Annotated in this window: 38 protein-coding genes and 1 pseudogene (1 of these 39 cut by a window edge); 22 read left to right on the forward strand and 17 right to left on the reverse strand. The window is 63.6% G+C overall.

What is annotated here, in order from left to right; all coding sequences use genetic code 11:
* A protein-coding gene (locus ACIPUD_RS09575) for a flavin-containing monooxygenase (protein WP_446480457.1) crosses the window boundary here: on the forward strand, positions 1 to 281 show its end. The gene continues 1,222 nt to the left of window position 1, outside the view; 281 of the gene's 1,503 nt are visible here — the last part of the coding sequence; its start codon lies off the left edge, out of view; its stop codon occupies positions 279 to 281.
* 182 nt (positions 282 to 463) lie between these two features.
* On the opposite strand, the gene ACIPUD_RS09580 is transcribed toward ACIPUD_RS09575, so the two are convergent.
* Positions 464 to 1,393: a response regulator gene (locus tag ACIPUD_RS09580; RefSeq protein WP_007598081.1), complete on the reverse strand. Its 930-nt coding sequence runs from the start codon at positions 1,391 to 1,393 to the stop codon at positions 464 to 466.
* The gene (locus ACIPUD_RS09585) at positions 1,377 to 4,748 is read right to left on the reverse strand and encodes a hybrid sensor histidine kinase/response regulator (protein WP_446480473.1); all 3,372 of its coding nucleotides are present in this window, start codon (positions 4,746 to 4,748) and stop codon (positions 1,377 to 1,379) included. The genes ACIPUD_RS09580 and ACIPUD_RS09585 overlap by 17 nt, the downstream gene beginning before the upstream one ends.
* A 175-nt stretch (positions 4,749 to 4,923) precedes the next feature.
* On the opposite strand from ACIPUD_RS09585, the gene urtA reads away from it, so the two are divergent.
* The 9 genes from urtA (at position 4,924) to ACIPUD_RS09630 (ending at position 16,216) form a co-directional block, all read left to right on the forward strand.
* Positions 4,924 to 6,183, forward strand: a complete 1,260-nt coding sequence (urtA, locus tag ACIPUD_RS09590) for an urea ABC transporter substrate-binding protein (protein WP_018455941.1) — start codon at positions 4,924 to 4,926, stop codon at positions 6,181 to 6,183.
* 148 nt (positions 6,184 to 6,331) lie between these two features.
* Positions 6,332 to 7,258, forward strand: coding sequence for an urea ABC transporter permease subunit UrtB (gene urtB / locus ACIPUD_RS09595; protein ID WP_018455942.1), 927 nt, complete (start codon positions 6,332 to 6,334; stop codon positions 7,256 to 7,258).
* A 17-nt stretch (positions 7,259 to 7,275) separates the two neighbouring features.
* Positions 7,276 to 8,415: an urea ABC transporter permease subunit UrtC gene (urtC, locus tag ACIPUD_RS09600; RefSeq protein ID WP_018455943.1), complete on the forward strand. Its 1,140-nt coding sequence runs from the start codon at positions 7,276 to 7,278 to the stop codon at positions 8,413 to 8,415.
* 118 nt (positions 8,416 to 8,533) lie between these two features.
* Positions 8,534 to 9,289, forward strand: coding sequence for an urea ABC transporter ATP-binding protein UrtD (gene urtD, locus ACIPUD_RS09605; protein WP_018455944.1), 756 nt, complete (start codon positions 8,534 to 8,536; stop codon positions 9,287 to 9,289).
* 11 nt (positions 9,290 to 9,300) lie between these two features.
* Entirely contained in the window at positions 9,301 to 9,990 is a 690-nt protein-coding gene (gene urtE / locus ACIPUD_RS09610) for an urea ABC transporter ATP-binding subunit UrtE (RefSeq protein WP_018455945.1), read from the forward strand.
* Between the two features lie 27 nt (positions 9,991 to 10,017).
* Positions 10,018 to 11,247: a formamidase gene (gene fmdA / locus ACIPUD_RS09615; protein WP_007598072.1), complete on the forward strand. Its 1,230-nt coding sequence runs from the start codon at positions 10,018 to 10,020 to the stop codon at positions 11,245 to 11,247.
* A gap of 90 nt (positions 11,248 to 11,337) precedes the next feature.
* Positions 11,338 to 11,712 (forward strand): FmdB family zinc ribbon protein, encoded by a 375-nt coding sequence (locus tag ACIPUD_RS09620; protein WP_018455946.1) that lies wholly within the window; start codon positions 11,338 to 11,340, stop codon positions 11,710 to 11,712.
* A gap of 40 nt (positions 11,713 to 11,752) precedes the next feature.
* Positions 11,753 to 12,793, forward strand: coding sequence for an aliphatic amidase (locus ACIPUD_RS09625; RefSeq protein WP_018455947.1), 1,041 nt, complete (start codon positions 11,753 to 11,755; stop codon positions 12,791 to 12,793).
* 303 nt (positions 12,794 to 13,096) lie between these two features.
* Entirely contained in the window at positions 13,097 to 16,216 is a 3,120-nt protein-coding gene (locus ACIPUD_RS09630) for an autotransporter outer membrane beta-barrel domain-containing protein (RefSeq protein ID WP_247295926.1), read from the forward strand.
* 3 nt (positions 16,217 to 16,219) lie between these two features.
* On the opposite strand, the gene ACIPUD_RS09635 is transcribed toward ACIPUD_RS09630, so the two are convergent.
* The 5 genes from ACIPUD_RS09635 to ACIPUD_RS09655 all read right to left on the reverse strand — a co-directional run bounded on the left by ACIPUD_RS09635 (position 16,220) and on the right by ACIPUD_RS09655 (position 23,739).
* Complete coding sequence (locus ACIPUD_RS09635) at positions 16,220 to 17,050, reverse strand: MlaD family protein (RefSeq protein WP_085348667.1); 831 nt, start codon at positions 17,048 to 17,050, stop codon at positions 16,220 to 16,222.
* Between the two features lie 158 nt (positions 17,051 to 17,208).
* Positions 17,209 to 19,428, reverse strand: coding sequence for an acetate--CoA ligase family protein (locus ACIPUD_RS09640; RefSeq protein WP_446480458.1), 2,220 nt, complete (start codon positions 19,426 to 19,428; stop codon positions 17,209 to 17,211).
* A gap of 159 nt (positions 19,429 to 19,587) precedes the next feature.
* Positions 19,588 to 20,568: a glycosyltransferase family 2 protein gene (locus ACIPUD_RS09645; protein WP_247475084.1), complete on the reverse strand. Its 981-nt coding sequence runs from the start codon at positions 20,566 to 20,568 to the stop codon at positions 19,588 to 19,590.
* A gap of 151 nt (positions 20,569 to 20,719) precedes the next feature.
* On the reverse strand, positions 20,720 to 21,289 hold the full coding sequence (locus tag ACIPUD_RS09650) for a class GN sortase (RefSeq protein WP_085348665.1): 570 nt from the start codon (positions 21,287 to 21,289) through the stop codon (positions 20,720 to 20,722).
* 188 nt (positions 21,290 to 21,477) lie between these two features.
* On the reverse strand, positions 21,478 to 23,739 hold the full coding sequence (locus ACIPUD_RS09655) for a marine proteobacterial sortase target protein (protein WP_446480459.1): 2,262 nt from the start codon (positions 23,737 to 23,739) through the stop codon (positions 21,478 to 21,480).
* A 183-nt stretch (positions 23,740 to 23,922) separates the two neighbouring features.
* On the opposite strand from ACIPUD_RS09655, the gene ACIPUD_RS09660 reads away from it, so the two are divergent.
* Together ACIPUD_RS09660 and ACIPUD_RS09665 are read left to right on the forward strand one after the other, a co-directional pair.
* Positions 23,923 to 24,693, forward strand: a complete 771-nt coding sequence (locus ACIPUD_RS09660) for a helix-turn-helix transcriptional regulator (protein WP_007598058.1) — start codon at positions 23,923 to 23,925, stop codon at positions 24,691 to 24,693.
* 47 nt (positions 24,694 to 24,740) lie between these two features.
* The gene (locus ACIPUD_RS09665; RefSeq protein ID WP_446480460.1) at positions 24,741 to 26,252 is read left to right on the forward strand and encodes a glycosyltransferase family 2 protein; all 1,512 of its coding nucleotides are present in this window, start codon (positions 24,741 to 24,743) and stop codon (positions 26,250 to 26,252) included.
* A 50-nt stretch (positions 26,253 to 26,302) separates the two neighbouring features.
* Here the strand turns inward: ACIPUD_RS09665 and ACIPUD_RS09670 are convergent, their stop codons facing one another.
* Positions 26,303 to 27,523 (reverse strand): ABC transporter substrate-binding protein, encoded by a 1,221-nt coding sequence (locus ACIPUD_RS09670; protein WP_247475089.1) that lies wholly within the window; start codon positions 27,521 to 27,523, stop codon positions 26,303 to 26,305.
* 73 nt (positions 27,524 to 27,596) lie between these two features.
* The gene (locus ACIPUD_RS09675) at positions 27,597 to 29,147 is read right to left on the reverse strand and encodes an acyl-CoA synthetase (RefSeq protein WP_026233060.1); all 1,551 of its coding nucleotides are present in this window, start codon (positions 29,145 to 29,147) and stop codon (positions 27,597 to 27,599) included.
* A 262-nt stretch (positions 29,148 to 29,409) separates the two neighbouring features.
* Here ACIPUD_RS09675 and ACIPUD_RS09680 point away from each other — a divergent pair, with 262 nt between their 5' ends.
* From ACIPUD_RS09680 to ACIPUD_RS09710, 7 genes are all read left to right on the forward strand, one after another.
* On the forward strand, positions 29,410 to 30,546 hold the full coding sequence (locus ACIPUD_RS09680) for an acyl-CoA dehydrogenase family protein (RefSeq protein WP_018455957.1): 1,137 nt from the start codon (positions 29,410 to 29,412) through the stop codon (positions 30,544 to 30,546).
* 76 nt (positions 30,547 to 30,622) lie between these two features.
* A complete protein-coding gene (locus ACIPUD_RS09685) occupies positions 30,623 to 31,786 on the forward strand; it encodes an acyl-CoA dehydrogenase family protein (protein WP_247295935.1) in 1,164 nt (387 codons plus the stop codon).
* Positions 31,786 to 32,442 (forward strand): glutathione S-transferase family protein, encoded by a 657-nt coding sequence (locus ACIPUD_RS09690; protein ID WP_446480461.1) that lies wholly within the window; start codon positions 31,786 to 31,788, stop codon positions 32,440 to 32,442. Before ACIPUD_RS09685 ends, ACIPUD_RS09690 begins: the two co-directional genes overlap by 1 nt.
* Positions 32,443 to 32,613: 171 nt before the next feature.
* Positions 32,614 to 33,414, forward strand: a complete 801-nt coding sequence (locus ACIPUD_RS09695; protein WP_018455960.1) for a helix-turn-helix domain-containing protein — start codon at positions 32,614 to 32,616, stop codon at positions 33,412 to 33,414.
* A 199-nt stretch (positions 33,415 to 33,613) separates the two neighbouring features.
* Positions 33,614 to 34,480 (forward strand): 3-keto-5-aminohexanoate cleavage protein, encoded by an 867-nt coding sequence (locus ACIPUD_RS09700; RefSeq protein ID WP_446480462.1) that lies wholly within the window; start codon positions 33,614 to 33,616, stop codon positions 34,478 to 34,480.
* Between the two features lie 113 nt (positions 34,481 to 34,593).
* Positions 34,594 to 36,210: an acyl-CoA carboxylase subunit beta gene (locus ACIPUD_RS09705; protein ID WP_018455962.1), complete on the forward strand. Its 1,617-nt coding sequence runs from the start codon at positions 34,594 to 34,596 to the stop codon at positions 36,208 to 36,210.
* Entirely contained in the window at positions 36,207 to 38,180 is a 1,974-nt protein-coding gene (locus ACIPUD_RS09710; protein ID WP_204513123.1) for an acetyl-CoA carboxylase biotin carboxylase subunit, read from the forward strand. Before ACIPUD_RS09705 ends, ACIPUD_RS09710 begins: the two co-directional genes overlap by 4 nt.
* A 50-nt stretch (positions 38,181 to 38,230) precedes the next feature.
* Here the strand turns inward: ACIPUD_RS09710 and ACIPUD_RS09715 are convergent, their stop codons facing one another.
* The 7 genes from ACIPUD_RS09715 to ACIPUD_RS09745 form a co-directional block, all read right to left on the reverse strand.
* Positions 38,231 to 39,217: an ABC transporter ATP-binding protein gene (locus tag ACIPUD_RS09715; protein WP_446480463.1), complete on the reverse strand. Its 987-nt coding sequence runs from the start codon at positions 39,215 to 39,217 to the stop codon at positions 38,231 to 38,233.
* Entirely contained in the window at positions 39,214 to 40,221 is a 1,008-nt protein-coding gene (locus tag ACIPUD_RS09720; protein WP_018455965.1) for an ABC transporter ATP-binding protein, read from the reverse strand. The genes ACIPUD_RS09715 and ACIPUD_RS09720 overlap by 4 nt, the downstream gene beginning before the upstream one ends.
* Positions 40,221 to 41,114: an ABC transporter permease gene (locus ACIPUD_RS09725; RefSeq protein WP_018455966.1), complete on the reverse strand. Its 894-nt coding sequence runs from the start codon at positions 41,112 to 41,114 to the stop codon at positions 40,221 to 40,223. The genes ACIPUD_RS09720 and ACIPUD_RS09725 overlap by 1 nt, the downstream gene beginning before the upstream one ends.
* 9 nt (positions 41,115 to 41,123) lie before the next feature.
* Positions 41,124 to 42,071, reverse strand: coding sequence for an ABC transporter permease (locus ACIPUD_RS09730; RefSeq protein WP_446480464.1), 948 nt, complete (start codon positions 42,069 to 42,071; stop codon positions 41,124 to 41,126).
* 35 nt (positions 42,072 to 42,106) lie between these two features.
* Positions 42,107 to 43,705: an ABC transporter substrate-binding protein gene (locus tag ACIPUD_RS09735; protein ID WP_085361917.1), complete on the reverse strand. Its 1,599-nt coding sequence runs from the start codon at positions 43,703 to 43,705 to the stop codon at positions 42,107 to 42,109.
* A gap of 172 nt (positions 43,706 to 43,877) precedes the next feature.
* Complete coding sequence (locus ACIPUD_RS09740; RefSeq protein ID WP_446480465.1) at positions 43,878 to 45,428, reverse strand: AMP-binding protein; 1,551 nt, start codon at positions 45,426 to 45,428, stop codon at positions 43,878 to 43,880.
* An 18-nt stretch (positions 45,429 to 45,446) separates the two neighbouring features.
* Positions 45,447 to 46,601 (reverse strand): iron-containing alcohol dehydrogenase, encoded by a 1,155-nt coding sequence (locus ACIPUD_RS09745; protein ID WP_446480466.1) that lies wholly within the window; start codon positions 46,599 to 46,601, stop codon positions 45,447 to 45,449.
* A 279-nt stretch (positions 46,602 to 46,880) separates the two neighbouring features.
* Here ACIPUD_RS09745 and ACIPUD_RS09750 point away from each other — a divergent pair, with 279 nt between their 5' ends.
* From ACIPUD_RS09750 to ACIPUD_RS09760, 3 genes are all read left to right on the forward strand, one after another.
* Positions 46,881 to 48,086 carry an efflux RND transporter periplasmic adaptor subunit gene (locus tag ACIPUD_RS09750; protein WP_018455971.1) on the forward strand — a complete coding sequence of 402 codons (1,206 nt, stop codon included), beginning with the start codon at positions 46,881 to 46,883 and terminating at the stop codon, positions 48,084 to 48,086.
* The gene (locus tag ACIPUD_RS09755; protein WP_018455972.1) at positions 48,083 to 51,247 is read left to right on the forward strand and encodes an efflux RND transporter permease subunit; all 3,165 of its coding nucleotides are present in this window, start codon (positions 48,083 to 48,085) and stop codon (positions 51,245 to 51,247) included. The genes ACIPUD_RS09750 and ACIPUD_RS09755 overlap by 4 nt, the downstream gene beginning before the upstream one ends.
* Before the next feature lie 307 nt (positions 51,248 to 51,554).
* Positions 51,555 to 52,748 (forward strand): ABC transporter substrate-binding protein, encoded by a 1,194-nt coding sequence (locus tag ACIPUD_RS09760; RefSeq protein ID WP_446480467.1) that lies wholly within the window; start codon positions 51,555 to 51,557, stop codon positions 52,746 to 52,748.
* Positions 52,749 to 52,804: 56 nt separating this feature from the next.
* On the opposite strand, the pseudogene ACIPUD_RS09765 reads toward ACIPUD_RS09760, so the two are convergent.
* Positions 52,805 to 53,096 (reverse strand): annotated as a pseudogene (locus ACIPUD_RS09765) (IS30 family transposase); the annotation flags it as partial.

A 53,096-nucleotide genomic window follows, 5' to 3' on the forward strand; every position in this document is an offset into this window, starting at 1 on the left:
GCGTCGACCTCGTGGCCGACTTCGTCTGCCGCCTGCTCGGCCACATGAAGGCCAAAGGCAAGAAAAAGGTCGAGGTGAAGTTGCGGGCCGAAGACCACAACATGCCGATCCTGCCCTGGATCGATCCGGAAAACTTCAACCCCGGCTACATGATGCGCAACATGGACCTGCTGCCCAAGCGCGGCGACAAGCCGGAATGGCAGCACAGCCAGGATTACTGGACCGAAAAGGACGAGATCCCGAAGACGGATCTGGAAGGCGGGGAGTTTGTGTACGGGTGAGGAGAGGCAGGCGGCGCTACAAACTTCTCCGTCGTCCTGGCGTAAGCCAGGACCCATTACCCCATGGGGAAGTTGCGGCGCGAGCTTGTCATCAAGAGTCTTCGCCAAACCACCTGTGATAATGGGTCCTGGATCGGCGCTCCGCTTCGCTGCGCTTGTCCAGGACGACGGCGGTGGAGGCGTCAGGAATTCCTTCTGGTCGCATTCGTTGCAATCGCCGCAGCCGCAGTCCGGTTCTCGACCCCAAGCTTGGAGTAGATCTGCTCGAGATGCTTGTCGACCGTGCGCGGGCTCAAGCCCAAGATCTGCGCGATGTCGCGGTTGGTCTTGCCCTTGCTGAGCCAGGCCAGCACCTCGCCTTCGCGGGTGGTGAGGCCAAGCTCGCTGGTGAATTCGGGTGGCGGCGCGGTGCCGGACTCCCTAGAAAGCCGCAGCAGGAACTCGTTCGGAGCGGTCTCGCCCATGTAGTACAATCGGAGCTGAGGATTGTCGGGCAAGGAAGCCGCCTGCGACTTCGAGCTGCCCTTGCCCTTCGCCTGCTCCAGCCATTGCAGCAATGATACCGGCAGGACGAAATCGTCGTCGGCCTGCGCGCCGTGGTGGTCCGCCAGCAGCTTCTGCGCCTGCGGGGTCGCCCACAACAATTTGCCCTGGCGGTTGACCGCGAACAGGAATCGGCCGGAGACATCGAGCGCGGCGCGTGCGCTTTGCGTCAGCCGCGCATTGCCGAGATGAACGCGGATCCGCGCCAGCATCTCCTCGATCACGATCGGCTTGGTCACGTAGTCGACGCCGCCGGCCTCCAGCCCGCGCACGATGTGCTCGGTCTCGGCGAGCCCCGTCATGAATATCACCGGGACATTGGCAAGGCCCGCATCGCGCTTGAGGCGGCGGCAGGTCTCGAACCCGTCCATGCCCGGCATCACAGCGTCGAGCAGCACGATGTCAGGCGTGATCTGGTCGACGATACGCATCGCGGCCGCGCCATCGAGCGCCACCATCACCGTCATCCCGGCGCTGTCGAGCGCGTCGGTGAGCAGCCGCAGCGTCTCCGGGGAGTCGTCAACAACGAGCGCGACGTCGCGCTTTTTCGACTCAGTGCTCATACGCATGCAACGTCTTCAATGTGGCCATGTACTGGCCGAGATCGAAGCGGTCGATCAGCGACCGCATTTCCGCGACGAAGTCGGCATGTTCAGGGTGCTCACTGCCGATCTCGTCCAGCTTCAACTGGATAGCCTTGACGTAGCCGATCTGACCGAGCCCGATCAGAGCCTCGATGTGTCGTACAGGCGGCCGCGAGCCGCTCTCCGGCCGCCACAGCGGCACCGCGATCTCCTCCGAGCCGTATTGCCATTCGACCTTGAGAAGCTGGCGGATACTTTCCAAAAGCCTGGGAATATCGATCGGCTTCATCAGGTAGCCGTCGTGGAAAGGCTGTGCCAGCGGTGTGCCGTGCGCCTCGAGCGCGCTGGCAGACACCATCAGGATGCGCGCCTGATGGTGGCCGCTGGCGCGCAGCGTCTCCGCCACCGTCCAGCCGTCCATGCCAGGCATGGAGATATCGAGCAGGAACAGATCAGGCCGGCAGTGCTGGGCTAGCGCCAGGCAGCCAGGCCCGTCGGGCGCGCTGAGCAGGATGAAGCCGAGTGGGGTCAACACCTCGCGCAGGAGGTCGCGATGCACGGGATCGTCGTCGGTGATGAGGATGGTCTTGCGCGCGCCGTGATAGCCCGAGATCGGGGCCTCCACCGGCGCAATGCGCTGCGGATTGGTGACTGCGGATAGCAGCATCTTGACCTTGAACGTGCTGCCGCTGCCGACCGTGCTCAAGACCTTGATGTCGCCGCCCATGACGCCGGCGAGCAACCGGCTGATGGTGAGGCCCAGCCCCGTGCCGGTCTGCGGCTGCGAGACACCGAGCGCGCCACGTTCGAAAGGTGCGAAGATGCGTTCGAGATCGTCGCCCTGGATGCCGGGGCCGGTGTCGATCACCTCGAACTCCGCGACCGGGCTGCGATAGTGCACCACGAACTGCACACTGCCGACCTGGGTGAATTTGATCGCGTTGGACAGCAGATTGATCAGCACCTGGCGCAGCCGCTTCTCGTCGGCATAGACCACGACCGGCAAATGCGCCGGCCGCCTGAACACGAAGTCGATGCTCTTGGCCGCGGCCTGAAGGCGGAACATGCCGACGAGCTGGTCGAGGAATTCGGTCAGGCGCACCTCGTCGCGCGACAGGTACAGCCGCCCCGCCTCGATCTTGGAGATGTCCAGAATGCCGTCGATCAGGCCGGAGAGGTGATCGGCGCTGCGGCGGACGACGCGGACCTGGTCGCGCGGCTTGGTGTTGAGCGTGGTGTCCTGCTCCAGGAGTTGGGCATAGCCGCTGATCGCATTCAGCGGCGAGCGCAGCTCGTGGCTCAGGCCCACCACGTAGCGGCTCTTGGCGAGGTTGGCGGATTCTGCGATTTCCTTGGCGCGCTGGAGCTCGGCATCGGTGCGCTTGTGGGCGTCGATCTCCTGAATCAGCAGCGTGGTCTGGCGTCGGGTCTCGGCCTCGGCGGCCCGTCGGCTCTGCTGCGCCAGCACGAACAGCCAGGCCACGACGCCGATGATGATGCTGAGCGAGAAGAACACCTTCCAGAGCACGTTGGAGACGAGCATGTTCTCGCCGGGCACGCTGACCGAGGACTGGAGGTAGATCAGCCCCAGCACCAGCGCGACGAGGCCCGCGGAGACCACGAACACACCGATGTAGTGGCCAAACTGCGAATTGATTCGCTGATAGATGGCCTGCGGCAAGATCCTGGCGAGTGCGTCGGCGAACTGCACCTGCGCGCGCGCATGCGGTTTGCACAAATCGTGGCAGCGCGCATCGAGCGAGCAGCATAGCGAGCAGATCGGGCCGGCATAGGCAGGACAGGAGGTCATGTCCTCCGGCTCGAAATGGTGCTCGCAGATGCAGCACTGGATCGATTCGATGTTGGCCCAACTCCTCTTCGGCTTGCGCGCGATGTAATATTTTCCGTCGGTGAGCCAGGCGATGACGGGCGCGGTGACGAAGGCGACCGTCAGCGCGACGAAGGCCGCGAGCGCTTTCATGGTCGAGCCGAACAGGCCGTAGAATGCCGCGATCGAGACGATGGTCGCGATCGTCATCGCGCCGACGCCGACCGGGTTGATGTCGTAGAGATGGGCGCGCTTGAACTCCATCTGCGGCGGGCGCAGGCCGAGGGGCTTGTTGACCACGAGATCAGAGACCAGCGCACCGACCCAGGCGATCGCGACATTGGAGTAGAGCGCGAGCGTCTGCTCCAGCGCCTTGTAGACGCCGATCTCCATCAGCAGCAAGGCCACCATCACGTTGAACACCAGCCAGACGACCCGGCCCGGATGGCTATGAGTGAGACGCGAGAAGAAGTTCGACCAGGCGATCGAGCCTGCATAGGCGTTGGTGACGTTGATCTTGAGCTGCGACAGGATCACGAACGCGCCGGTGAGTGCCAGAGCCATGTCCGGCTGCGACAACACGTAGCGAAACGCCTCGAGATACATGTGCGCAGGCTCGGCCGCCAGCTCGCTGGAGAGGCCGTGGCTCAGCGCGAAGAAGGCGAGAAACGAGCCCAGCAGCAATTTCAGCGCGCCGAAGATGATCCAGCCGGGCCCCGCGATCAGCAGGGCGGCCCACCACGACGTTCGCGAGGTGCGGCGGTCGCGCGGCAGAAACCTGAGGAAGTCGACCTGCTCGCCGATCTGAGCCACCAGCGAAAACACCACGGAGGATGCTACGCCGAACAGCAGCAGATCGAAATGTCCGCTGGGGTCGCCGTGCTCGCCGGCGAATTTGCGCCACTCCGTGAACGAGTAAGGGTTGGCCCAGGCGATCGCCGCGAAGGGCAGGATGTGGAGGATGATCCAGATCGGCTGCGTCCAGAGCTGGAAGCGGCTGATCAGCGTGATGCCGTAGGTGACAAGCGGGATGATCGCGACCGCGCTGATGAGATAGCCGATCGGGCGCGGAATGCCGAAGCACATCTCGAGCGCCGTGGCCAGGATCACCGCTTCGATCGCGAAGAAGATGAAGGTGAAGGAGGCGTAGATCAGCGACGTGACGGTCGAGCCGATATAACCGAAGCCGGCGCCGCGGGTGAGCAGGTCAATGTCGATGCCGCATTTGGCGGCATAATAGGCAATCGGGACGCCGCAGCAGAAGATGATGATGGAGACGACGAGGATCGCGGCGGTGGCGTTGGTAACCCCATAATTCAGGGTGATGGTGCCGCCGATCGCCTCAAGCGCGAGAAAGGAGATGGCGCCCAGGGCAGTGTTGGCGACGCGGGCAGCGGACCACCGGCGCGCGCTCTTGGCGGTGAAGCGCAGCGCGTAGTCTTCCAGCGTCTGGTTGGCGACCCATTGGTTGTACTGGCGCCTGACGCGATCTATTCGCTGCCGCCCTGCCACTTCAGCCCCCACTCCTACTCCCGAACGCGCCGGACCCCCTCGCAAAATCCGTACCAAAAGCCTACGTCGTCATTTTGCGGTGCAGTATACGCGATCTTGCGTATGCTTGCAGTGCACAAATTCGAGCCATCCTCACGGCACCAATCGCGTGTCCTCGAACAACAGTGGGGTGCTCATGTCAGACGAAGCGAACAAGGGCCTGTTATCGCCGCTCCGGCGCAAATTATTGATGGGAATGGCGGCCGTGCCGGCCATCACCATGCTACCGCGAGCATCTTTTGCGCAGGCCCCAGCGACCTCGGCAGTCAACACCACGGGTCTCGCGGTCACCGACACCGAGGTGACGGTCGGCATCCTGCATTCGGCGACCGGCACCATGGCCATCTCCGAGACCGGCTCGATCGAAGCCGAAAAGCTTGCCATCGAGCAGATCAATGCCATGGGCGGCGTGCTCGGTCGCAAGATCAAGTTCATCCAGGAAGACGGCGCCAGCGACTGGCCGACCTTTGCCGAGAAGGCGAAGAAGCTGCTGGTCAACGACAAGGTCGCGGCGATCATGGGCTGCTGGACCTCGGCGTCCCGCAAGGCCGTGCTGCCCGTCATGGAGCAGTACAACGGCATGCTCTATTACCCGACCTTCTACGAAGGTCTCGAGCAGTCCAAGAACGTGATCTACACAGGTCAGGAAGCCACTCAGCAGATCCTCGCCGGCCTGAACTGGATCGCCAAGGAGAAGGGCGCCAAGTCGTTCTTCTTCATCGGCTCCGACTACATCTGGCCGCGCACCTCGAACAAGATTGCGCGCAAGCATGTCGAGAACGTGCTGAAGGGCAAGGTGGTCGGCGAAGAGTATTATCCGCTCGGCAATACGCAGTTCAATTCGGTCATCAACAAGATCAAGCTGACCAAGCCCGACGTGATCTTCACCGACGTCGTCGGCGGCTCGAACGTCGCGTTCTACAAGCAGCTCAAGGCGGCCGGCATCGACCTCTCCAAGCAGGCGCTGCTCACGATCTCGGTGACCGAAGACGAGATCGACGGCATTGGCGGCGAGAACATCGCGGGCGCCTATGCCTGCATGAAGTACTTCCAGTCGCTCGACAATCCGAACAACAAGACCTTCGTCCCGGCGTTCAAGAAGATGTGGGGCGAGAAGACCGTGATCGGAGACGTCACCCAGGCTGCCTATCTCGGCCCGTGGCTGTGGAAATTGACGGTGGAGAAGGCGGGCTCCTTCGACATCGACAAGATCGCGGCGGCGTCGCCGGGCATCGAGTTCAAGGGCGCTCCGGAAGGCTATGTGCGCATCCACGAAAATCATCACCTCTGGTCGAAGACCCGGGTGGGACGCGCCAAGCTCGATGGCCAGTTCGAACTGATCTACGAGACCGCCGATCTGGTCGAGCCGGATCCGTTCCCCAAGGGCTACCAGTAAGACGAGATCTATCAGTTAGTCACGGCGTTCGTCGCCGTTTCCCTCTCAGGCAAAACCTCTCCCTGGCGTGGACCGCAAATCCACGCCCAAGACCCCCGCGTCGCGAACCTGCTCGCGACGCGGGACCCTTTCCCGACGGAGGACATCGATGTTCGGCGACTACTCGCTTGGTGACCTTGGCTCCATCTTCGTCATGCAGGGCTTTGCAGGACTGATCCTGTTCTCCGTCTACGTCCTGATGGCGCTGGGTCTTGCGATCATCTTCGGCCAGATGGGCGTCATCAACATGGCCCATGGCGAGTTCATGATCCTTGGGGCCTACGTCACCTGGATGACCTCGAGCTTCTTCCAATCCTATTTGCCGAGCCTGTTCAGCGGCTATTTCTTCCTCGCGATGATCCTGGCCTTTGTCGCATCCGGTGCGTTGGGGATGCTGGTGGAATGGGTGCTGATACGGCATCTCTACAAGCGCCCGCTCGACACGCTGCTCGCGACTTGGGGCCTCAGCCTGATCCTGCAACAGGCCTATCGCTCCGTGTTCGGCGCGCGCGAGGTCGGCGTCGAGCTGCCGCAATGGATGCTCGGCTCGCTGCACGTGACCGACAGCATCGAAGTGCCGATCAACGGCGTCTTCGTGATGTGCCTCACCGTCCTGATCACTGTCGGCGTCGCCTACGTGATGTACAAATCGCGCTGGGGTCGACAGGTGCGCGCCGTCGTGCAGAACCGCATCATGGCCGGTGCCGTCGGCATCAACACCGAAAAGGTGGATCGCTACACTTTCGGCCTCGGCTGCGGCATTGCCGGTGTCGCTGGGAGCGCCTTCACCATGATCGGCTCGACCGGGCCGACCTCCGGACAGCTCTACATCGTCGATACGTTCCTGGTGGTCGTGTTCGGCGGCGCGGCAAGCCTGCTCGGCACCATCGCATCGGCCTTCTCAATCTCGCAGACCCAATCCACCCTCGAGTTCTTCCTGTCGGGCTCGATGGCTAAGGTGCTGACGCTGCTTGCCGTTGTCGGAATCCTGATGCTGCGGCCGCAGGGTCTCTTCGCCCTCAAGGTCCGCAAATAACAAGAAGCAGGCAAGTCATGGTCATCAACTCACGCTTCTTCAATCGATCCGAGCTCATGGGCTTCCTCGTGCTGGCCGCCGTGCTGTTCGTGATCCTGCCGCTCTCGCTGGATGTGTTCCGTCTCAACCTCGTCGCGAAGTATCTGACCTACGCCTTCGTCGCGCTCGGTCTCGTGCTGTGCTGGGGCTACGGCGGCATTCTCAGTCTGGGGCAGGGCGTGTTCTTCGGCCTCGGCGGCTATTGCATGGCGATGTTCCTCAAGCTGGAGGCCTCCAGCGTCGAAAATACCAAAATCCAGTCGACGCCAGGCATCCCGGACTTCATGGACTGGAATCAGATCACGTCACTGCCACTGTTCTGGCAGCCGTTTCACAGTCTCGCCTTCACCATCCTCGCCATCATCTTGGTCCCCGGCATCTTCGCGCTGATCATCGGCACTGCGATGTTCAAGCGGCGCGTGGGCGGCACCTACTTTGCCATCATCACCCAGGCGGTGGCGGCCATCCTCACCATCCTGATCGTGGGCCAGCAGGGCTACACCGGCGGCATCAACGGCATGACCGACCTGCGCACCCTCAAGGGATGGGACATCCGGCCCGACCACGCCAAGGTCATCTTGTACTTCGTCGAAGTGGTGCTGCTGTTCGCCTGCATCGGCATCGCGCAGTTCATCCGCCTGACCAAGCTCGGCCGCATCCTGGTGGCTATGCGCGAACAGGAGGACCGCGTCCGCTTCTCCGGCTACAGCGTCGCCAACTTCAAGATCTTTGCGTTCTGTATGGCCGCGGTTTTCGCCGCGATCGGCGGGGCCATGTTCGCGCTCAATGTCGGTTTCATGTCGCCGTCCTTTGTCGGCATCGTGCCGTCGATCGAGATGGTGATCTACACCGCGGTCGGCGGACGGATGTCGATCTTTGGCGCGATATGGGGGGCCATTCTGGTGAACTTCGCCAAGACCAGCCTGTCGGAATCCTTTCCGCAACTCTGGCTGTTTGGTCTCGGCGCGCTGTTCATCGCGGTCGTGCTCGCTTTCCCGAACGGCCTGTCGGGGCTCTGGGCCGACTATGTGCAGCCGCGCGTCGACCGCCTTTTCGCCTCGCGCAAGAAGCCGGGCTGGAGCGACAATTCGGTTGCCGACGGCGCACCAGCAGAGTGAGGAGACCATCATGCTCGTTGGTCATCACGATGCCGATGCCATGCTGGCAGTGAGGAGATAGGTCATGCTCGTCGGTCATCGCGATGCCGATGCCACGCTGGCAGTGAGGAGATAGATCATGCTCGTCGGTCATCAGCCCAAGGAATTCCTGCTCGCGGTCTCCGGGCTGACGGTTTCCTTCGACGGCTTCAAGGCCGTCAACGATCTCTCGTTTTACGTCGAGGAGAACGAGATCCGCGTCATCATCGGCCCCAATGGGGCCGGCAAGACCACGGTGCTCGACCTGATTTGCGGCAAGACCAAGGCGACCGAAGGCTCGATCCAGTTTCGCGGGACCGAGCTGACCAAGCTGAAGGAGAACGAGATCGTCAAGGCCGGCGTCGGCCGCAAGTTCCAGACGCCGTCGGTGTTCGAAGACCTCACCGTGTTCGAGAATCTCGAGATCTCGTTTCCGCGCGGCCGCACCGTATTCGGCTCACTCACGTTCCAGCGTGACCAGCTGGTGAGGTCACGCGTCGGAGAGGTTGCCGAGATGATCTTCCTCAAGGACAAGCTCAACACCTATGCCTCCGAGCTCAGTCATGGCCAGAAGCAATGGCTCGAGATCGGCATGCTGCTGATTCAGGATCCTGACCTGCTGATGCTGGACGAGCCCGTCGCCGGCATGAGCGTGTCCGAACGCACCAAGACCGCCGAGCTGCTCAACCGCATCATCAAAAACCGCTCGGTGCTCGTGATCGAGCACGACATGAAGTTCGTCGAGGACATCGCGCACAAGGTCACCGTGCTTCACCAGGGCCAGATCCTCTCGGAAGGCACCATGGAAAAGGTGAAGAACGATCCCAAGGTCGTCGAAGTTTATCTCGGTCACTAAGGAGCGCGACGATGCTGGCTATTTCTGATCTTCACGTCGCCTACGGCCAGAGCGAGGTGCTGCACGGGCTCAACGTCAAAGTCGCGCCCAACGAGATCGTGGCGATCATGGGTCGCAACGGCATGGGCAAGACCACGCTGATGAAATCGCTGATGGGGATCCTGCCGGCCAAGAGTGGCTCGGTGACCATGGACGGCGCCGAGCTCGGCAGCCTGCCGAGCTACGAGCGGGTGGCCAAGGGGCTCGCCTATGTGCCGCAAGGCCGCATGATCTTTTCTACCATGACGGTGAAGGAGAACATCGAGACCGGCCTCGTGGTCTCCGGCGGAACCGAAGTGCCCGGTGACATCTACGAACTGTTTCCGGTGCTGCTGGAGATGAAGGACCGCCGTGGCGGCAATCTCTCCGGCGGCCAGCAGCAACAACTCGCGATCGCTCGTGCGCTGGCGACCAAGCCAAAAGTGCTGCTGCTCGACGAGCCGACCGAAGGTATCCAGCCGTCGATCATCAAGGAGATGGCGCGCACGCTCAAGCACATCCGCGACGAGAAGGGGCTTTCAATCGTCGTGTCCGAGCAGGTCCTGAGCTTCGCGCTCGATATCGCCGACCGTGTGCTGGTGATCGAGAACGGCGAGATCGTCCGTGATGATCCGCGCGGCGCCGTCGATGCCGCACAGGTCTCGAAATATCTGTCCGTCTAACCAACCGTGTAAAAGGGGAGCCTCTCGATGCCAGAGACACTGATCAAGGTCGATCTCACCAAGTCGGCCTATGAAAATGACATGGTGCATAACCGCTGGCACCCCGACATTCCGATCGTGGCCTGGGTCAATCCCGGCGACGACTTCATCATCGAGACTTATGACTGGACCGGCGGTTTCATCAAGAACAACGATTCCGCCGACGACGTGCGCGACATCGATCTGTCGATCGTGCACTTCCTCTCCGGCCCGATCGGCGTCAAGGGCGCCGAGCCCGGTGACCTCCTCGTCGTCGACCTGCTCGACGTTGGCCCGATGAAGGAGAGCATGTGGGGCTTCAACGGCTTCTTCTCCAAGCAGAACGGCGGCGGATTTCTTACGGATCATTTCCCGCTGGCGCAGAAGTCGATCTGGGACATCAAGGGTCTCTACACCTCGTCGCGGCATATTCCGGGCGTCAACTTCGCCGGCCTGATCCATCCCGGCCTGATCGGCTGTCTCCCCGATCCGAAGATGCTGGACACCTGGAACAAGCGCGAGGCCGAGCTGATCGCAACCAATCCGACCCGTGTGCCCGGCCTCGCCAATCCGCCGTTCGCGCCGACCGCTCATGGCGGCCGCGCCAAGGGCGAGGTCAAGGACAAGATCGGAGCCGAAGGCGCGCGCACCGTGCCGCCGCGGGAGCATGGCGGCAATTGCGACATCAAGGACCTTTCGCGCGGCTCGAAGATCTACTTCCCGGTCTACGTGCCCGGCGCCGGTCTCTCGATGGGCGATCTCCACTTCAGTCAGGGCGACGGCGAGATCACCTTCTGCGGTGCGATCGAGATGGCCGGCTGGCTGCATCTGAAGGTCGAGGTGATCAAGGACGGCATGGCGAAGTACGGCGTCAAGAATCCGATCTTCAAGCCGTCGCCGATCACACCGAACTACAAGGACTATCTGATCTTCGAAGGCATCTCGGTCGACGAGGCCGGCAAGCAGCACTATCTCGACGTCACCATCGCCTACCGCCAGGCCTGCCTGAATGCGATCGAATATCTGAAGAAGTTCGGCTACTCCGGCGCCCAGGCCTATTCGATCCTTGGTACGGCACCGGTTCAGGGGCACATCTCCGGCGTCGTCGACGTGCCCAATGCCTGTGCCACATTATGGCTGCCGACGGAAATCTTCGACTTCGACGTGATGCCGTCCTCGGCAGGTCCGATCAAGCACATCAAGGGCGATATCCAGATGCCGATATCGCCGGACAAGTAATCCCTGCGCGACCGGATGCGAGACGGCGTATCTGCCGCCCCGCATCCGCCGCGACAGTTCTCTCACAGACAACAGCGTAGGGATGATGCGATGCCGGTCTATGAATATCTCTGTGACGATTGCGGTCCGTTCAAGGATATGCGCCCGATGGCCGAATGCGACGATCCGCAAGCCTGTCCGCAATGTGAAATCATGGCGCCCCGCGTGATTCTGACCGCCCCGAACTTCTTCTGCATGCCGTCGGAGACGCGCAAGGCTCACGCCGCCAACGAGCGCAGCACGCACGCGCCGCAGACGCTGGCGCAATACAAGGCCTCGCATGGCCCCGGTTGCGGCTGCTGCTCCACGGGCAAGAATTCGTCAAAGAACGCGCCGGATAAGAACAAGCCGGCGCGGCTGGTGACCAAGACCAGGAGCGGTGCCAAGGGTTTTCCCACCGCGCGGCCCTGGATGATCAGTCACTGATTCACGCGGCAATCTCAAACAGAGTAGAGGAGCAATTCAAATGCTTCACGGTGACATCTCCAGCAGCAACGACACCGTCGGCGTCGCGGTGGTCAACTATAAGATGCCGCGCCTGCACACCAAGGCCGAGGTGCTCGACAGCGCCCGCAAGATCGCCGACATGGTGGTGGGCATGAAGACCGGCCTTCCCGGCATGGACCTGGTGATTTTCCCGGAATACTCCACCCAGGGCATCATGTACGACTCCAAGGAGATGTATGAGACCGCTTGCGCGGTGCCCGGTGAAGAGACCGCGATTTTTGCGGAGGCCTGCCGCAAGGCCAAGGTGTGGGGCGTGTTCTCGCTCACCGGCGAGCGCCACGAGGAGCATCCGCACAAGGCGCCCTACAACACCCTGATCCTGATGAACGACAAGGGTGACATCGTGCAGAAGTACCGCAAGATCATGCCGTGGGTGCCGATCGAGGGCTGGTATCCCGGCAATTGCACCTATGTCTCCGACGGCCCGAAAGGGATGAAGGTCAGCCTGATCATCTGCGACGACGGCAACTTCCCGGAGATCTGGCGCGACTGCGCCATGAAGGGGGCCGAGCTGATCGTGCGCTGCCAGGGCTACATGTATCCGGCCAAGGAGCAGCAGATCCTGATTTCAAAAGCGATGGCATGGGCCAACAATGTCTATGTCGCGGTCGCCAACGCTGCCGGCTTCGACGGCGTCTATTCTTACTTCGGTCACTCCGCGATCATCGGTTTCGACGGCCGCACCCTCGGCGAGTGCGGCGAGGAGGACTACGGCATCCAATATGCCCAGCTGTCGAAGCATCTGATCCGCGATGCGCGCCGCAACGGCCAGTCGCAGAACCATCTCTACAAGCTGGTCCACCGCGGCTACACCGGCATGATCAATTCCGGCGAAAGCCCGCGCGGCCTCGCCGTCTGCCCCTATGATTTCTACAAGAACTGGATCGCCGATCCCGAAGGCACCCGGGACATGGTCGAGGCGATGACGCGCGCGACGCCCGGTACCGCCGAATGCCCGATCGACGGCATCCCGAATGAAGCGGCGCCCACCAATTACTAAGCCGTTGCCCAAATCAGTGTGTGTGAAGGCGTGCCGCTCGCTCCCGTTGGGACGCGGCGCCGCCCCAGATGATCAGTCATTGATGTGAACGACGGTCAATACTGCGACCGAACCGCACACGCAAACGTCGTGGATCGACCAGGCTGCGCCGGAAAAGCGTGCCTCTGGTGCAACATGGTCCGCTGAATCAGTCCGGTTTTGCTGTCCCCCAGCGATTCCGCCGATTCCGTAGTTCCACGGAGGGGCCCGGCGGCCTAGTTTGCCGGCGGCGCCGCTGGGGAGCGCTGGACTGAGGGCATCAAAGTGGAATTTGGGCCGCCGAAGGCTGGTCGGATTGGGCTGCGCCTTGCCGCGGTCGCTTCGTCTGTCGTGGCGGTCGTTCTCAGCCTCGGCCTATCGGCGACACCTGCGCAGGCGGACTGCGCGCCCGACCCGGCGGCAAGCGGGCAGACCGTCACCTGTAGCGGCACCGATGCCGACGGCTTTGCGGCAAGCGGCGGCGTCACCAATCTGACCGTAAATGTGCTGACTGGCGCCAGCGTCAACGATAACGGCACGGCGGCGATCAACGTCAATGACACCAACGTCATCACTAACAACGGCACGGTGGCGGCGGGCTCGGGCCTCACCGGCATCAATGGCGGCAATTCGAACACCGTGACCAACAACGGCGCCATCACGGTGCTTGATAACGGCCTCGGTATCTCCGCGCTCGATCACAACATCATCATCAATGCCGGGACCGTCACCACCGGCGACCACGGCAGCGCGATCTCGGTAGGAAACAACAATAGCGTTAGCAACAGCGGTGCGCTGTCCATCGGCGCGTCGGGCGCGGGCATCTTCGCGGTCCAGAGCAACACGATCACCAACGCCGCGACGGGCACGATCACCGGACTCGATGATTCAATCGGGATTTTCGCTTCGTTCGGTGGCACGACCGTGACCAATGCAGGCGCGATCAAGGTCGGCGATTCCTCCGGCTTCTCCGGCGGCATCGTTGCGACCATGGATAACAACACGGTCACCAACACCGCCACCGGCACGATTTCGGTCGGGCAGGGTGCCGCTGGCATCTTTATGCAGGGTAGTTTTCAAATCGTCAGCAATTTCGGCGCAATCACGGCCGGCGACTTTGGTGCCGGCATCGCCTTGTTCGGTGATGACGCCAAGGTCACCAATAGTGGCTCGATCAAGTCGGGCGATGGCACGTCCGCCGGCATTGCGGTGCAGGGCAATCGGGTCGCGATCAACCAAAACGGGACGATCAGCGTGGGTCTGGGCGGTGCGGGCATCGCGTTTACGGGCCTGTCCTCCACGATCAGCAACAATGGACGGATCACAGGGGCCGATTTCGCCGAGGGCATCGTAGCTCTCGGTGATTCCAACACCATCATCAACAGAGGTACGATCACGGTCGGCGATTCCGGCTTCGGCATCGACGTGAGCTCGTTCACAACGACAAACCACGTTGTCAATACCGGAACCATCACCGTCGGTGCTGGCGGCGTCGGCATCAGCGTGAGCGGCGGGGCCAACGTCTTCAACTCCGGGACCATCAACGCTGCGGCCGGAATCGCTGCAATCGAGTTTTGTGTCTGCGGCCCCAACACGCTGACGCTAGGACCCGGCAGCATCATCAACGGCCTGGTGCTCGGCACTGGCGTCGACACGTTCCAGCTCGGAGGCATCGGCAAGGATACGTTCAACCTCGACCTGATCGGTCCCCTTCTTCAGTATGACGGCTTCTCGACCTTCAACAAGGTCGACAATTCGACCTGGACGGTGACCGGCACGGGTAATCAGGACTGGAACGTGCTGGGCGGCACGCTCACGCTGGCCGGCACCATCAATGGCAATGTGAGTGTCGCGGCCGGCGGCACGTTCGGTGGCGTCGGCACGGTCGGAAGCTCCATCTCCGTCAACGGCGGTACGCTAGCACCGGGCAGTCCCACCGGGACGCTCAACGTGTCCGGTGATCTCTCGTTTACGTCGGCGTCGCACTACATGGTGCAGGTCTCGGGCACCAGCAACGGCGTCGCGGTCGTCACGGGAACGGCGACGCTCGCCGGCGCCACGGTCGTCGTCGTACCGACCGGCTCGATCGCGAAGCACTACACGATCCTGAACGCGGGCACGCTGCCCGACAGCTTCAATCCGGTCGTCGCGGGTTTGTCATCGAACCTGCATGCGACCCTGAGCTACGACCCCAACAACGTCTTCCTGGATCTCGCGCTGGGCTATGGCGGCGGCCTCAATATCAACCAGCAGAATGTCGCCAACATTCTGACGCACTACTTCGACAACACCGGCAGCCTTCCCGTGGTGCTGGCGAATCTCTCGCCGACGGGACTGACGCAAGCCTCCGGCGAATCAGGGACGGGATCGCAGCAGACGACGTTCAATGCGATGAACCAATTTATCGGCTTGTTGACCGACGTCTTCAGCGCGGGACGCGGCGGCGCACCGGGCGCGACGCCCTATGCCGACGAGACGAACGCGACTGCCTATGCCGCGACCCGCAAGAACGCGAACGAAGCCCTTGCTTCGATCTACCGCAAGGCACCGCCGCTGACATTCGAGCAGCGCTGGGACGTCTGGGCCGCCGGCTATGGCGGCTCGCAGGCCACTGACGGCAATGCGGCGCTTGGCTCGAACAACGCCACCAGCAGCGTGTACGGCACGGCGGTTGGTCTGGATTATCGCTTCTCGCCGTCGACGATCGTAGGTTTTGCGCTCGCCGGCGGCGGCACCGGCTTCAATGTCACCGGGCTCGGCTGGGGCCGCTCGGATTTGTTCCAGGCCGGCGCCTTCGTGCGTCACAACGCAGGACCGGCCTATGTCACGGCCGCGCTGGCCTATGGCTGGCAGGACGTCACGACCAATCGCATCGTCACCGCCGCCGGCGTGGATCAATTGCGTGCGCAGTTCAACGCCAACGCGCTCTCGGGCCGTGTCGAGGGCGGCTATCGCTATGCCTGGCAGTGGATCGGCCTCACCCCCTATGCGGCGCTCCAGGCCACCGTGTTCAGCCTTCCGAGCTATTCGGAGTTCGCTGTGGTCGGCAGCAACGTCTTCGCGCTGAATTATGCCGCCAAGGACGTGACCAGCACCCGCACCGAACTCGGCCTGCGCGCGGACAAGTCCTTTGCCGCAGCCGGCGGCCTGATAACCTTGCGCGGCCGCGTCGCCTGGGCGCATGACTACAATCCGGATCGCACCATCGGTGCGGTCTTCCAAACGTTGCCGGGATCGGCGTTCGTGGTGAACGGCGCCGCCCAAGCACACGATTCCGCGCTGACCACAGCGGCGGTGCAGATGAGCTGGATGAACGGCTGGTCTGCGTCGGCGACTTTCGAGGGCGAGTTCTCGAACGTCACCCGCTCTTACGCCGGCAAGGGCGTCGTCCGCTACGCGTGGTAGGCGCTACCGTTTCTGCTGCGCCGGCTTCCGGGGCGGTCGCGGAGCGGCGGCCGGCGTGGGTGTCCCGCTCATCTTGTTGGCGGCTTCGCTGACGTCGAGCAGCGAGCGACGGATGTCATCGAGGAAGTTCGCCGATTTCTTTTTCATGGTGTCGGCGAGTTCGTGCAATCCCTGGATCTTTTCGAACAGCTCATCCGCCTTGCCGTCGGCAAAGCCGGGCACCACGCCTTCGATCTTTGTGACCGCCTTGTCGAAGCCCGCGAAGGCGCTGTCGACCCTGGCCATGACGGAATCGATTTCGCGGCCCTTGCTCCGGAGATCGGCGGTGTAGTTCTCGAACGTGCGCAGGCCTTCCTTGATCGCCGGGGCGTTGCTGACGATCGTACGGTCGACGCTATGCAGGGTGTCGACGATCGATTCGGCATCGCTGAGATCGGCGGTCAGCACGGGGACGCCGTCCGAGTCCAGCGGCACTGGCGGCGCCGAGGGCGCGCCGCCGATCAGCGAGACCGCGGCGACGCCGGTGAGGCCCTGGAACTCGATGCCCGCGACGGTGTCCTTGCGTATCGGCGCGGTATTGTCGAGCATCACCAGGGCCACGACCTTGCGCGGATTGTCCAGCTTGATCGACAGGATCTGGCCGGCGGGGACGCCATCGAAATTGACCGGTCCGCCGCGGCGCAATCCGCTGGCGGAGCCCCCCTCGAATACCACGCGCAACTGGCTGCGGCTCTGGAGGGTGCGCCATTTCTGCACGCCGAGCACGCCGCCGAACGCCACGGCGATCACCGCCAGCGTCGCCGTTCCGATCACCAGATTGCTCGCGCGTGCCATGCGGGATGATTTTACGGCCAAAGCGGGGAAGTTGGAAGGATGATGGCGTGGCCGCAATAATAGGATGGGCGGGTTAGGGAAGCGTAACCCGCCACTTCCTCTCGCGTTTTGTCGCAAGGATTGGCGGATTACGCTGCGCTAAACCGCCCTCAGCGACATCAATGCCCGGCGGTGTTCTTGGCCGCAGCATTGTTCAGCACGATCAGGGCATCGACGGCGACGCCTGTTTTGGCATTGATCAGGAACGGATTGACGTCGATCGAGGCGATCCGGTCGCCAGCATCCGCGATCAGGTTGGACAGGCCGACCAGCGCCTTCACCGCGGAGGCCTCGTGCAAGGCCGGTTTGCCCCGATAGCCGCGCATCTTGATACCGGCCTTGGTGCGGCCGATCAGGAGTCGAGCCTCAGCCTCGTCCAGCGGCGCGCCAGCGAGCGCGACGTCCTTCATCAGCTCGATGTCGATGCCGCCGGTGCCGAACAGCACGACCGGGCCCATCTCGGCATCGAGGGAGGCGCCGACCACCAGTTCCAGATCGGCCTTCACCTGTTGCGCGATCAGGATGCCGTCGAGCTTCGGCTTGCCCTTCAGCTTGCTCACCCGCGCGGTGATGTCGGCGAACGCCTTCTTCACCGCGGCCGGGTTGTTGAGATTCAGCACCACGCCGCCGATATCTGATTTGTGCAGGATCTCGGCGCTGACGACTTTGGCCACGACGGGGAAGCCGATCTGCTTGGCGATCTTCACGGCCTCGGCTGCCGTCTGTGCGATTGCCTCCTTCGAGATCGGGATGCCATAGGCCTTCAGCAGCTTCTTGGAGGCGACCTCGTCGAGCGCGGCGCCAATTGCCGATTTCAGCGCCTTCTCAAGCACGGCGCGCGCTGCAGGCTTCGAGCTGGAGACGATATCAGGCACTTCCTTGCGCAGCTTGGCGTAGTCGAGCAGCGACTTGATCGCAGTCACCGCGCGATCCATGCCCTGCATGACCGCGAGATGCGGCAGCGACTTGCGCAAGGTCTTGGTGAACTCCGTGAAGCCGATCGACATCGCGCTGATATAGATCACCGGCTTGCCGGCCCGGCTCGCCATCTCGTCGACGATGCGCAGATTGCGCTCGCGCAGCTCGTGCGGCGCTTTCGGCAGCTCGGCATCGATGATGACGATGTCGATATCGGGGTCGTCGATCATCAGCCCGATCGATTTCATGTAGACGGAGGGATCGACCACCGCGGCAAAGCCGGCGTCGAGCGGGTTGCCGACGATCGAGCCCGGCCCGAGCATCTTTGCCAGCTCCGAGCCGACATGCGCGCTGAGTGGTGCAAAATTCAGGCCTTCTGCATCGAAGGCGTCGATCAGCATGCCGCGCTTGCCGCCGGATAGCGTCACTGCGGCGAGCCGGTCGCCCCTGGGCACTGCGGCGTGGACGAAACATTCGGTGGTCTCGATCAGCTCGTCGAGCCCGCCGACCCTGATGACCCCTTCGCGCGTTGCAATGGCGTCGAAGGTCTCGATCGAGCCCGCGAGCGCGCCGGTATGTGCCATCGCCGCCGCGCGGCCGCCCTCGGACGCTCCGAGCTTGAGCGCGATCACCGGTTTGCTCGCGGCGCGCGCCGCCTTGCAGGCGTCCCGGAATGCCTTGGTGTTGCGCACGCCTTCGAGGTAGACCACGATCACCTTGATGCTAGGATCCTCGGCGAAATAGCGCATCAGGTCCGGCGTCTCGAGCCCGGTTTCGTTGCCGGTCGTCACCATGTAGCCGACCCCGACGCCGCGATCTTCCAGGGCCTGGCGGATCGCCATGACGATGGCGCCGGATTGCCCGGCAATCGCCACCGCGCCCTGTTCCATGGTGACGATACGGTCGTCGATATTGGTGAAGAGCTTTTCGCCCGCGCTCAAATTGCCGAGGCAGTTCGGGCCGGTGACCGCCAATCCCGTCTCGCGCACGGCCGCTTGCAGTTCGGCGGCGAGCTTCTGGCTTTCCTCGTCCTGCAACTCGCTGAAGCCCGAGGTGACGATGGTGGCCGAGCGCGCGCCGGCCGCGGCGGCATCGCGGACCACCTGCACGGCAAAGCGCGCCGGCACCAGCACCAGCACGTGGTCGGGCTTCTCCGGGAGGCTTGCAAAGTCCTTGTAGCAGGGGACACCCCAGATGGTGTCGCGCTTGGAATTGACGGGATAGAGCCCGCCCTCGTAGCCGTATTTGACCAAATTGTTCCAGATGCGCTCGGCATAGTTGCCGAGCTTGTCGGTCGCGCCCACCAGCACGATGTTGCGCGGATGCAGCATGGCGTGGATGCCCTTGACGATGTCGCTGGCATCGGGCGGCGGAGACCATGGGCGCGATGAAGCTGAGGCGGCAGATACGCGAGCTTCCATGGTGTGACCTCACCTGTTGTTCTTGTTGGCGGTGCGTCACTCTGTTCTATGGCGAGTTCTTCGGACTGGCAACCACGTGGGCGGGTATGCCGTGCGGTGGAATGAGCGCGCGTCAACCCCTGGTGATCGACATTTTGGGATCACTGCTCGCGCCGTGGTTCAGTATCGCAGGATGCCGAGCTTGTAGGCGTAGTGATAGGCCAGCTGCTTCGCCAGATAAGGAGCGATGGCGCGCCGGATCTGCATCTGTGTCGGTTCGAAGCCGAGAATGCGTCGCCGCAGGATGCCCATCTCCCTGACGCCGACCGCATAGGTCGACGCCGTCTTTTGTGCGTCATGGATTCGGAAGCAGGCGAGAAATCGCGGCAAGCGTGCGAATTTGAATCCTGCGGCTTGCGCCCGCAGGATGAAGTCCCAGTCCATCGCGTAGTGTAAGCTCTCGTCGATCGGCCCGATCCTGTCCCACACGCGCTTGCGCCAGAACATCGTCTCTTGCGGAATGTAGTCGGCATATCGCAACGCCTTGCCGTCATGAGGCGGCAGCACGGCGCGGCCGACCTCGAGTCCCTCGCGATCGATGAAGACGCGATGGCCGTAGACGACGTCGACACGCGGATGTGCGATGAAGTAATTTGCGACATACGCAAGTGTCCCGGGCAGCAGCACGTCGTCGCTGTTAAGATAGGCCATGATCTCGCTCTCGGCGCCGACGAAGCCGAGGTTGATGGCGCTGGATTGCCCCTTGTCCGGTTCGCTGCTCCAGCTCAGGCTATCGCCGCGCCTCTTCAGGAGACCGAGCGTGCCGTCGATCGAGGCGCCGTCCTGCACGTGATAATACAGGTCCGGATAGTTCTGGCTGACGATGCTGTCGATCGTGGCCCCGAGATATTGCGCATGGTTGTAGCTCGGAGTGACCATCGCGATTCTGGGCGCGCCCGGATGGATCGCAGGAGCTCGCGGGAAAGCCGTCAGGTTGAGCAGGCGCGGCGGATATTGCTCGAAGGTCCACATCGGCGGGCGGCGCCAGAGGCTCCGAAGCGAGGAGCGTCTTTGCCCGGCGGCGATAAGATCCTGGTTCCTCTCCAGGAGCGCGACGCGGCTTTCCAGCTGTTCGAGACGCTGCCTGAACTCCTCATCCATCACCGTCTTCTCGCAAATTACAGCGGAAATGCTCAATAGGCCATTCTGATGGGTCTGCGGTCGACGGCGCCGGTTCAGGGGTTCCATCGAGCGGCATTGTCCCTACAGGTCGGGCGGATTCAAGAGGGGGGTGCGGATCGATTGCGAACCGCTATTCATCAGTGCCGATCAGGGTAGCATGCAGGATGTAGCGCTCGGGGCCGGACGCGACGGCGTCGAACGGCCAGCAGGTCGCGAGCACGAGTTCGGCTGCCCGTGCCGCAGGATCGATCCCCGAGGCATCGAAGCGAACCACAGCGGAGGAATCCGCGCGAAAACGAAAGTGCTTGCCATCACTGCGTGTGACGTCGATCAGGTCACCAATGGCGACATTCCGCAGGAAACGGAAATGAGTGTCGCGGTGCGCTGCATATACGGCAACGCCCCGCTCGCCCGCGTCAGCCGTTTGGCGGATATGGCCGGGCCCGAAAGCGAGCGCCTGGCCGCTCGCGCCTTCCAGTACGATCGCGCGGGCGCCGATCCGCCTCACCTCGATTCGCGCAACCGGCCAAGTATCGGCCCATGACCATGGCCTGACCACCTCGCCGGTCGCAACGCTCTGGTCGAATGCGCGCTCCAGCAGCACCTGCGCGAGCCATGCTTTGGCATGGATGTAGGCGCCGTCGCCGAACAGGATGATGCCGATCAGGGCGAGAGCGAGGGGAGAGATGATGCGCGGCATTGTACTAATTCCCGTCATTGCGGGGAGCGAAGCGACGAAGCAATCCAGACTGTCTCGTGGATGAGTTTCTGGATGCTTCGCTTGCAATGACGAAGGTGAGAGGGCGAGTTCAAAAAGGCGCGCGCGGCCGTTGGTGTGTGGGACGGGCAGCCGCGCGCGCTAACAGAGGAGTTCGGGGGGCTCCTCTCTCAAGCGGCGTCAGTGAGCAAGGACTGACGCCGCTTGAACACGAACAGGATCAGGGCGAGCACGACCAAGATCAGGCCTGCGGTCATTTTCAGCTCGGCCGAGGTCGCGGTCTTGGGCAGGCGGATCGCATCCGGTGCAGCGGGCGTCGGTCGCCTCGTGGCCGGCTGGTTGCGTGCATCGGCGTGACGCTCGCGGAGCTGCGCTGGGACCTGCTGTCGTTCGCCAAAGACCTTCGCGAAATCCCAACCGGCCGGCAGGTTGATCGGCAATTCGCTGGGCTTGAGCGGCTCGCCTTCGGGACGGCTCGGCGTCTTGTCGACCGCGACGAGGCTGGTGAGCCGCGTGACGATCTGATGGTCGAGCGCCAGTGCCAGGATTGCCTTATCCGAGTCTTCGGGCGTCATTTCGCGCAGGGTGCGCGCCACTTCGGCATCGGCGATCTTGCGCTTGGCCCAAAGCTTCGACAGGCCGTTGCCTTCGGCCGTATTTTGCAGCGGCAGCGTCACCGACCATGGGCGGTCACCGACGCGGCCCTTGATTTCGACCGAGCCCGCAACCGTGTCGAGCTTTGCCGCCAGCACCAGCGGCTCGTCGCGATAGACGTCGGGAATGATCGTCGGTGTGACGTCGGCCTTCGCTTCGGAGAACTTTACGCTCAGCCCGGTCACGGCCGGGTTCTCGAGCTTGGCAAACAGGCCGCGCATGCGCTCCTCGACCTGCTCGACGGAGCCGATATGGGTGAAGGCACCGCGGCCGAGCTCGGCGGCGCGCGTCATCAGATAGGTGTTGGGCGCCGACCCGATGCCGACCATGAACACGCGCGAGCGGCCGCGCATCGCCGTGATCGTTTCGAACAATTGCTGCTCGTTGCCGATCGCACCGTCGGTCAGGAATACGACCTGGCGAACCATGCCGACGTCGCCAAGCTTGTCGGTCAGCGCGGCCCGCATCGCCGGCACCATCTCGGTGCCGCCACGCGCCTGCAGCGCGCTGACGAACGAGGTGGCTTCACCGACACGCTCGGCATCCGCCGCGACGGAGACCGGAAACAGCACGTCCATGGTATCGTCGAAACGGATGACGTTGAAACGGTCGGTCGGCTGGAGACGGGAGAGCGCGTAGGTGAGGCTCGCCTTGGCCTGAACGATCGACGTGCCGCCCATCGAGCCGGAATTGTCGATCACGAATATCACCTCGCGCGGCCGCGGCTTCTGCGTCGCCTGCTCGGCGGCGGGCGGGGTGACAAAGGCAAGCAAATAATCGGCGTCGCCGACGCGCTCGCGAAATAAGCCGACCGACGGCGCCTTCACGGCCGCTGGCTTCCAGGTCAGTTCGAAATCGCGGTCGGCAGCCACGGCACCGTCGGCAAGCGAGACGATTCGCATCGTATTGTCCGGGCTGGCGACCTTGACGTTATGATGGGGGCTCGTGACCTCGCCGAGCGCAAAGCCGGCGTTCAGACGCACCGTGATGCTGGTCGGATTGACCGGTGCATTCCTGGCGGGATCCAGCACGGGCGGCGAGATGCGGTCGCGGTCCGGCACCGGGTCCGAGTTGGTCGCGCCCCAGCCGGAGCCATCGTTGCGGAAATCGACGCTCTGGACGATCGGCGCCGGATTGTAGCGCGGCCCGACCACCAGCGGCAGGCGCAGCGAATATTCGTTGCCGGATTGATGCACCGGCTCCTGATATTCGATCTGCACCAGCACGGTTTCGCCGGGGCCGATATTGGCGACCGAGTTGGTGAAGATGTTCGGCCGCTCCTGTTCGGTGAGCGCGGCCTTCTGGCCGGCGCGGCGCGCCTCTTCGTAGATCATGCGCGCCTGTTGCCGCTCCTTGATGTCCCCGACGATGACGCGGTTGCCGACCACCATCTTCAGCGAATCGACGGCGCCGCCCGCGGGGAGCGGATAGACATAGGTGGCCTCGACCCAGTCCTTGGTCGGGTTGCGAAAGATTTGGGTGACTCGTGCTCGCAGTGTCGGGCCCGACACCGTGATGTCGACGTCGATGCCGAGGCGGATCGCTTCCGTGTAGGCGCCATCCTCCTTGAGGAGGAGAGACCCGGATTTGGCATCGCCGGGCTGGAGCAGGCTGGCCGGCTCCGTCGTCGCCGACCAGCCCGGCTCGAAGCTCACCAGCAGGGCCACGAAGGCGACCAGCATCACCGCGATGCCATGCGCCAGAAGGAACAGTCCGACCACGATCAGTCTGCCCAGCCAAGGGTGTTCGTTGCTGTCCGTCGTGTCAAAAGTATCCATTTGGCCTGCTCCCGAGCATGTTTGCTGGCCCCGAGCATCCGCCGGGACGGCCCGATTTCGCGAGCAGAATGATCGGCAATGTTCCGCCACGGCCGGCCCGGCCCGCCGCCTCCGAGATGGCGAAGTGCGGTTTTGTGCTGGTTTGTCCGTCCTGCTAGGATGTCGTCCTGGAGCAGGGCCACGATGCAGACGCAGGACAAATTCACCGACAAGCAGCTGTCGGACGAGCAGAGCCGCGAGATCGCGGAGACCATTCGCGAGGAGCTCGCCAGGCGCCGGATCTCCCGGCAGGCGCTGGCCGAGCAGGCCAAGCTCAGCCTGTCGACGCTGGAGAAGGTGCTCGGCGGCCGACGGCCGTTCACGCTGGCGACCACGGTGCGGCTGGAGCAGGCGCTGGGCGTCTCCCTGCGCAGAAGCGCCGCCGTAGTGACGCCTCCGGCCGCAAACGATGTCGCGCCCGACAGCCTCGGCTCCTATGCCCATCGCGCGGTGACGTGGCTCGAGGACGTCTACATCACGCTGCGACCGTCGTTCGGCGACAAGGACGCGATCTTCGCCTACCGCACCGAGATCGTCTGGGAGCCGAAGGTCTCTTCACTGGTGTTCCGCGAGGGCGAGCGGACCGATGCCGCCTATGAACACACCGGCGAGGTCGCCGTGCCGCATCAGTCCGGCTTCATCTATCTCGTCATCATCAAGCACGGCCAGCATCGCGTGATCACTGTGTCGCGGCCGACGGTCGCCGGCGAGATGTACGGGATCATCTCGACGCTCCGCGCCGGTCCCGGCTCGCAGCTGACGCCGATCGCAGCGCCGATCGCTTATGTGCCGCTCCGAAACTTCGCGAAGCCCTCGCTGGGTCGGGTCGCGCCCGGCGATGCTAACCACGAATTGTACCAAAAGCATCTGCGCCGAACGGTGGAAGAATCGTTCGCGCTGTTTCTGTCGGTATAGCCCGCAAGAAATTATCCGGAATGACGAGCATGCGTCTATAAGGGGACATGCAGGACGCGTCCGCACTCTACGACGGCGAATCTCCGCTGTTCTCAATCATTATCCCGCTCGAATCTCACCGCGGGCAGTGGGAGATGTCCTGGCTCGGCTGGACGTCGCAAACTGCCGACACATCGCTCTACGAGATCATTCTGGTCGTGCCTCCGGATTTCACGGCACGCGAGCAGTTGAAGGCGCTGGCCGGCAACAGGGCTCGCCTCGAATTCACCGATTCCGAACACGACATCGGGCTCTGCGCATTCGGCGCGACGAAGGCGCGCGGCAGCTATCTGTTCTTCACGGAATCGCACTGCCGGCCCGAACCCGACGTGATCGAACTCTGCATTCGCGCGATCGATGCTCATCCCGATTGGGCCGGCTTTTCCTGCCGTTCGATCCCGATCTGCCATAACCGGTTATCCGTGGCAGAGGCCGCCATGTACCAGGCCGACATCGAGTTCGGTATGAAGCAGCATCCCTGGCGCAAGGTCCTGGATCAGTGTTTCGTGACGCGGCACGACGTCTACCGGGAATGCGGCGGCCTGCGCGAGGAGCTCGGTCATTTCGCCGAATGGGTGCTCGCCGCCGCCTATCACGCGAGAGGTCATTCCATCGGCTATCTCGAGGAGGCGCGCTTCCATCACTACTATGTCGGTGAGATCGGTGAGCTGAAGCAATTCACGCTCGACTTCGTGCAAGGCGAGATTCGCTATCTGAGCGAAGCCCGCAACGATGCCGGCAGCGAGCTGCTCGACATTCCGGTCGAGTGGAGCTCGCGGAGCGAGGCCGGCGCGTCGCTCGCCCGCAATGCACTGAACGCGCTCCTGCGCTCCAGCCTCGCTGACGGCGGGGGAGGGCCTGGCGAGAAATGGCTGGCGGTATGGCGTTGGGCCGTGCCGGCGCTGCTCGGCGGTCTCGGCGCGCGCGGTTTCGCGCGGCTGGAGGCATGGCACGCGCGGGCCGTGCTGGTCGCTGTGACGGCCGCCGGATCGAGCGATGCGATCGCGCGATGGATGCGGCGATACATCGCCGCGCTGATCCGGCATCAGAGGCTCGATTGCATTCACCGTCTCGGACGAGATGCGGGACCTGTTGACGGGCTCCTTGGTGAGCGCGTTGTCGCGCAGATCGGATTCCATGCCGAAGAGTTCTCTGCCGGTCACACTTTCCGCTGGAGCGAACCAGAGGCAGCCGTGCGCATCAAGGGCAGGCCGGGCCGCACCATTGTCCGCGTTCGAAGCCCCGCACTTCGCGCACCGCTGGATACGATAGACACGCGATTCTATGTCGATGGCACGGCCATCCGCCCCGAAGCGGTCGTGACCGGTTGTGACAGCTACACACTGAGCCTCGATCTGCCGCCGTCAGGCATCGCCACCCTCGCCTGGGCATGCCCCATGTTCAGGGGCGTCGGCGATTCGCGTCGTCTCGGCCTGCCGATCGCGGCGATCGATGTCGGCGACGACATGATCGAGGTTGAAAGCGCGGGAACAGCGCCGTCGCTTGCTGGAAAAGAATAGCGGCCCTTCGGCCGCTATTCGGTCGATTCAGGCTGTTGCTCTTAGTCGAACTAGCCGCCCGTTTCGGCGCTGATGATATCGCCGAACAGTTCCCACTGGCCCTTCTTGAACCGCCACATCTTGAGCTGCTCGATCGGCGCGAAGTCCGTGGCGGAGGTGTTGATCTTGATGCCCGGGATCAGTGTGTCGGGCACGAAGTCCTTGAGGCTCGCTGCCTGCTTCATCACATTCTCACGGGTCAGATTGTCGCCCGCCTGCTTCAGCACCTGCACCATCGTCTGGGCTGCGGCATAGGCGTAAACCAGATTGGCGTCCGAAATATTTGCGCCAGGCATGTATTTGTCGATGAAGACCATGAATTTTTTCATGCCCTCATCGTCCTTCCATTGTGGATCCGACGCATCCTTCAGATAACCGGCCGACAGCACGCCTTCGGATGCCTCGAGGCCGGCAGGCTTCATCACCGCGCCGATGGACACCGAGACATCGGTCATGAGATGCATCGGCTTCCACTCCAGCTCCGCGATCTTCTTGATCGCCTGCGCCGCGAATTTCGGCGTGGCGATGTTCACGAAGACATCGGCGCCGGTGCCCTTAAGCTTGACGATATGGGCGTCGATCGAAGGCTCCGACGTCTCGTAGCTCTCTTCTGCCACGATCAGTTTCGATGCCTTGTCGCCGAACACGTCCTTAATGCCGGCGAGGTAGTCCTTGCCGAAATCGTCGTTGGCATAAAAAATCGCGACCTTCGCGTCCGGCTTCTCCTTCAGAATATACTTCGCGAAGATCTGTGCCTCGACGCGGTAGCTGGGCTGGAAGCCCATCGTCCAGGGAAAGTTCTTCGGGTCATTCCACTTGCTGGCGCCTGTAGCGAGGAACAGCTGCGGCACCTTCTTGGAATTATGATATTTCTGCACGGCGGTCTGGGTCGGCGTGCCCAGCGCGTTGAACACCAGGAAGACCTCGTCGCTCTCGATCAGCTTGCGGATCTGCTCAACGGTCTTCGGCGGCGAGTAGCCGTCGTCGTAGGAGATCCAATTGATCTTTCGGCCGTTGATGCCACCCTGGTCGTTGATCATCTTGAAATAGGCTTCCTCGGTCTTGCCGATGACCCCGTAGGCGGAAGCCGGGCCGGAATAGGCCTCGACATTGCCGATCTTGATCTCGGTGTCGGTGACGCCGGTGTCGTACGCCTTTTGCGCATACGCGGTTTGGGCTGTCAGCAGCACCAACGCCGTTGCTGCGGCGAGCAGGGAGAGTTTCTTTTTCATGAAAATTCCTTGGCTTTTCTGGGTTGGAACACGCACGTCAAAAAGAAAAGTGCCCGCGAGAGGGGCGCTTTGATCAGGCGTTGGCGGCTTTCTTGTCGACTTCCGAGGCGCCCGAGAATTCCTTGCGCAAGGTCGGCTTGTGGATCTTGCCGGTGGCGTTGCGGGGTAACGCATCGACGAAGCGGACCTGGCGTGGACATTTGAAGCGCGCGAGATTCGCCGCGCAGTGCGCGAAGACATCTGTCTCGGTCAACCGCTGGCCGGGCTTGGCCGCGACGATGGCGAGGCCAACCTCGCCCCATTGCGGATCGGGAATGCCGATCACGGCGGCTTCCGCGATAGCGTCGAGTTGGTGCAAGACGTTCTCGACCTCGGCCGGATAGACGTTCTCGCCACCGGAAATGTACATGTCCTTCCAGCGGTCGACGATGTAATAAAAACCTTCCTCATCGACGCGTGTCGCGTCGCCCGTGTGCAGCCAGCCATCGGTGAACGACGTCTTGTTCGCCTCCGGCCTGTTCCAGTAGCCGGGCGTAATGTTCGGTCCCTTGACCCAGAGCTCGCCGAGTTCGCCGACATCGGCGTCGCCGCCGTCAGGACGCACGATGCGCACTTCAGTGTGCAGCACCGGCTTGCCGGCGGAGCCGGCTTTCCGTGCCGCATCCTCGCGGTCGAGCACCAGCACGGCCGGCGAGGTCTCGGTCATGCCGTAGCCCTGCTGGAGTGCGACGCCACGCGCCTCCCACACCTTGAGCAGCGGCACCGGCATTGGTGCGCCGCCGACACCTCCCACGATCAACCGGCCGAGGTCGGTGGTCGCGAACGCCGGATGCTGGGCCATGAACTGGTAGATCGCGGGCACGCCGAAGAACACGTTGATGCCCTGTGCGGGATCGTTGATCAGGCCGAGCGCCGTGCCGGGATCGAAGGCGCGCATGATCATCACGGTGCCGCCGGCGTGCAGCACCGGATTGGTGTAGCAATTCAGGCCGCCGGTGTGGAACAGCGGCAGCACGGTGAGCAGCACCGAGGACGGCCCGATGCAGGCTGGGCCGCCGAGATTGACGCAATTCCAGAAGGTCATGCCATGGGTGATGGTGGCGCCCTTGGGATGACCCGTTGTGCCCGAGGTGTACATGATGGTCGAGACGTCATCGAGGGTCACCTCCTCGATTTTCTCGAGTGGCTTTGCGGCGGCGATGCCGGCCTCATAAGTCCCGCTGGGGCCAAGCAGCAGGCTCGTCGCAATGCCGCAGAGCCTTGCCACGGCCAGCGCCGTTTCGGCGAGATCGGTGTCGTGGATCATCACCTTCGGCGCGCAATCTGCGGTGATGAACTGGAGTTCGGGAACGGTGAGGCGGGTGTTCAGCGGCACGAAGATCGCACCTAACCGCCCGCAGGCGAATTGCACCTCCAGCGTATCGGTCGTGTTCAGCGCCAGCACCGCGACCCGCTCGCCGCGCGAGACTTTCAGCGCATGGCGCAGAAATGACGCGAGACGCGAGATGCGCGCGTCGAGCTGCGCATAGGTAAAGCGGCGCTCGCTCGCGAGGTCTATCACCGCAATCTTGTTCGGTGTGCGGCGGCCATGGTGGGCGATCCAGTCGTAGTAACGAACGGCCAAGAATTCCTCCCTCGGCGGACTTGTGCCGCCCGCGTCCCTATTGCCATGCACCATGCCCGGCATGGCCCAAGGGCCAGCCGGAGTTTGTGCACCATCCTTTTTTTGATCCGGAGTTGGCGCGCGAGCGATGAAAATCGTCTTGCGTTGAGTTGCTAGAGCGAGCTTGCTTGGAGCGGGGCTCGGCCAGCCACTCCGCGCAAGTGAGCCGCCAAGGTTCCGGCCATGGTGGACGAGACGAATCCGCCAGCAAGGCGAGAGTGCGATGATGAGCCCGTTCTATACCGCCGAGCATGACGCCTTTCGCGAGGTGATGCGCCGCTTCGTCGACAAGGAGATTGCGCCCTTCGCCCACGAGTGGGATGAGGCCGGTGAATTCCCCCGCGCGCTCTATCGCAAGGCGGCCGAGATCGGGCTCTTGGGACTCGGTTTCCCCGAGGAATATGGCGGGATCGCCGCCGACCAGTTCATGAGGATCGTCGCCAGCCAGGAGCTGGCGCGGGCTGGCGCCGGCGGTGTCAGCGCCAGCTTGATGAGCCATACGATCGGTTCGCCGCCGGTCGCGCGGGCCGCGCGCCCCGAGGTGAAGGCGCGCGTGCTGCCTCAGGTGCTCGCGGGTGAGAAAATCTCCGCGCTCGCGATCACCGAGCCGGGCGGCGGCTCTGATGTCGCGGGCCTCCGCACCAAGGCGCGGCGCGACGGAGATCACTACGTCGTGAGCGGCGAGAAGACCTTCATCACATCCGGGATGCGTGCCGACTATTTGACCGTTGCGGTGCGCACCGGCGGCGAGGGCGCCGGCGGCGTCAGCCTGCTCCTGATCGAGGGGGATACGCCCGGCCTGTCCCGGACAAAGCTGAAGAAGATGGGCTGGTGGGCCTCCGACACCGCGACCCTGCATTTCGACGAGTGCCGCGTACCGGCGGAAAACCTGATCGGCGAGGAAGGCCAGGGGTTCAAGATCATCATGCGGAATTTCAACAGCGAGCGCATGGGCATGGCGGCGGGCTGCACCGCGTTCGCGCGCGTCTGCCTCGACGAGGCCATTGCCTACGCCAAGGAGCGCAAGACCTTCGGCAAGCCGCTCGCGCAGCACCAGGTGATCCGCCACAAGATCGTCGACATGGCGCAGAAGGTCGCCGCATCGCAAGCGATGCTGGAGATGCTGGCCTGGCGGCTGGAGCAGGGCGAAAGCCCGGTCGCCGAAATCTGCATGATGAAGAACCAGGCGACCCAGACCATGGCGTTCTGCGCCTCGGAAGCGGTGCAGATTTTTGGCGGCGCCGGCTTCATGCGCGGCATCAAGGCCGAGCGCATCTACCGTGAGGTCAAGGTCAACGCGATCGGCGGCGGCACCGAGGAGATCATGAAGGATCTCGCGTCGCGGCAGATGGGGTTGTGACCTCTTTCTCCGTCATGGCCGGGACGAGCCCGGCCATGACGAGCACCTCAGAGATACCAAGAACTGGGCTAACAAGATGCTGTTCACCGCCGACCACGACGAGATCCGCCGTTCCTTGCAAAAATTCATTGCCAACGAGATCAATCCGCATGTCGATGAATGGGAGAAGGCCGACATCTTCCCGGCGCACGAGCTGTTCAGGAAGATGGGCAGGCTCGGCTTTCTCGGGCTGAACAAGCCGGTCGAATTCGGCGGCTCCGGCCTCGACTATTCCTATGCGCTGATGATGGCGGAGGAACTCGGCGCGATCAATTGCGGCGGCGTGCCGATGGCGATCGGGGTGCAGACCGACATGGCGACTCCTGCGCTGGCGCGGTTCGGCTCCGATGAAGTGCGGCGCGAATTCCTGGCGCCCTCGATCTCTGGCGACTATGTGGCCTGCATCGGCGTCTCGGAGCCCGGCGCGGGTTCTGACGTGGCCTCGATCAAGACCAATGCGCGCGGGGACGGCGACGATTACGTCATCGATGGTGGCAAGATGTGGATCACCAACGGCACCCAGGCCGACTGGATCTGTCTGCTCGCCAATACGGGCGACGGGTCCGTTCACCGCAACAAATCGCTGATCTGTGTGCCCATGAAGACCAAGGGCGTCACGGTCGCGCGCAAGCTCGACAAGATGGGCATGCGTTCCTCCGACACCGCGCAGATCTTCTTCGACAATGTCCGCGTGCCCAAGCGCAACCGGATCGGCGAGGAGGGCAAGGGCTTTACCTACCAGATGATCCAGTTCCAGGAGGAGCGGCTCTGGGGTGCGGCCGCCTGCCTGAAGGCGCATGAATACATTATCAACGAGACCATCGAATACACCCGCAATCGCAAGGCCTTTGGGAAGTCGATCCTCGACAACCAGGTCGTTCATTTCAAGCTCGCGGAGATGCAGACCGAGGTCGAGCTGTTGCGCGCGCTGATCTACCGTGCCGGAGAGGCGCTTGTGGCGGGCGAGGATGTCACGAAACTTGCGACCATGGCCAAGCTGAAGGCCGGGCGACTCGGCCGCGAGCTTACCGACGCCTGCTTGCAATATTGGGGTGGAATGGGCTTTACCAACGAGACGCCGGTCAGCCGTGCCTATCGCGACAGCCGTCTGACATCGATCGGCGGCGGCGCCGACGAGGTCATGCTGATGGTCCTGTGCAAGATGATGGGGACGCTGCCCGGCAGCAAAGGAAGTTCCTGATGATCACGCTCTATCACTGCGACGCCGCGCGCTCATTCCGTCCGCTCTGGATGCTGGAGGAGATGGGGCTGCCCTACGAGCTCAAGATGCTGCCGTTCCCGCCGCGGGTCTTCGCCAAGGAGTATCTCGCGCTCAATCCGCTGGGCACGATTCCCTTCATGGTCGACGGCGAGACGAAAATGACCGAGTCCTCCGGCATCTGCCACTATCTCGGCATCAAGCATGGACCGACGCCACTGATGGTCGGACCCGAAGATCCCGCCTATGGCGCGTTCGTGAACTGGATGTATTTCAGCGACGCCACGTTAACCTTCCCGCAGACGCTGGTGCTCCGATACAGCCAGCTCGAGCCGGAAGAGCGCCGCAATCCGCAGGTCGCCGGCGACTATGCCAAATGGTTTTTGGGCCGCCTGCGCGCCGTCGAGGCAGCCACCGCAAATACCGAGGCTTTGTGCGCGGGCCGCTTCACTGCCGCCGACATCGTGATCGGTTACGCGCTCCGCCTCGCCGATACTATCGGGCTTGCCAAGGATTTTGGGCCAAATGTCGCAGCCTATTGGGCGCGCTTGCAGCAACGGGATGGTTTCAAGCGCGCGGTTGCTGCGGAGCAACAGGCCGGCGTCGAGCAGAACGTGGCGCCAAGGGTGAGGGCCTGATTGTCGTTCTGGCGAAAGCCGGGACGGCCATGTTGCCGGGAGTTCCGGGGTCGTCGGGACTGCCGCTGTTTTGCGCTTCATGATAGCGCTATCCCGCCGTGACAGCGCCCAGATTTCCGCTAAGGTGACCTCCGTCCGCAGCGGCCAAAGAGCCGCGCGAGGAGGATCCCAATGGAAGATAACGGTCGCGAATCCGACCATTTGATGCTGATCACGCCGGAGCGGGTATTCTATGCCGGCCTGCTCGGCCGCCCCCGCAAGCGGACGCCCGGCTGCTGCCATGTCTATGTCGCGGTGAAGGGCAGTCTGCATCTGACGATCGATGATGCGCTCGCCACCGGCGAGCTGTTCGTTACCCTACCGAACCAGCGGCATTCCATTGCGAGCGACTACCGCACCGCGATCAGCGTGACGCTGGAGCCGGAGAGCATGCCCGATGGCGTGATCGAGGTCCTGGCCGAGCGGCTCACCGGACCCGACAGGGCCGTCTATGCCCGCAAGATCCTCGCCGCCTACACGCTGCTGCGCCAGCGTCGCTACGGCGACATCACCACCGCCGAATTCGACCAGATGTGTTTTGGCGAGGCGCTGCCGCGCCGCGTGCTCGACCCCCGCGTGACGCGTGCGGTCGCCCGTATCGGCCGCTTCACGGGCGAACCCGTGACGGCGGACACATGCGCGGCGGAGGCCGGACTTTCCGCTTCGCGCTTCCTGCATCTGTTCAAGGAAGAGACCGGCATCTCGTTCCGCTCCTTCCGCGCCTGGAAGCGGGCGCGTCACCTGCTGCACTTCGCCAACCAGGACCTCAACCTCGCCCATCTCGCGCAGGACATCGGCTATCCCGACTCCACCCATTTCAGCCACTCGATCCGCCGCTTCTACGGCCTGAAGCCGCGCGCGATCTTCGTCGGCTCGCGCGATCTCGCGATCTATCGCAGCAGCGAGACCGTGAGGCTGGCGGAGGCGAGCTAGCGTCGTCTCGTAGGGTGGGCAAAGCGAAAGCGTGCCCACCATCTTCGCGAGGTATTGAGAGATGGTGGGAACGGCGCAAGAGCGCCTTTGCCCACCCTACGGTTTATCGCCTTTTTCCAGCTTCTCCGCGCAAGAAGCCGCCTGCCGCCCATCACATGATCGCAAACGTTGAATTATCAACGTGCGAGACATTCAAGGCATGAGCGACAAGGCCGTCATCACCTGCGCGCTGAACGGCGTGCTCACCGACCCGAAGCAGCACAACGTGCCTGTCACGCCCGAGCAGATGGCGCGCGAGGCCAAGGCTGCGTTCGATGCCGGCGCGTCCATCATGCACATCCATCTGCGTCAGCAGGCGCCGGACAAGGGGCATCTGCCGTCCTGGGAGGTCAGCGTCAGCAAGGCGATCCAGCAGGCGATTCGCGAAGCCTGCCCTGGCGTGATCATCAATCACACCTCCGGCGTCTCCGGGCCGAACTACAACGGTGCGCTGGATTGTATCCGCGAGACCAGGCCGGAGATCGCGGCCTGCAATGCCGGCTCGCTAAATTACCTGAAGGTGAAGGCCGACAACAGCTGGGCCTGGCCGCCGATGATGTTCGACAATGCGGTCGAGAAGGTGAAGGACTATCTCGACGTCATGAACGCGGTCGGTACCATCCCCGAATTCGAATGTTTTGACGTCGGCATCGTCCGCTGCGTCGGCATGTACCGCCAGGTCGGCATGTACAAGGGCCCGCTCGAGTATAACTTTGTGATGGGCGTCGCCTCCGGCATGCCGTCGGATCCCGATCTGCTGCCGATCCTGATCAAGCTGAAGCGTCCCGAGGCGCAATTTCAGGTCACCGCGATAGGCCGCGAAGAAATCTGGCCGCTGCACCAGCGCTGTGCGGAGCTCGGCGGTCATCTGCGCACCGGTCTCGAAGATGCCTTCTATCTCGCCGACGGCAAGAAGGTAACGTCGAACGGCCAGCTGATCGACGCCATCGCCGCCTGCGCCCGCCGTGCCGGCCGCGAGATCGCGAGCCCGGCGGAAGCGCGAAAGATTTTTGGGACGAATAGGTAAATTATCGCCTCAACCGTCATTGCGAGCGAAGCGAAGCAATCCAGAATCTTTCCATGGATGCGCCTGGATTGCTTCGTCGCTTTGCTCCTCGCAATGACGAGCAGGATTGAGTTATGTCCATTCTCGAAAACACGATTTCTCCCGGCAGTGCCGCCTATCGCGCCAACCGCGACGGCATGCTTGGCCTGATCGACCGCATGCGCGCGCTGGAAGAGCGCACGCGTGCGGCATCAGCCGCGGCGAAAGACCGCTTCCACAAGCGCGGCCAGCTGTTGCCGCGCGAGCGCGTCGCGCTGGTGCTCGATCCCGGCGCGCCCTTCATCGAGCTGTCCACGCTCGCCGGCTACATGTTCGACGTATCTGATCCGGACAAGAGCGTCCCCGGCGGCGGCGTCATCGCCGGTATCGGTTTCGTCTCGGGCATCCGTTGCATGGTCAGCGCCAACGATTCCGGCATCGATGCCGGCGCGCTTCAGCCCTACGGCCTCGACAAGACGATACGCGTGCAGGAGCTCGCGCTGGAGAACAAGCTGCCTTACGTCCAGCTGGTCGAAAGCGCCGGCGCCAATCTCCTGCGCTACCGCGTCGAAGACTTTGTCCGCGGCGGCAACATCTTCCGCAATCTCGCGCGACTCTCCGCAGCGGGCCTGCCCGTCGTGACCGTAACCCATGGCTCCTCGACCGCCGGCGGCGCCTATCAGACCGGCCTGTCCGACTACATCGTCATGGTCCGTGGCCGCACCCGCGCCTTCCTCGCCGGGCCGCCGCTGCTGAAGGCCGCCACCGGCGAGATCGCGACCGAAGAGGAGCTTGGCGGCGCCGAGATGCACACGCAGGTGTCGGGACTTGGCGACTACCTCGCCGAGGATGACCGCGACGCCCTGCGCATCGCGCGCGAGATCATGGCGGCGCTGGAATGGGAACGGCCGGGCAGGGCGAGCGCGGAATATAAGCCGCCGCGCTACGATCAAGACGAACTGCTCGGCATTATGCCGATGGACCACAAGCGCTCCGTGGACATGAAGCAGGTGATCGCACGTATCGTCGATGATTCCGACTTCACCGAGATGGCGCCGAACTACGGCCCGGCCACCGTCTGCGGCCATGCCCGCATCGAGGGCCAGACCATCGGCATCATCACCAACAACGGTCCGCTCGATCCGGCCGGTGCCAACAAGGCGACGCATTTCATCCAGGCGTGCTGCCAAACCCGAACGCCGCTGCTCTATCTGAACAACACCACCGGCTACATGGTCGGCAAAGCTTACGAAGAAGCCGGCATGATCAAGCATGGCTCCAAGATGATCCAGGCGGTGACGTCGGCGACAGTGCCGCAGATCACCATCTATTGCGGCGCCTCGTTCGGCGCCGGCAATTACGGCATGTGCGGGCGCGGCTTCCATCCGCGCTTCTGCTTCTCCTGGCCCAACGCCAAGACTGCCGTGATGGGCGGTGAGCAGGCCGCCGAGACCATGGCGATCGTCACCGAAGCCGCAGCCGCGCGTCGCGGCAAGCCGGTCGAAAAAGAAAAGCTCGATGGCATGAAGGCGCAGATCGTCGGCGTGTTCGACGGCCAGATGGACGTGTTCTCGACCAGCGCGCGCGTGCTCGACGACGGCGTGATCGATCCGCGCGACACCCGCGCGGTGCTGTCCGAAGTGCTCGCGATCTGTCGTGAAGGTGACGCGCGGAGCCCACAGCGCATGCAATTCTCGGTGGCCCGCCCATGAGGAACGGATCAGTGCAGCACCGGCCGTTCTTCAAGGTCCTGATCGCCAATCGCGGCGAGATCGCACTGCGGGTGATGCGCAGCGCGCGGAAGCTCGGCCTCGGCGTCGTCGCGGTCTATTCGGATGCGGATAGGGATGCGCTTCATGTGCAACAGGCCGACCAGGCCGTGCGAGTCGGCGAAGCGCTGCCGGCGCAGTCCTATCTCAACATCGCCGCGATCATAGCGGCCGCAAAGGCCAGCGGCGCGGATGCCGTTCATCCCGGCTATGGCTTCCTCGCCGAGAACGAGGAGTTTGCGCAAGCCTGCAAGGATGCCGGCCTCGTCTTCATCGGCCCGTCGCCGCAGGCGATCGAGACAATGGGCAACAAGGCCGGTGCCAAGGAGATCATGAAAAAGGCCGGCGTGCCCGTCGTGCCCGGCTATCAGGGCGCCGATCAGGGCGATGAAGTCATGCTCGCGGAGGCGAGAGAGATCGGCTTTCCCGTGATGATCAAGGCGGTCGCCGGCGGCGGTGGACGCGGGATGCGGCTCGTTGCGGATGCCAATTCGTTCCCCGAGGCACTGCGTAGCGCGCGGTCCGAGGCGAAGGCGGCGTTTGGCGATCCGACGGTGATCCTCGAACGCGCCATCCAGAATCCCCGTCACATCGAAATTCAGGTGTTCGGCGACAGCCATGGCAACGCCATCCATCTTGGCGAGCGCGACTGCTCGGTGCAGCGGCGGCACCAGAAACTAATCGAGGAGGCGCCGTCGACCGCAGTCACGCCCGACCTGCGTGCGAAGATGGGCGAGGTCGCGGTCGCCGCGGTGAAGGCGTTGCGTTACGAGGGCGCCGGCACGCTCGAATTTCTGCTCGATGCGAGCGGCGGATTCTACTTCATGGAGATGAATACGCGTCTCCAGGTCGAGCATCCCGTCACCGAGGCCATCACCGGGCTCGATCTCGTCGAATTGCAGCTGCGCGTCGCGCGCGGCGAGTCGCTGCCGGTCAAGCAGCAGGACATTCGCTTCACAGGCCACGCCATCGAGGTGCGGCTGTGCTCGGAGGACGCCGCGCAGGATTTCATGCCGCAGTCCGGGCGCATGGCGCGCTGGCAGGTGCCGGATGGCATCCGCGTCGAACATGCGCTGCAATCGGGCTCCGAGATTCCGCCGTTCTACGATTCCATGATCGCGAAGGTGATCGGCCATGGCGCGACCCGCGAGGAGGCGAGGGGGCGGCTGATCGTCGGCCTGGAGCAACTGACCGGATTTGGTGTGACTACCAATCAGACTTTCCTGATGTCATGCCTGCGTCATCCCGGCTTCGCCAAAGGCGAGGCGACCACGGCGTTCATTGGTGCCCATCGCGACGAGCTGCTGGCGCCGCGCGCGGACGCCGCATTCGACATGGCCTTGGCCGGCCTGCTGCTCTACGTCACGAACCCCCAGGCACCGTCGTGGCGCCGCGGACGGAGCCTCGCGGCAACGTTCCCGCTGCCGGCGAAAATTGAGATCGCAGGCCAGGCGCTTGAGCTAGAAGTCTGGCGCGAGCGCGATGGCAGCTACATTGTTGCCAGGGACGGCCGGCAAGACAAGTTCGAGATCGACCAACTCGATCTCGACGTGATTCGCTTCCGCCATGACGGCGTGATGGACAGTGCCAAATTCCTGCGCGACGGCGACCGGCTCCACCTCCAGCGCCGCGGCATCCCGCTCGCGGCGACCGATCTCACCCTCGCCGCGCCGAAGGCGGCCGCAAGCAACGGAGACGGCAAGGTTCGCGCTGCCATGAACGGCCGCGTCGTTGCCGTCCTGGTCAAGCCGGGCGACCGCGTCACTGCCGGCCAGCCGGTGATGACGCTGGAAGCGATGAAGATGGAGCATGTCCACAAGGCCGGCATCGACGGCGTCGTCGCCGCGATCGACGTCGCCGAGGGCGAGCAGGTGACAACGGGCCGGATCGTGGCGGAGATCGGGGCTGAGTAGGGCGGCAAGCTCAACTCGTCGCCCCGGCGAAGGCCGGGACGACAGCGGAGCTACTGGCTCCGCCCCGTTCCGCCATTGAGCAAGCACGCCACCTGGTGCCCGTCCCCCGCGTCCACCAACGCCGGTCGTTCCGTCCTGCATCGCTCCATCGCATACCGGCAGCGGGTGTGAAACGCACACCCCGGCGGCGGATTGACCGGGCTTGGCACGTCGCCGTCGACCAGCGGCACGAGCTTTTTGGCGAGCGGGTTGGCGATCGGTACCGAGGCGAGCAGGGCCTGCGTGTAGGGATGGCGCGGATTGCGGAACAGCTCGTCCTTGTCCGCGATCTCGACGATGCGGCCGAGATACATCACGGCGACGCGGTGACTGATATGGGCGACCACGGCGAGGTCATGCGCGATGAAGAGGTAGGAGAAGCCGTGCTGCCGTTGCAGATCGATCAGGAGATTGATCACCTGCGCCTGGATCGAGACATCGAGCGCGGAGACCGGCTCGTCGCAGACGATCAGGCGGGGCCCGAGCGCCAGCGCGCGGGCGATGCAGATGCGCTGGCGCTGGCCGCCGGAGAATTGATGCGGGAAGTTGCGCATCTGGTCGGGCCGCAAGCCAACCTGCTCGAACAGCTGTGCGGTACGTGCCTCCAGCGCTTTGCCGGTCGCGAGCCCGTGCACGAACAGCGGCTCGCCCACGATGTCTCCGGCAGTCATGCGCGGGTTGAGCGAGGCGAAAGGATCCTGGAATACGATCTGCATCGAACGACGGTGTGGCCGCAGCGCGGACTTGGAGAGATGCGTGATGTCCTCGCCTTCGAGGCGAATCTGGCCCGAGGTCGGCTCGACCAGCCGCAGCACGCTGCGCGCCACCGTCGACTTGCCGCAGCCGGATTCGCCGACAAGGCCCAGCGTCTCCCCGACCCCAACCGAAAACGAGACGCCGTCGACCGCATGCACTGTGCCGATTTGTCGGCGCAACACGCCGGCGCGCACCGGATAGTGCTTCTTGAGTTCGGTGACTTCGAGCAGTGCGTCGGTCATGCCACCTCCGCCACTTCGGCTGCGCGCCAGCAGGCCGCGAGATGGCCGCCGCCCCAATCGATGAGCGGCGGATATTCGGCCTCGCAGCGCTTGATCGCGAGCTTGCAGCGTGGCGCGAACGCGCAACCTTTGGGCAGCCCCACCAGCGACGGCACGGTGCCGGGAATTTCGTTCAACCGTGCCGGCGCGGCAACGCCGGGCGCCGGCACCGCCGGGATCGATGCCATCAATCCGCGCGTGTAGGGGTGCTTTGGCGCGGCGAACAGCGCCTCGACGCTCGCTTCCTCGACCTTGCGTCCCGCATACATCACGATGACGCGTTGCGCGGTCTGCGCGACGACGCCGAGATCATGCGTGATCAGCACGAGCCCGGTGCCGAGCTCTTTCTGAAGGTCTAGGATCAGCGCCAGAATCTGCGCCTGGATGGTGACGTCGAGCGCGGTCGTGGGCTCGTCCGCGATCAGCAGCACCGGCCGGCACGCCAGCGCCATCGCGATCATGGCGCGCTGGCGCATGCCGCCGGACAGCTGATGCGGATATTCCCGCGCGCGCCGAGCCGGCTCGGGGATGCGCACCAGGCGCAGCATCTCGATTGCGATGCCCCGGGCCTCTTTGCTCGACATGTTCCGGTGCAGCCGCACGGTCTCGACGATCTGGTCGCCGATCCGCATCACCGGATTGAGCGAGGTCATCGGCTCCTGGAAGATCATCGAGATGCGGTTGCCCCTGACGGCACGCATCTCTGCTTCGTCCAGCGTCAGAAGGTCGGTGCCTTCGAGCGTGACGGAGCCGCCGACGATGCGGCCGGGTGGATCCGGCACCAGCCGCATCAGCGATAGTGCAGTGACGCTCTTGCCGCAGCCGGATTCGCCGACGATCGCCAGCGTCTCGCCGCGCTTCACCGTGAAGGAAACATCATCGACGGCCTTGAACAGACCGGAGTTGGTGAAGAACACCGTCTTCAGGTTCTTCACCTCGATCACGAGATCGGAGTTCTCAGCCATCAGCCGCGCTGCCGGGGATCGAGGATGTCGCGCAAGGCGTCACCGAACAGATTGGCGCCGAACACCGCGAGGCTGATGGCGATGCCCGGGAAGATCACCAGCCATGGCGCCGTGCGGACATATTCGGCGGCGGATTCAGAGAGCATGCGCCCCCACGACGGGTACGGCTCGGGAATGCCGAGGCCGAGGAAGGAGAGCGAGGCTTCCGTGAGGATAGTCGAGCCGAGCTGGGCCGTCGCAAGCACGATCAGCGGCGCCAGCGTATTCGGCAGCACGTGACGGAGCGCAATGCGTACCTCGCTCATGCCGATCGACTTGGCGGCCTCGATGAATGGCAGCTCGCGCAGCGCCAGCGTGTTGGCGCGGATGACGCGCGAGACGGTCGGGATCAGCGGAATGGCGATCGCAATGATGACGTTCGGCAAGGACGGCCCAAGCGCCGCGGTCATGATCAGGGCCAGCACCAGCAGCGGCAGCGCCTGGAGGACATCGGAGACGCGCTGGAACACGAGATCGACCCAGCCGGAGAGATAGCCGGAGGTGAGGCCGACGATCACGCCGATGCTGCCGCCGAGCGCCGTCGAGCCGATGCCGACCGCGAGCGAGATCCGCGCGCCATGAATGATGCGGCTGAAGACATCGCGGCCGAAGGAATCCGTGCCCATCCAGTGTGCCAGGCTTGGACGCGCCAGTGCCCGAGCGGCATCGATCGTCAGCGGATCGTAACGCGCGATGAAGTCGGCGAAGATCGCGGTGAACACGAACAGGGTCATGATGACGAGCCCGGCCGCGCCCAGCACATGCCGCTGCGCCAAAAACAGCACGCGCCGCCAGCCGACGGTCGCGTGCGCCCCGGCGCGCCTCAGTTCAACGTCATAGTCGATCGCAGCCAACAGGTTCTCCTAATCCGTGTACCGGATACGCGGGTCGAACACCGCGTACAGCATGTCCACGATGAAATTCGCGCTCACCACGACGATGGCAATCAGCATCACCAGGTTCTGCACGATCGGATAATCGCGCCAGCGAATCGCCTCGACCAGGAAGCGCGCGACGCCGGGGATGTTGAACACCGTCTCCGTCACGATGAGGCCGCCGATCAGGAACGCCGCTTCGATGCCAATCACGGTGATGACGGGCAGAATCGCATTCTTCAGCGCATGCTGATAGTTCACAGCGGCGTCCGATGCGCCCTTGGCACGCGCGGTGCGGATATAGTCCTGCCGCAGCACCTCCAGCATCGAGGATCGCGTGATGCGCATGGTCAGTGCCGCGCTGCGGAAGCCGACGGCTGCGGCGGGCACGGCATAGGTCGCAAACGCTTCCAGCCAAGTCGCTGGATTCGGGTTGAAGATCGGCATCTGGTTGAACATCGCCACCGAGGCGGTGAGGATGAGCAGGCCAAGCCAGAACGAAGGCAGCGACAATCCGCTGAGGCTCACCACACGCAATGCGTAGTCGAGCCTCGTTCCCTGCTTCATCGCGCTGATCACGCCAAGGGGGATGCCGATCGAGGTCGAGAACAACAGCGCCAGGCCCGCGAGCCGTGCGGTGATCGGGATCCGTGGCAGGATCTCCTGGAGCGCCGGCTTCTCGGAGACGTAGGAGTAGCCAAAATCGCCGCGCAGGAAGCCGCTGATCCAGTGCCAATATTGCACCACCAGCGGCTGGTCGATGCCGAGCTCCTTCTCCAGATTGGCCTTGTCGGCGGGGTCCACATAGCCCGCGGCGGCGAACAGGATGTCGACGATATTCCCGGGGACGATGCGCAGCAGGAAGAAGATGACGATCGAGATCCCGAACAGGGTCAGGAGCATCAGCAACAGGCGCCGCACCAGATAGGCAAACATGCATCGCCTCCCGTCGAACCCGTCAGCCGCCCGCGCTACTTGTCCATCCAGACGTCCTCGTAGCGATAGCCATTGTAGGAGCTGTTCGACATCACCGTCACGCCCTTGACGTAAGGTTGCCAGCAGCTGCCGGTACGTGCGTGGAAGATGATCGGGCGGGCGACGTCCTCCTGCAGCTTCTTGTCGATGTCCCACACCAGCTTCTTGCGCTTGTTAATGTCGGTCTCCTGGGACTGCACGTCGAACAGCTTTTCGATCTCCTTGTTGCAGTAATTGGTGTAGTTGCGCTCGGAGCCGCAGGAATAGTTCTCGTAGAAGGACTGGTCGGGGTCGTCGACGGCATTGCCGGTCAAATTGAGCCCGAGCATGTAATCCTTCCGCGCGATCTTCGGGAACCAGTTTGCGGTCTCGACCACGTCGAGCTCGCCGTCGATATAGATACTCTTGAGCTGATCGATCAGAATCACCGCAGGATCGCGGTAGACCGGAATGTTGCGGGTCGAGACCTTGACGGCGAGATGCTTATCCGGCCCATAGCCGGCCTTCTGCATCAGCTTTTTCGCTTCCTCACGGTTGGCGTTGATGTCGGGGCCGTAGCCCGGAATGGTCTCGAGCATCTCCTTCGGCATCCCCCACAGCCCATTCGGCGGCGGCAGCAGGGTGCCGCCGATGTCACCCTGGCCCTCGAACAAGATCGAGATGAAGGCCTTTCGGTCGAGCGACAGCGCCATGGCGCGACGGATGTCGATATTGTCGAACGGCGGCGCGGACGAATTGACGATGATGTTGGTGGCGACATTGTTGGGCTCGACCACGCAGACCGCGTTCGGCGCCTGCGATTTGACGTCCTTGAGCAGCGGGATGCTCACCTCGGTCGGGAAGGTCATGTCGAACTTGCCGGCGACGAACGCGAGGATCGCGGTGGAGCGGTTCGGGATGATGGTGAACTCGATGCCGTCGAGATAGGGCCGGCCCTTGCGCCAATAGTCGGGATTGCGGGTCAGCTTGATCGATTCATTGGCCTTGAACTCGACGAACTTGAACGGCCCGGTGCCGATCGGGTGCGTGCGCATGTCGCCGGGCGAGACGTGGCAGGGATAGACCGGCGTGTAGCCCGAGGCGAGCAGCGCCAGCAGCGAAGGCTGTGGCCGCTTCAGATTGAAGGAGACCTCGAGATCGCCGTTGGTGGAGACGTCGTTGACCTGTTCGTACCAGCTCTTGCGCGGGTTCTGCCGGAACTTCTGCTGCGACTTGCCCATCAGCATGTCGAAGGTGCATTTGACGTCCGCCGAGGTGAACGGCTTGCCGTCGTGCCACTTCACGCCCTGGCGTAGCTTGAAGGTCAGCGTCTTGTTGTCGTTGACCCAGGCCCAGCTCTCGGCGAGCTCGGGCACGATGGTGTCCATGCTGTTCTGCGCCACGTCCTGCTTGTAGATGACGAGGTTGTTGAACACCGGCATGAAGGGAACGTTGAGCGAGTAGGTCGCGCCTTCGTGGATCGAGGCATTGCCGGGACTGTCGCGGTGGTACATCCGCAAAATGCCGCCCTGCTTGGGCTCGCTGGCGAGTGCAACGCTCGAAAACGCAAGCAAAGATAGCGCCGCCGTCGCGGCGAGCGCCCGTACGCTCCGCATCCTCGTCCTCCCTGGACATCGGCCTTTTGCGGCCTGTTTGTCCCGACGATAGCGGCGCGTGCGCGGTGAGGCAACCGTCAAGGTCCGCTACTCTCTCGGCAATTCGGACGACGGAAGGCCGCAGGGGTGTCTCTCACGATGAGAGGGAAGTTTCTCCGGCGACAGCGGCCCTTCACACAATCCTTGACGCCTTGTTCCCCCAATACCGGTCCCGCAGCAGCCGCTTGTACAGCTTCCCCGTCGGCAGCCGCGGCAACTCCTTCTCGAAATCGACCGAGCGCGGCACCTTTTGCCGCGACAGCGACGCCCCGCAGAACGCGATCAGCTCCTCGGCGAGCGCCTCGCCCGGCACGGCCCCGGGCATCGGCTGCACCACGGCCTTCACCTCTTCGCCGAGATCGGAATTGGGCACGCCGAACACCGCGGCGTCCGCAACCTTCGGATGGGTGATCAACAGATTCTCGCACTCCTGCGGATAAATGTTCACGCCGCCGGAGATGATCATGAAGGTCGCGCGGTCCGTTAAATAGAGGAAGCGATCCTCGTCGACATAGCCGACGTCGCCGACCGTGCTCATGCTGCCGTCGGTCGAGCGCGCTTCCTTGGTCTTCTCGGGATCGTTGAAATATTCGAACGGTGAGGCCGTCTTGAACCAGACCTGTCCTGGCGTGCCGGTGGGGCATGGCTTCATGGTCTCATCGAGAATATGGAGGTCGCCGAGCAGCACCTTGCCGACGGTGCCGCGGTGGGCGAGCCATTCCGCGCTGTCGCAGGCGGTGAAGCCAAGGCCTTCGGTGGCGCCGTAGTATTCGTGGATGATCGGTCCCCACCATTTGATCATGTCATCCTTGACCTGCGCCGGGCAGGGCGCGGCGGCATGGATCGCGATCTCGAGCGGGGAGAGGTCGTAGCGCGCGCGCACCTCCTCCGGCAGCTTGAGCATGCGCGAGAACATCGTCGGCACGAGCTGGGTGTGGGTGATACCCCATTGCTCGACGAGCTGGAGGTAACGCTCGGGATCGAAATTCTCCATGATGATCGCGGTGCCGCCGATCCGGATCGTCAGGTTGACCGCGGCCTGCGGCGCGGAATGATAGAGTGGCGCGGGCGACAGATAGATCATGCACTCGCGGTAGTGCCAAAGCTTCGTCAGGAAATCGAACAGCGGCAGATTGTGCTTTGGCTGCTCCTCCGGAAGCGGTCGCAGAATCCCTTTTGGCCGTCCCGTCGTGCCCGATGAATACAGCATGGCGGTGCCGAGCCATTCATCCGGGATCGGCGTCTTCGGCAGGTCGGCGGTTACCTCCGTGAGGCCGACGATGCGCTCGCTCTCGCCCGAGCCGTCGGCGACGATGCACAGCTTGATGTCGGGGCAGACCTTGATCGCCTCGCGGGCGATATCGAGCTTCGCAACCGACGTGATCAGGATTTTCGACTGGCTGTTGACCAGGAGATAGGCGAGCTCGCCCGGCGTCAGGAACGAGTTGATGCAGGTGTAGTAGAGGCCGGAGCGCTCGCCCGCGCCGCAGGCTTCGAGGTAGCGGGAATTGTTCTCCATGAAGATCGAGTAGTGGTCGAGCCGCTTCAGGCCATACTTGCGGAACAGGTGCGCCAGCCGATTGCTGCGCGCATCGAGCTCGCGATAGGTGACGGCCTCGCCGGTCGTCGCCATGATGAAGGCGGGCTGGAGTGGGCGCAGGCGGGCATGCTGACCTGGGTACATCAGTCCTCCGGCTTTGGATCATGCGGCAAGAAGCAGGATTTCGCGCACTTGAGCGGGGCTGTCGATCTTGCGCGGGTTGCGCGGGATCCAGTTCGTGCGCATCGCAGCGTCCGCGATGGCGTCGAAATGCTCCGGCGAGACGCGCACATCGGCGAGGCTGCGCGGCATGCCGAGCGAGCGGATGAAGGCATCGAGCACATCGGCTGCCGCGTGGCCGGGAAAGCCCATTGCGGCCGCGACGATCATCTGGCGCTCGGCATTGTCGCGCGCATTCCAGCGCATCACGGCCGGCAGCATGACGCAGGAGGTGTAGCCATGCGGTACGTCGAAGGCTGCGCCCAGCACGTAACCGATGCCGTGGCTCGCGCCCATCGGCACGCCAGCGGCGAGCGCGCCCATCGACAGCCAGGTGCCGATCTGCGCATCCATTCGCGCGTCGAGGTCAGCAGGGTCAGCCTTCACCCGTGGCAGCGCGTCGGCGAGCATGGTGAGGCCCTTCACCGATTGCGCGTCGGCATAGGGGTGCGTCTCGCGCGAGCAGATCGCCTCGACGCAATGATCGATGGCGCGGATGCCGGTCGAGAGGAATAGCCATTCCGGCGTGTGCACGGTGATGGCGGGATCGAGGATGGTCGCGCGCGGAACGCTGAGCGGATGCCGTAGCATCTGTTTCACATGGGCGGTGCGGTCGGTGACGCCTGCGATCGAGCTGAACTCGCCGCCGGCGATCGTGGTCGGCACGCTGATTTGACGCACGGTCGGCGCCGTCATCTCGGGCGCGACGCCCTTGTGCACGCGGATACGCTCGATGCCGTCGACATCGTCGATGCCGTTGGCGAGGCAGAGCTGCACCGCCTTGGCGCCGTCGGTGATCGAGCCGCCGCCCACGGTGACGATCAGGTCGGCGCCCGCTTCGCGCGCCGCATTGGTGGCGGCGATCACCGCCTCGCGCGGGGTGTGCGCCGGCATGGCATCGAAGACGCCCGCGCAATTTGTGCCCAGGGCTTGTTTGATCTTGGCGATTTCGTCGGTCTGCCGGTTGAGCGTGCCCGAGACCATCAGGAAGGCGCGGCGCGTCCCCAGCCGGTCCATCTGGGCGACCACGGCCTCGGCCGCGGGGTGGCCGAACACGACTTCCTCGATCGCGCCGTAAACGACACGTCCCTGGTGCACGCCTGTCCTCCCCGGACAATTCGTCTTGTTTTATGAGGAGCAATCTAGCCGAGCCGGCTCCGCCCGTCATGTGCGAAGACGCTAACGCACTCTCCGCTTGCTCTCCCGGCTTACGGGGAGAGGCCAACAAGCCCTGTCAACCCGTCATCCGGCCAGGGCATTCCTCCGAGCATTGCCTGCGCTTTGGTCTTGAAGAGTTCATCATTGCCACCCATCTTGTGGCGCCCGCGGGTACAGGCGTACCCTGCTTTTTCCGCGGCTTTGATGCGAGGACCTGGGATGACTGGACCGGACGGAAGCGAGCAATTTGTCAAAACGCACGATTTCGTTTCGCCTCGGCCTTACGCCATCGTCGGCCTTCTCGCCGCGGCGTTCGTGCTCACCGGTTGCGGCCAGCCGGCCTCGCAAGCGAGCGCTCCCCCGCCGGCGCCGGTAACCGTCGCCCAACCGGTCAAGCGCACCGTCACCGATTGGGACGAGTTCACCGGCCGCTTCGAGGCGATGGAGGAGGTGCAGGTCCGCCCGCGCGTCGGCGGGTTCGTCAACTCTGTCGAATTCCAGGATGGTGCCATCGTGCGTCAGGGCGATCTGCTCTACGTCATCGACCCACGTCCGTTCGAGGCGGTGGCCACGCAGGCCGAGGGGCAGCTTTCCGATGCCCGTGCCAAGGTGGAGCTTGCAAAGCGGGAGCTCGATCGCGGTTTGAGCCTGGTGCAGACCAGCGCCGTCTCCGAGCAGGTGGTCGATCAGCGCCGTCAGGCCTTGCAGGCCGCGCACGCTGCCGAAACACAGGCCGAGGGTGCGCTCAAAGTCGCCAAGCTCAATATCGAATTCACGCATGTGACGGCGCCGCTGACCGGCCGCGTCAGCCGCCACCTTGTCAGCCCTGGCAATCTCGTGCAGGGCAGCGATACCGGAACGTCGACGCTGCTCACCTCGATCGTGACGCTCGACCCGATCTATATCTATTTCGACATGGATGAGGCGACCTTCATCAAATACAGCAAGCTGTGGTTCGAAGGCCGCCGCCCGAGTTCGCGCGATACGGCGAACCCGGTGCAGGTGACGCTCGCCGGCGAGACGAAACCATCCCGTGAAGGCAGCATCAATTTCCTCGACAACCGCCTCGATGTCTCCACCGGCACGCTGCGCAGCCGCGCCGTGGTCAAGAACACCGATCTTTCGATCCTGCCCGGTCAGTTCGGGCGTATCAGACTGATCGGCAGCGCGCCCTATGAAGCGCTGCTGATCCCCGACGTCGCGGTCGCAACCGACCAGTCGCGCAAGATCGTGTTCGTGGTCAAGCCGGACGACACCGTCGAGGCGCGTCCCGTGACGCTCGGACCGCTCGACGAGGGCCTGCGCGTGATCCGCGAGGGATTGAAGGCGGACGACCGCGTCATCGTCAACGGCATCCAGCGCGCCCGCGTCGGTGCCAAGGTCGCACCGCAGACGGCACCAGCGCCCGCCGGTGGCAAATCATGAATCTTGGCCGTCTCTCCATCAACCAGCCCATCCTGGCGATGGTGCTGTCGATCGTGCTGCTGATCGTCGGCGCGCTGGCCTATACCACGCTGCCGGTCTCCGAATATCCGCAAGTGGTGCCGCCGACCGTCGTCGTCACCACGCAATATCCCGGCGCCTCCGCGCAGACCGTGTCCGACACGGTTGCCGCACCCATCGAGCAGGAGATCAACGGCGTCGAGGACATGCTGTATCTCTACAGCCAGGCGACCTCGAACGGCCAGCTCACCATCACCGTCACCTTCAAGCTCGGCACCGATCTCGACAAAGCCCAGGTGCTGGTGCAGAACCGCGTCGCGATCGCGCAGCCGCGTTTGCCTGAAGAGGTTCAGCGCAACGGCGTCACCACGCGCAAGAACTCGCCCGACATCCTGATGGTCGTGTTCATGCTGTCGCCCGACGACACGTTCGACCAGCTCTACATCTCCAACTATGCGCTGCTCCAGGTCCGCGATCAGCTGCTGCGGATCGACGGCGTCGGCGACATCCAGATCTTCGGCGCGCGCGATTATTCGATGCGGCTATGGCTCGATCCTGACCGAATCGCCAATCTCGGCCTGACCGCAACCGAGGTGCTCGCCGCGATCCGCGCGCAGAACGTGCAGATCGCGGGCGGCCAGATCGCCGAACCGCCGATCGCCGACCGCGCCTTCCAGCCGAACCTCACCTTCACCGGGCGATTGAAAGACCAGAAGCAGTTCGAGGACATCCTGATCAAGGCCGGCTCCGACGGCCGCACGGTGCGCCTGCGCGACGTCGCCCGTATCGAGCTTGGTGCTCTCGCCTACTCCACCAACAGCTTCCTGCTGCGCAAATCGGCGGTCGCCATGCTGGTGACGCAGCGGCCGGGATCGAACGCGCTCGCGACCGCGAAGAACATTTCGGACACCATGACGAAGCTGAAGGAGACCTTTCCGAAAGGCCTCGACTTCAATATCGGCTACAACCCGACCGAGTTCATCGCGCAGTCCGTCCACGAGCTGATCAAGACCATCTACGAGGCCATGTTGCTCGTGGTCGTCGTCGTGCTGGTGTTCCTGCAGGGATGGCGTCCCGCGATCATTCCGATCATCGCGATTCCGGTTTCGCTGGTCGGCACCTTCGCGGTGATGGCGGCGCTCGGCTTCTCGATCAACAATCTCACGCTGTTCGGGCTCGTTCTCGCCGTCGGTATCGTGGTCGACGACGCCATCGTGGTGGTCGAGAATGTCGAGCGGCATCTCGAGCATGGCATGAGCCGGCGCGATGCCGCGCTGAAGACCATGGAGGAGGTCGGCGGCGCATTGGTGTCGATCGCGCTGGTGCTGTGCGCGGTGTTCGTCCCGACCGCATTTCTGGGCGGAATTTCGGGTCAGTTCTTCCAGCAATTCGCCGTCACCATTGCGGTCGCGACCGCAATCTCCTGCTTCTGCTCGTTGACGCTATCGCCGGCGCTGGCCTCGCTTCTCCTCGTCCCCCACGAGGAGAAACGGCCGCCCGCGCGCTGGAATCTTGTTGCACGCGGCTGGAACGCTTTCACTGGCGTGTTTAACCGCGTGTTCGACCGTCTCGCGCATGGCTACGCCGGCCTCGCCAATTTCGTGATCCGGCATTCGGCGGTGATGATCCTGATCTACGTCGTGCTGATCGGCAGCGCCGGCTGGCTGATCGCCACCACGTCGCAAGGCTTTATTCCGGCGCAGGACCGCGGCTACGTCATCATCTCCGTGCAATTGCCGGGCGCCGCTTCGCTGGCGCGCACCACCGAGGTCGTGCGCGAGATCGAGCGGATCGCGCTGGATACGCCGGGTATCATCCGCGTGGCCGCTTTCGCCGGCTTCTCCGGCGCGACGCGGACGCAGGCCGGCAACGCGGCGGCGCTCTTCCCAGTGTTCGACGAGCCCGAGGCGCGGATCAAGAAAGGATTGTCTGCGAACGCCATCACGGTCGAGCTGCGCAAACGCCTGGCCGCGATTCAGGGTGCCTTCATCATCGTGATTCCGCCGCCGGCCGTGCCCGGCATCGGCACCGGTGGCGGCTTCACCATCCGCATCCAGGACCGCCAGGGCCGTGGGCCGGAGATGCTCGCCGCGGCTACTGACGAGCTTGTCGCCGCGGCGCGCAAATCGCCCTCGCTGCTCGCTCCCTCCGTGTTCTCGCCGTTCTCGGCCAATACGCCGCAGCTCTTCGTCGACATCGACCGCACCAAGGCGCAGAAGCTCGGCGTTCCCATCGCCGGCATCAACGACACGATCCAGACCTATTTCGGATCGACCTATGTCAACGACTTCAACCTGTTCGGCCGCACCTACCACGTCACCGCGCAGGCCGACTTCCCGTTCCGGAAAGAGCCGAGCGATCTCTCGCGGTTGCGCACGCGCAACGCCTCCGGCGACATGGTGATGCTCGGCAGCGTGGTCGAGTTCAAGGACGTTTCCGGCCCTGACCGCGTCGCGCGCTACAATCTTTACGCGGCCTCCGAGCTGCAGGGCGAGCCGGCGCCAGGCACCAGCTCGACCACCGCGCTCAACGCGATCAAGAAGCTCGCGGACGACACCCTGCCAAGCGGCTTCAGCTTCGAATGGACCGATCTGTCCTACCAGCAGATCACTGGCGGCAATGCGGGTCTCTACGTGTTCCCGATTTGCGTGCTGTTCGTCTATCTGGTGCTCGCCGCGCAATATGGCAGCTGGACCTTGCCGTTCGCGGTGATCCTGATCGTGCCGATGTGCCTGTTGGCCGCCACGATCGGCGTGCGCATCATGGGGCAGGACGTCAACATCCTCACCCAGATCGGTTTCGTCGTGCTGGTGGGGCTGGCGGCAAAGAACGCGATCCTGATCGTCGAGTTCGCCCGCGACATCGAGAAAGAAGGCAAGCCGCGGCTGGAGGCCGTGATCGACGCCTGTCGGTTGCGCCTGCGGCCGATCCTGATGACGTCCTTCGCCTTCATCCTCGGCGTGCTGCCGCTGGTGATCTCGTCCGGCTCGGGCTCGGAGATGCGGCAAGCCGTCGGCGTCGCCGTGTTCTTCGGCATGATCGGTGTCACCCTGTTTGGGCTTCTGTTCACGCCGATCTTCTATGTGGTGGTGCGGAACCTGGCCGAGGGGAAGAACGAGGGGAAGCCGAAGGCGGTGGGCTGATAAGTACCAAATGGCGCGCCACCGACCCTTCAATATTCACGCTGTCGTCCCGGCGAAGGCCGGGGACCCATAACCCTCGAACGTGGTTTAGTGAAGATTCGTCGTTCGGTACTCCTACCGACCGCAACCGAGGGATTCCGCGGTATGGGTCCCGGCCCCCGTGCGCAATTGCGCACTAGGCCGGGACGACGCCGTTTGCTTGGCACGCCCTTCATACTAACGACCAACATGCAATGGATGGGCACCGCCGGGGTTCTTCACTAGTATCCGCGCGATTTCAAAACAGAAAACTGCTGGGAGCTAACACATGAAATCAGCACTTTTGGCCGCTGCCGCAATGTCGGCTTTGTTGCTGGCCGCGCCGGCCTCTGCGCAAGGCGTCAAGATCGGCATCCTCAACGACCAGTCCGGCGTCTACGCCGATTACGGCGGCAAATGGTCGGTCGAGGCCGCCCGGATGGCGATCGAGGATTTCGGCGGCGAGGTGCTGGGCCAGAAGGTGGAGCTCGTCACCGCCGACCACCAGAACAAGCCGGATCTCGCGACCTCGATCGCGCGCCGCTGGTACGATGTCGAGAACGTCGACATGATCACGGAGCTGACGACCTCATCGGTCGCGCTCGCGATCCACGAGCTTTCCAAGGAAAAGAAGAAGATCGACATCGTCGTCGGCGCTGCGACCTCGCGCCTCACCGGCGATGCCTGCCAGCCCTATGGCTTCCACTGGGCTTATGACACCCGCGCGCTCGGTGTCGGCACCGGCGGCTCGCTGACCAAGGCCGGCGGCGACAGCTGGTTCTTCCTCACCGCGGACTACGCCTTCGGCTACGCGCTGGAGAAGGACACCAGCGAGATCGTCACCGCCAATGGCGGCAAGGTGCTCGGTTCGGTGCGCGTGCCGCTCAACTCCTCGGACTTCTCCTCCTTCCTGCTCCAGGCGCAGAGCTCGAAGGCGAAGATCGTCGGCCTTGCCAATGCCGGCCTCGACACCACCAATTCGATCAAGCAGGCGTCCGAGTTCGGCATCGTCTCCGGTGGCCAGAAGCTCGCGGGCCTCTTGATGACGCTCGCCGAAGTGAACGGCCTCGGCTTGCAGGCCGCGCAAGGCCTGGTGCTGACCGAGGGCTATTACTGGGATATCAACGACCGCACGCGCCATCTCGGCGAACGCTTTCTCAAGCGCACCGGCCGGATGCCGAACATGATCCAGGCCGGCACCTATTCGGCGACGCTGAGCTATCTCAAGGCGGTCAAGGCCGCCGGGTCCAAGGATCCGGATGCGGTCGCCAAGAAGCTGAAGGAGCTGCCGGTCGACGACGACTTCGCGCAAGGCGGCAAGGTGCTCGAGAACGGCCGCATGGTCCACGACATGTATCTGTTCGAGGTCAAGAAGCCCGCGGAATCGAAGAAGCCCTGGGACTATTACAAGCAGCTCGCGGTCGTTCCCGGCGAGAAGGCGTTCTTCACTGCCAAGGAGAGCGGCTGCCCGCTGACGAAGTGAGGATCTCTATGTCGTCCTGGCGAAAGCCAGGAGGTGGATTCACACTCGAAGTGCAACAGTTGAGAGGAGAAGGCCTCGGCCGGGGTTCTGAAGTCAAGGCATTTGCGCGGGGTGTTGTTGTAGGCGGCAATGGACTGACGGAAGCGCTTGGTTGGGAGCTTTTCGAGGTCGGTCTTTCGGGGGATGAAGCGGCGCAAGCGGCCGATGGCGTTCTCGATGCCGCCCTTTTGCCACGGCGCGTGCGGGTCGCAGAAGAAGGTCTTCATCAAGAGGCTCTGCAAGGAAAGGTGGGCGGCGAACTCGGTGCCGTTGTCGAAGGTGACGGTACGGCGCAGTGCCTCCGGTACG

The organism is Bradyrhizobium sp. CAR08, assembly GCF_052871955.1.

What these genes read in the sequence shown, in the direction of transcription:
- ACIPUD_RS09625 (WP_018455947.1), top strand. Translation starts at nt 11,753, where the DNA reads ATGCTTCACGGTGACATCTCCAGCAGCAACGACACCGTCGGCGTCGCG.
- fmdA (WP_007598072.1), top strand. Translation starts at nt 10,018, where the DNA reads ATGCCAGAGACACTGATCAAGGTCGATCTCACCAAGTCGGCCTATGAA.
- ACIPUD_RS09755 (WP_018455972.1), top strand. Translation starts at nt 48,083, where the DNA reads ATGAATCTTGGCCGTCTCTCCATCAACCAGCCCATCCTGGCGATGGTG.
- ACIPUD_RS09635 (WP_085348667.1), bottom strand. Translation starts at nt 17,050, where the DNA reads ATGGCACGCGCGAGCAATCTGGTGATCGGAACGGCGACGCTGGCGGTG.
- ACIPUD_RS09740 (WP_446480465.1), bottom strand. Translation starts at nt 45,428, where the DNA reads ATGTACCCAGGTCAGCATGCCCGCCTGCGCCCACTCCAGCCCGCCTTC.
- ACIPUD_RS09695 (WP_018455960.1), top strand. Translation starts at nt 32,614, where the DNA reads ATGGAAGATAACGGTCGCGAATCCGACCATTTGATGCTGATCACGCCG.
- urtD (WP_018455944.1), top strand. Translation starts at nt 8,534, where the DNA reads ATGCTCGTCGGTCATCAGCCCAAGGAATTCCTGCTCGCGGTCTCCGGG.
- ACIPUD_RS09620 (WP_018455946.1), top strand. Translation starts at nt 11,338, where the DNA reads ATGCCGGTCTATGAATATCTCTGTGACGATTGCGGTCCGTTCAAGGAT.
- ACIPUD_RS09735 (WP_085361917.1), bottom strand. Translation starts at nt 43,705, where the DNA reads ATGCGGAGCGTACGGGCGCTCGCCGCGACGGCGGCGCTATCTTTGCTT.
- urtE (WP_018455945.1), top strand. Translation starts at nt 9,301, where the DNA reads ATGCTGGCTATTTCTGATCTTCACGTCGCCTACGGCCAGAGCGAGGTG.
- ACIPUD_RS09685 (WP_247295935.1), top strand. Translation starts at nt 30,623, where the DNA reads ATGCTGTTCACCGCCGACCACGACGAGATCCGCCGTTCCTTGCAAAAA.
- ACIPUD_RS09640 (WP_446480458.1), bottom strand. Translation starts at nt 19,428, where the DNA reads ATGGAAGCTCGCGTATCTGCCGCCTCAGCTTCATCGCGCCCATGGTCT.
- ACIPUD_RS09660 (WP_007598058.1), top strand. Translation starts at nt 23,923, where the DNA reads ATGCAGACGCAGGACAAATTCACCGACAAGCAGCTGTCGGACGAGCAG.
- ACIPUD_RS09650 (WP_085348665.1), bottom strand. Translation starts at nt 21,289, where the DNA reads ATGCCGCGCATCATCTCTCCCCTCGCTCTCGCCCTGATCGGCATCATC.
- urtB (WP_018455942.1), top strand. Translation starts at nt 6,332, where the DNA reads ATGTTCGGCGACTACTCGCTTGGTGACCTTGGCTCCATCTTCGTCATG.
- ACIPUD_RS09710 (WP_204513123.1), top strand. Translation starts at nt 36,207, where the DNA reads ATGAGGAACGGATCAGTGCAGCACCGGCCGTTCTTCAAGGTCCTGATC.
- ACIPUD_RS09730 (WP_446480464.1), bottom strand. Translation starts at nt 42,071, where the DNA reads ATGTTTGCCTATCTGGTGCGGCGCCTGTTGCTGATGCTCCTGACCCTG.
- ACIPUD_RS09750 (WP_018455971.1), top strand. Translation starts at nt 46,881, where the DNA reads ATGACTGGACCGGACGGAAGCGAGCAATTTGTCAAAACGCACGATTTC.
- ACIPUD_RS09760 (WP_446480467.1), top strand. Translation starts at nt 51,555, where the DNA reads ATGAAATCAGCACTTTTGGCCGCTGCCGCAATGTCGGCTTTGTTGCTG.
- ACIPUD_RS09705 (WP_018455962.1), top strand. Translation starts at nt 34,594, where the DNA reads ATGTCCATTCTCGAAAACACGATTTCTCCCGGCAGTGCCGCCTATCGC.
- ACIPUD_RS09690 (WP_446480461.1), top strand. Translation starts at nt 31,786, where the DNA reads ATGATCACGCTCTATCACTGCGACGCCGCGCGCTCATTCCGTCCGCTC.
- ACIPUD_RS09665 (WP_446480460.1), top strand. Translation starts at nt 24,741, where the DNA reads ATGCAGGACGCGTCCGCACTCTACGACGGCGAATCTCCGCTGTTCTCA.
- ACIPUD_RS09655 (WP_446480459.1), bottom strand. Translation starts at nt 23,739, where the DNA reads ATGGATACTTTTGACACGACGGACAGCAACGAACACCCTTGGCTGGGC.
- ACIPUD_RS09645 (WP_247475084.1), bottom strand. Translation starts at nt 20,568, where the DNA reads ATGGATGAGGAGTTCAGGCAGCGTCTCGAACAGCTGGAAAGCCGCGTC.
- ACIPUD_RS09670 (WP_247475089.1), bottom strand. Translation starts at nt 27,523, where the DNA reads ATGAAAAAGAAACTCTCCCTGCTCGCCGCAGCAACGGCGTTGGTGCTG.
- urtA (WP_018455941.1), top strand. Translation starts at nt 4,924, where the DNA reads ATGTCAGACGAAGCGAACAAGGGCCTGTTATCGCCGCTCCGGCGCAAA.
- ACIPUD_RS09580 (WP_007598081.1), bottom strand. Translation starts at nt 1,393, where the DNA reads ATGCGTATGAGCACTGAGTCGAAAAAGCGCGACGTCGCGCTCGTTGTT.
- ACIPUD_RS09715 (WP_446480463.1), bottom strand. Translation starts at nt 39,217, where the DNA reads ATGACCGACGCACTGCTCGAAGTCACCGAACTCAAGAAGCACTATCCG.
- ACIPUD_RS09720 (WP_018455965.1), bottom strand. Translation starts at nt 40,221, where the DNA reads ATGGCTGAGAACTCCGATCTCGTGATCGAGGTGAAGAACCTGAAGACG.
- ACIPUD_RS09700 (WP_446480462.1), top strand. Translation starts at nt 33,614, where the DNA reads ATGAGCGACAAGGCCGTCATCACCTGCGCGCTGAACGGCGTGCTCACC.
- ACIPUD_RS09680 (WP_018455957.1), top strand. Translation starts at nt 29,410, where the DNA reads ATGATGAGCCCGTTCTATACCGCCGAGCATGACGCCTTTCGCGAGGTG.
- urtC (WP_018455943.1), top strand. Translation starts at nt 7,276, where the DNA reads ATGGTCATCAACTCACGCTTCTTCAATCGATCCGAGCTCATGGGCTTC.